Origin of the sequence: Rhizobium sp. RAF56 (genome assembly GCF_052113965.1) — a bacterium.
In the GTDB taxonomy this organism is placed as follows: Bacteria; Pseudomonadota; Alphaproteobacteria; order Rhizobiales; family Rhizobiaceae; genus Rhizobium.
Genome location: NZ_JBFRDU010000041.1, coordinates 1 through 45,264 on the forward strand (window position 1 = coordinate 1; position 45,264 = coordinate 45,264).

49 protein-coding genes and 1 tRNA gene are annotated in these 45,264 nt (G+C 63.0%); 24 read left to right on the top strand and 26 right to left on the bottom strand.

The window, feature by feature from the left end; all coding sequences use genetic code 11:
- Window positions 1-566: 566 nt before the first annotated feature.
- Both AB4048_RS24340 and AB4048_RS24345 read right to left on the bottom strand, forming a co-directional pair.
- Window positions 567-643 (bottom strand) — tRNA-Arg (locus tag AB4048_RS24340).
- A gap of 124 nt (window positions 644-767) precedes the next feature.
- Complete coding sequence (locus tag AB4048_RS24345) at window positions 768-1,928, bottom strand: M20 aminoacylase family protein (RefSeq protein WP_442204569.1); 1,161 nt, start codon at window positions 1,926-1,928, stop codon at window positions 768-770.
- A 166-nt stretch (window positions 1,929-2,094) separates the two neighbouring features.
- On the opposite strand from AB4048_RS24345, the gene AB4048_RS24350 reads away from it, so the two are divergent.
- Window positions 2,095-3,285, top strand: coding sequence for a D-alanyl-D-alanine carboxypeptidase family protein (locus AB4048_RS24350; protein WP_442204570.1), 1,191 nt, complete (start codon window positions 2,095-2,097; stop codon window positions 3,283-3,285).
- Window positions 3,286-3,298: 13 nt separating this feature from the next.
- A complete protein-coding gene (locus tag AB4048_RS24355) occupies window positions 3,299-4,450 on the top strand; it encodes a CobW family GTP-binding protein (RefSeq protein ID WP_442204571.1) in 1,152 nt (383 codons plus the stop codon).
- A gap of 36 nt (window positions 4,451-4,486) precedes the next feature.
- Here the strand turns inward: AB4048_RS24355 and AB4048_RS24360 are convergent, their stop codons facing one another.
- The 5 genes from AB4048_RS24360 to AB4048_RS24380 all read right to left on the bottom strand — a co-directional run bounded on the left by AB4048_RS24360 (window position 4,487) and on the right by AB4048_RS24380 (window position 8,587).
- Window positions 4,487-4,720, bottom strand: coding sequence for a sulfurtransferase TusA family protein (locus tag AB4048_RS24360; RefSeq protein WP_442204572.1), 234 nt, complete (start codon window positions 4,718-4,720; stop codon window positions 4,487-4,489).
- Window positions 4,717-6,189, bottom strand: a complete 1,473-nt coding sequence (locus tag AB4048_RS24365; RefSeq protein WP_442204573.1) for a L,D-transpeptidase family protein — start codon at window positions 6,187-6,189, stop codon at window positions 4,717-4,719. Before AB4048_RS24365 ends, AB4048_RS24360 begins: the two co-directional genes overlap by 4 nt.
- A gap of 244 nt (window positions 6,190-6,433) precedes the next feature.
- Entirely contained in the window at window positions 6,434-7,387 is a 954-nt protein-coding gene (locus AB4048_RS24370) for an acetyl-CoA carboxylase carboxyltransferase subunit alpha (protein ID WP_442204574.1), read from the bottom strand.
- 62 nt (window positions 7,388-7,449) lie between these two features.
- A complete protein-coding gene (locus AB4048_RS24375) occupies window positions 7,450-8,403 on the bottom strand; it encodes a site-specific tyrosine recombinase XerD (protein WP_442204575.1) in 954 nt (317 codons plus the stop codon).
- A gap of 16 nt (window positions 8,404-8,419) precedes the next feature.
- Window positions 8,420-8,587, bottom strand: coding sequence for a hypothetical protein (locus AB4048_RS24380; protein WP_442204576.1), 168 nt, complete (start codon window positions 8,585-8,587; stop codon window positions 8,420-8,422).
- A 116-nt stretch (window positions 8,588-8,703) separates the two neighbouring features.
- On the opposite strand from AB4048_RS24380, the gene AB4048_RS24385 reads away from it, so the two are divergent.
- The 6 genes from AB4048_RS24385 to AB4048_RS24410 all read left to right on the top strand — a co-directional run bounded on the left by AB4048_RS24385 (window position 8,704) and on the right by AB4048_RS24410 (window position 13,237).
- Window positions 8,704-9,285 (top strand): shikimate kinase, encoded by a 582-nt coding sequence (locus AB4048_RS24385; RefSeq protein WP_442204577.1) that lies wholly within the window; start codon window positions 8,704-8,706, stop codon window positions 9,283-9,285.
- Window positions 9,285-10,427 (top strand): 3-dehydroquinate synthase, encoded by a 1,143-nt coding sequence (aroB, locus tag AB4048_RS24390; RefSeq protein WP_442204578.1) that lies wholly within the window; start codon window positions 9,285-9,287, stop codon window positions 10,425-10,427. Before AB4048_RS24385 ends, aroB begins: the two co-directional genes overlap by 1 nt.
- Complete coding sequence (locus tag AB4048_RS24395; RefSeq protein ID WP_442204579.1) at window positions 10,424-11,734, top strand: HlyC/CorC family transporter; 1,311 nt, start codon at window positions 10,424-10,426, stop codon at window positions 11,732-11,734. Before aroB ends, AB4048_RS24395 begins: the two co-directional genes overlap by 4 nt.
- A 108-nt stretch (window positions 11,735-11,842) precedes the next feature.
- Window positions 11,843-12,166 carry an ArsR/SmtB family transcription factor gene (locus AB4048_RS24400; RefSeq protein ID WP_442204580.1) on the top strand — a complete coding sequence of 108 codons (324 nt, stop codon included), beginning with the start codon at window positions 11,843-11,845 and terminating at the stop codon, window positions 12,164-12,166.
- Entirely contained in the window at window positions 12,163-12,573 is a 411-nt protein-coding gene (locus AB4048_RS24405; protein WP_442204581.1) for an SRPBCC family protein, read from the top strand. The genes AB4048_RS24400 and AB4048_RS24405 overlap by 4 nt, the downstream gene beginning before the upstream one ends.
- A gap of 184 nt (window positions 12,574-12,757) precedes the next feature.
- Window positions 12,758-13,237: a DUF2938 domain-containing protein gene (locus AB4048_RS24410; protein WP_442204582.1), complete on the top strand. Its 480-nt coding sequence runs from the start codon at window positions 12,758-12,760 to the stop codon at window positions 13,235-13,237.
- Window positions 13,238-13,243: 6 nt separating this feature from the next.
- On the opposite strand, the gene AB4048_RS24415 is transcribed toward AB4048_RS24410, so the two are convergent.
- Entirely contained in the window at window positions 13,244-13,525 is a 282-nt protein-coding gene (locus AB4048_RS24415) for a BolA family protein (RefSeq protein WP_442204583.1), read from the bottom strand.
- A 108-nt stretch (window positions 13,526-13,633) separates the two neighbouring features.
- Between AB4048_RS24415 and AB4048_RS24420 the strand changes: the two genes are divergently transcribed.
- From AB4048_RS24420 to AB4048_RS24435, 4 genes are all read left to right on the top strand, one after another.
- On the top strand, window positions 13,634-14,251 hold the full coding sequence (locus AB4048_RS24420) for a J domain-containing protein (protein WP_442204584.1): 618 nt from the start codon (window positions 13,634-13,636) through the stop codon (window positions 14,249-14,251).
- Between the two features lie 314 nt (window positions 14,252-14,565).
- Entirely contained in the window at window positions 14,566-15,555 is a 990-nt protein-coding gene (cobS, locus tag AB4048_RS24425) for a cobaltochelatase subunit CobS (RefSeq protein ID WP_442204585.1), read from the top strand.
- A gap of 19 nt (window positions 15,556-15,574) precedes the next feature.
- Window positions 15,575-17,473 (top strand): cobaltochelatase subunit CobT, encoded by a 1,899-nt coding sequence (gene cobT / locus AB4048_RS24430; RefSeq protein ID WP_442204586.1) that lies wholly within the window; start codon window positions 15,575-15,577, stop codon window positions 17,471-17,473.
- 88 nt (window positions 17,474-17,561) lie between these two features.
- Window positions 17,562-18,560, top strand: coding sequence for an esterase-like activity of phytase family protein (locus tag AB4048_RS24435; protein WP_442204587.1), 999 nt, complete (start codon window positions 17,562-17,564; stop codon window positions 18,558-18,560).
- A 22-nt stretch (window positions 18,561-18,582) separates the two neighbouring features.
- On the opposite strand, the gene AB4048_RS24440 is transcribed toward AB4048_RS24435, so the two are convergent.
- Window positions 18,583-19,470, bottom strand: coding sequence for an SDR family oxidoreductase (locus tag AB4048_RS24440; protein ID WP_442204588.1), 888 nt, complete (start codon window positions 19,468-19,470; stop codon window positions 18,583-18,585).
- Window positions 19,471-19,596: 126 nt separating this feature from the next.
- Here AB4048_RS24440 and AB4048_RS24445 point away from each other — a divergent pair, with 126 nt between their 5' ends.
- Window positions 19,597-20,520 (top strand): AraC family transcriptional regulator, encoded by a 924-nt coding sequence (locus AB4048_RS24445; protein WP_442204589.1) that lies wholly within the window; start codon window positions 19,597-19,599, stop codon window positions 20,518-20,520.
- 30 nt (window positions 20,521-20,550) lie between these two features.
- Here the strand turns inward: AB4048_RS24445 and AB4048_RS24450 are convergent, their stop codons facing one another.
- Window positions 20,551-21,186: a queuosine precursor transporter gene (locus AB4048_RS24450; RefSeq protein WP_442204590.1), complete on the bottom strand. Its 636-nt coding sequence runs from the start codon at window positions 21,184-21,186 to the stop codon at window positions 20,551-20,553.
- Window positions 21,187-21,302: 116 nt separating this feature from the next.
- Window positions 21,303-21,602, bottom strand: a complete 300-nt coding sequence (gene rpmB / locus AB4048_RS24455) for a 50S ribosomal protein L28 (RefSeq protein WP_442204591.1) — start codon at window positions 21,600-21,602, stop codon at window positions 21,303-21,305.
- 255 nt (window positions 21,603-21,857) lie between these two features.
- Between rpmB and AB4048_RS24460 the strand changes: the two genes are divergently transcribed.
- A complete protein-coding gene (locus AB4048_RS24460; protein ID WP_442204592.1) occupies window positions 21,858-22,628 on the top strand; it encodes a DUF3108 domain-containing protein in 771 nt (256 codons plus the stop codon).
- Between the two features lie 56 nt (window positions 22,629-22,684).
- Window positions 22,685-23,575 carry an aromatic amino acid exporter YddG gene (yddG, locus tag AB4048_RS24465; RefSeq protein WP_442204593.1) on the top strand — a complete coding sequence of 297 codons (891 nt, stop codon included), beginning with the start codon at window positions 22,685-22,687 and terminating at the stop codon, window positions 23,573-23,575.
- A gap of 4 nt (window positions 23,576-23,579) precedes the next feature.
- Here the strand turns inward: yddG and AB4048_RS24470 are convergent, their stop codons facing one another.
- Together AB4048_RS24470 and gloB are read right to left on the bottom strand one after the other, a co-directional pair.
- Window positions 23,580-24,005 carry a cupin domain-containing protein gene (locus AB4048_RS24470; RefSeq protein WP_442204594.1) on the bottom strand — a complete coding sequence of 142 codons (426 nt, stop codon included), beginning with the start codon at window positions 24,003-24,005 and terminating at the stop codon, window positions 23,580-23,582.
- On the bottom strand, window positions 24,005-24,775 hold the full coding sequence (gloB, locus tag AB4048_RS24475; RefSeq protein ID WP_442204595.1) for a hydroxyacylglutathione hydrolase: 771 nt from the start codon (window positions 24,773-24,775) through the stop codon (window positions 24,005-24,007). Before gloB ends, AB4048_RS24470 begins: the two co-directional genes overlap by 1 nt.
- 53 nt (window positions 24,776-24,828) lie before the next feature.
- Here gloB and AB4048_RS24480 point away from each other — a divergent pair, with 53 nt between their 5' ends.
- The 3 genes from AB4048_RS24480 (at window position 24,829) to AB4048_RS24490 (ending at window position 27,744) form a co-directional block, all read left to right on the top strand.
- Entirely contained in the window at window positions 24,829-25,620 is a 792-nt protein-coding gene (locus AB4048_RS24480; protein WP_442204596.1) for a class I SAM-dependent methyltransferase, read from the top strand.
- A gap of 103 nt (window positions 25,621-25,723) precedes the next feature.
- Entirely contained in the window at window positions 25,724-26,833 is a 1,110-nt protein-coding gene (gene hisC / locus AB4048_RS24485) for a histidinol-phosphate transaminase (RefSeq protein ID WP_442204597.1), read from the top strand.
- Window positions 26,830-27,744 carry a prephenate/arogenate dehydrogenase family protein gene (locus AB4048_RS24490; RefSeq protein WP_442204598.1) on the top strand — a complete coding sequence of 305 codons (915 nt, stop codon included), beginning with the start codon at window positions 26,830-26,832 and terminating at the stop codon, window positions 27,742-27,744. Before hisC ends, AB4048_RS24490 begins: the two co-directional genes overlap by 4 nt.
- 33 nt (window positions 27,745-27,777) lie before the next feature.
- Here AB4048_RS24490 and AB4048_RS24495 read toward each other — a convergent pair whose 3' ends face one another.
- On the bottom strand, window positions 27,778-28,797 hold the full coding sequence (locus AB4048_RS24495) for a DUF2125 domain-containing protein (RefSeq protein WP_442204599.1): 1,020 nt from the start codon (window positions 28,795-28,797) through the stop codon (window positions 27,778-27,780).
- Between the two features lie 92 nt (window positions 28,798-28,889).
- Between AB4048_RS24495 and AB4048_RS24500 the strand changes: the two genes are divergently transcribed.
- Window positions 28,890-29,435, top strand: coding sequence for a gamma-glutamylcyclotransferase (locus AB4048_RS24500; RefSeq protein ID WP_442204615.1), 546 nt, complete (start codon window positions 28,890-28,892; stop codon window positions 29,433-29,435).
- A 109-nt stretch (window positions 29,436-29,544) separates the two neighbouring features.
- Here the strand turns inward: AB4048_RS24500 and AB4048_RS24505 are convergent, their stop codons facing one another.
- The 4 genes from AB4048_RS24505 to ftsE all read right to left on the bottom strand — a co-directional run bounded on the left by AB4048_RS24505 (window position 29,545) and on the right by ftsE (window position 33,051).
- A complete protein-coding gene (locus tag AB4048_RS24505; RefSeq protein ID WP_442204600.1) occupies window positions 29,545-30,351 on the bottom strand; it encodes a lysophospholipid acyltransferase family protein in 807 nt (268 codons plus the stop codon).
- 132 nt (window positions 30,352-30,483) lie between these two features.
- A complete protein-coding gene (locus AB4048_RS24510) occupies window positions 30,484-31,218 on the bottom strand; it encodes a YdcF family protein (RefSeq protein WP_442204601.1) in 735 nt (244 codons plus the stop codon).
- Between the two features lie 167 nt (window positions 31,219-31,385).
- Window positions 31,386-32,333, bottom strand: a complete 948-nt coding sequence (locus tag AB4048_RS24515) for a cell division protein FtsX (protein WP_442204616.1) — start codon at window positions 32,331-32,333, stop codon at window positions 31,386-31,388.
- A 58-nt stretch (window positions 32,334-32,391) separates the two neighbouring features.
- On the bottom strand, window positions 32,392-33,051 hold the full coding sequence (ftsE, locus tag AB4048_RS24520) for a cell division ATP-binding protein FtsE (protein WP_442204602.1): 660 nt from the start codon (window positions 33,049-33,051) through the stop codon (window positions 32,392-32,394).
- A gap of 194 nt (window positions 33,052-33,245) precedes the next feature.
- Between ftsE and AB4048_RS24525 the strand changes: the two genes are divergently transcribed.
- The 3 genes from AB4048_RS24525 (at window position 33,246) to AB4048_RS24535 (ending at window position 35,135) form a co-directional block, all read left to right on the top strand.
- Entirely contained in the window at window positions 33,246-33,947 is a 702-nt protein-coding gene (locus AB4048_RS24525; protein ID WP_442204603.1) for a hypothetical protein, read from the top strand.
- 155 nt (window positions 33,948-34,102) lie between these two features.
- Window positions 34,103-34,645, top strand: a complete 543-nt coding sequence (gene hpt / locus AB4048_RS24530; RefSeq protein WP_442204604.1) for a hypoxanthine phosphoribosyltransferase — start codon at window positions 34,103-34,105, stop codon at window positions 34,643-34,645.
- A 130-nt stretch (window positions 34,646-34,775) separates the two neighbouring features.
- Complete coding sequence (locus tag AB4048_RS24535) at window positions 34,776-35,135, top strand: response regulator (RefSeq protein WP_442204605.1); 360 nt, start codon at window positions 34,776-34,778, stop codon at window positions 35,133-35,135.
- A gap of 121 nt (window positions 35,136-35,256) precedes the next feature.
- Here AB4048_RS24535 and AB4048_RS24540 read toward each other — a convergent pair whose 3' ends face one another.
- The 4 genes from AB4048_RS24540 to argH all read right to left on the bottom strand — a co-directional run bounded on the left by AB4048_RS24540 (window position 35,257) and on the right by argH (window position 41,154).
- Window positions 35,257-37,935 carry a TIGR02302 family protein gene (locus AB4048_RS24540; protein WP_442204606.1) on the bottom strand — a complete coding sequence of 893 codons (2,679 nt, stop codon included), beginning with the start codon at window positions 37,933-37,935 and terminating at the stop codon, window positions 35,257-35,259.
- Between the two features lie 243 nt (window positions 37,936-38,178).
- On the bottom strand, window positions 38,179-39,447 hold the full coding sequence (gene lysA, locus AB4048_RS24545) for a diaminopimelate decarboxylase (RefSeq protein WP_442204607.1): 1,269 nt from the start codon (window positions 39,445-39,447) through the stop codon (window positions 38,179-38,181).
- Window positions 39,448-39,460: 13 nt separating this feature from the next.
- Entirely contained in the window at window positions 39,461-39,655 is a 195-nt protein-coding gene (gene lptM, locus AB4048_RS24550; protein ID WP_442204617.1) for an LPS translocon maturation chaperone LptM, read from the bottom strand.
- Between the two features lie 98 nt (window positions 39,656-39,753).
- Entirely contained in the window at window positions 39,754-41,154 is a 1,401-nt protein-coding gene (gene argH / locus AB4048_RS24555) for an argininosuccinate lyase (RefSeq protein WP_442204608.1), read from the bottom strand.
- A 23-nt stretch (window positions 41,155-41,177) separates the two neighbouring features.
- Between argH and tlpA the strand changes: the two genes are divergently transcribed.
- Entirely contained in the window at window positions 41,178-41,846 is a 669-nt protein-coding gene (tlpA, locus tag AB4048_RS24560) for a thiol:disulfide interchange protein TlpA (protein WP_442204609.1), read from the top strand.
- Between the two features lie 77 nt (window positions 41,847-41,923).
- On the opposite strand, the gene AB4048_RS24565 is transcribed toward tlpA, so the two are convergent.
- Complete coding sequence (locus AB4048_RS24565; RefSeq protein ID WP_442204610.1) at window positions 41,924-42,220, bottom strand: hypothetical protein; 297 nt, start codon at window positions 42,218-42,220, stop codon at window positions 41,924-41,926.
- Between the two features lie 210 nt (window positions 42,221-42,430).
- Here AB4048_RS24565 and AB4048_RS24570 point away from each other — a divergent pair, with 210 nt between their 5' ends.
- The gene (locus AB4048_RS24570) at window positions 42,431-42,622 is read left to right on the top strand and encodes a hypothetical protein (protein WP_442204611.1); all 192 of its coding nucleotides are present in this window, start codon (window positions 42,431-42,433) and stop codon (window positions 42,620-42,622) included.
- A 48-nt stretch (window positions 42,623-42,670) separates the two neighbouring features.
- Here AB4048_RS24570 and AB4048_RS24575 read toward each other — a convergent pair whose 3' ends face one another.
- The 3 genes from AB4048_RS24575 to AB4048_RS24585 form a co-directional block, all read right to left on the bottom strand.
- Window positions 42,671-43,552: a 3-hydroxybutyryl-CoA dehydrogenase gene (locus AB4048_RS24575; RefSeq protein WP_442204612.1), complete on the bottom strand. Its 882-nt coding sequence runs from the start codon at window positions 43,550-43,552 to the stop codon at window positions 42,671-42,673.
- A 145-nt stretch (window positions 43,553-43,697) separates the two neighbouring features.
- Window positions 43,698-44,627: an electron transfer flavoprotein subunit alpha/FixB family protein gene (locus tag AB4048_RS24580; RefSeq protein WP_442204613.1), complete on the bottom strand. Its 930-nt coding sequence runs from the start codon at window positions 44,625-44,627 to the stop codon at window positions 43,698-43,700.
- A gap of 145 nt (window positions 44,628-44,772) precedes the next feature.
- On the bottom strand, window positions 44,773-45,264 hold a 492-nt coding region (locus AB4048_RS24585), incomplete at its 5' end, for an electron transfer flavoprotein subunit beta/FixA family protein (RefSeq protein WP_442204614.1).

Consider the following 45,264-nt stretch of genomic DNA (forward strand, 5'->3'; position numbering starts at 1 on the left):
GCTCCACACAGCAGCGACAACGCGATCACGAAGGTCGTTCGACAAAGGTCGGGTCATAGATACTGGCCTCCATCCAGCCAGCATCTTGAATCACAATCATCCTGATTCGGGAATCACCTCAGATTCAGACCAAAGCGGAAACGGTCTAGCAGTCATTCCGTAAAATCTTGTCAGCTGACAAGGTGTCTGCGACTCGGAAGGGATTCGAATCGGCGGCGGAAAGCCTCAAGGCGCCCGTCACGCCGAAGGATGGGCCGCACCCGCTTCATGACGTCAGCTGTATGCCCGTTGCCTAGTGGCCGATGGGATCGCTCTTCGCTTTCGGCTTGGTGGCCAATCGAGCGTGACGTGTGGCCAGCGCTTGAGCAAACGCTCTAATCGCTTCCATTGCCTTTCGCGCCCGTCGTCTTCCACAATCCGTTTCCTTCAAAACTTGTCGCATGTTGCATTCCATGTTGCATGGATTCGCCGTGGACTACGGGGAGTGCCTGTAAATCAAGGGGAAGTGGTTGCAACACATCCGCAACATGGTCGCGGGTGTCTGGAAGCTAACGTATTGAAAATATTGGTGATCCCGACGCGATTCGAACGCGTGACCCTCAGATTAGGAATCTGATGCTCTATCCTGCTGAGCTACGGGACCACTGGAACGCATCCATACAAAAGCAATGGCTTGAAGCCAAGTACTTTTACGCGGGGTATGCGGTCGATCTAATTGGGAGCGCCTGACGCCCTGGGCCTCAGGCGCTGGCTTGCCATCGGCGCCGTCAGGCGGCAAGGCGCTGTTCGGCTAGGCGTACCCAGTAGGAGATGCCGTGGGAGATTGCCTCGTCGTTGAAATCGTAGGCGGGGTTGTGAAGGCCGGCTGTGTCGCCGTTGCCCATGAAGATGAAGGCGCCGGGGCGGGCGTTGAGCATGTAGGAGAAGTCCTCGCCGCCCATCATCGCGTCGATCTCGGGATTGACGTTGGCGGGGCCGGCGATCGCGGAGGCTGCGGCAACCGCGTGATCCGTTTCCGTGGCGTGGTTGAAGGTGACCGGGTAGTTGCGGTGAAAGGCAATTTCGGCCTCGGCGCCGTGGGCGGCGGCGATGTTGTTTGCCACTTCGCGCAGCCGCTTTTCGGCGAGATCGCGGACTTCGGCGTCGAGCGTCCTGACCGTGCCGGAGAGCTTGGCTTCGTTCGGAATGACATTCATTGCCGAGCCCGCGATGAATTTCGTGACGGAGACGACGACGGAGCGCAGCGGATTTACCGAGCGCGAGGCGATCAGCTGCAAGTTGGTCACGACCTGCGCGCCGATCGCGATCGGGTCGATCGTCGTATGCGGCATGGCGGCGTGGCCGCCGCGGCCCTTGATGGTGATGTTGAATTCGTCGGTGGAGGCCATGATCGACCCCTTGCGGATGGCGAATTGGCCAACCGGCAGGCCCGGAAGGTTGTGCATGCCGTAGACTTCCTCGATGCGGAAGCGCTCCATCATGCCGTCCTGGACCATGAGGTTGCCGCCGCCGCCGCCTTCCTCGGCGGGCTGGAAGATGACCGCGATATTGCCGTCGAAGTTGCGCGTTTCCGCAAGATATTTGGCCGCGCCGAGAAGCATGGCGGTGTGGCCGTCATGGCCGCAGGCATGCATCTTGCCGGGGGTGGTGGAGGCCCAGGGCTTGCCGCTGATCTCGGTGAGCGGCAATGCGTCCATGTCGGCCCGCAGGCCGATCGTGCGGCCTTCGCTCCTGCCGCGGATGAGCCCGACGACACCCGTGCGGCCGATGCCGGTTGCGATCTCGTCGACGCCGAATTCCTTCAGCTTTTCCGCGACGAAGGCCGCCGTGTGCTCGACGTCGAACAGCAGTCCGGGATTGGCGTGGATATGGCGGCGCCATTCGGCGACTTCGTTCTGGAGTTCCGCGGCTCTGTTCAAGATCGGCATGCTCAAGCTTTCCTGCGTTTCAGTCGTTTGCGGGGAATGGCGGGACGGAATCACAAGGCTGTGATGCCACCTTAAAGAATCTGGTCGATCGCCTTTGCCATCTCCTAGCCATATAGGTTAAATAAGCGCAGCGTTCGAGAAAAATCCGGATGTTGAAGGACTGATCGTGCCGACGAAGCAGAAACGTATGTTTGCCGCCCTGCGGCTTGTTCCCTTGGCTGCGGCGGTATCTGCGCTCTTCTTGGCGACCACTGGAGTGGCCGAGGCCAATCCGCATATCCTGGTCGACGTGAGCACGGGGCGCGTGCTGGACCACGACGAAGCCTTCACGAAGTGGTATCCGGCCTCGCTCACCAAGCTGATGACCGTCTATACCGCGTTTCGCGCCATCCAGACGGGCGAGATCACGCTGGAGACGCCGGTCGTGATGAGCAAGCATTCCTCGGCCCAGCCGCCGGCGAAGATGTTCTTCAAGCCCGGGCAGAAGATGACGCTCGACAACGCGCTGAAGATGATGCTGGTGAAGTCGGCCAACGATCTTGCCATGGCGATCGCCGAAACGGTCGGCGGGTCCGAGCAGGGCTTCGTCGTGCGCATGAACGCGGAGGCGGCCCGCCTTGGCATGTCCTCGACGCATTTCATCAATCCGAACGGCCTGCCCGGCAAGGGGCAGTATACGACCGCCCGCGACCTTGCGGTCCTCTCGGTTGCGCTCCGCCGTGAGTTTCCGCAGTTTGCCGGCTATTTCGCCCTTGAGGGCTTTACCAACGGCGTCAAGCAGGTTCCGAATATCAATATGCTGATCGGCCGCTTCGACGGCGCCGATGGCATGAAGACGGGCTTCATCTGCGCATCTGGCTTCAATCAGGTGGCCTCGGCCACGCGCAACGGCCGGACGCTCATATCCGTCGTTCTCGGCACCGACAGCCTTGCCGCGCGCGCCGATGCGTCCGCCAACATGCTGGAAAAGGGCTTCACCTCCCAGTTTCCCAACGCCGATACGCTGCAGTCCCTGCGGCCCTACGGTCCGGGCCAGGATCAGGTGACGGATCTCACCGCCGAAATCTGCAGCGCCAAGGGTGCCAAGATCCGCAGCGAGACGCGGGATGAAGCCGGGCGGATGAAGGTTCAATCTCCCTATATCCACGAGCTGACGCGCGATCCGCAATTTGTCTATGCCGGCCTTATCCCGGGCCCCGAGCCGAAGGATGCGCCAGGCGGCAAGGCCGCGGCCGGAGCGGCGGTCGCTGCCACGGCCTCGGGCACCGCTTCGCCGGCGACCGGCGACGCTTCGGGTGCCGACGCGGCTGAGGCGCTAAGCTTCGTTCCGGTGCCGCGCAAGCGCCCGGCTTTCTGATCGGATTTTCCCGATGAGCAACCTACGTGAACGGATCCCGGTCTCCATCCTGACCGGCTTCCTCGGGGCTGGAAAATCGACGCTTCTCAACCGTATCCTCAAGGATCCGGACATGCGCGAGGCGGCTGCCATCATCAACGAGTTCGGCGATGTCGGCATCGATCATCTGCTGGTCGAAAGTTCTGGCGATTCCATTGTCGAACTGTCGGACGGCTGCCTTTGCTGCACGGTGCGCGGCGAGCTGGTGGATACGCTTGCAAGCCTGATGGACGGCATCCAGACCGGGCGCTTGCGGCCGATCAAGCGCATAGCCATCGAAACGACCGGCCTTGCCGATCCCGCGCCGGTGATGCAGGCGATCATGGGCAATCCGGTGATTGCCGCCAATTTCGACCTCGATGGCATCGTCACCGTGGTTGACGCCGTCAACGGCATTGCCACGCTCGACAGTCACGAGGAGGCGCGCCGCCAGGTCGCGGTTGCCGACCGGCTGGTGCTTTCGAAGGCACGTATGGATGGCGCAGCCGCCGAGGCGCTCGAGGCGCGTCTGCGGGCGCTCAATCCCCGCGCGCCGATCCTCGACGCGGATGACGAGGAGGCGGGCCGCGCCTCCGTCCTCGTCAACGGGCTCTACGACCCCGGTTCGAAGATCGCCGACGTCGGCCGCTGGCTGCACGACGAGGCGGATCACGGCGACGAACATCACCATGCGCACGGCGACCACGACCATCCGGGTCACGAACATCACGATCATGCCGGCCAGGATCCGCACGACGTCAACCGTCATGACGCGTCGATCCGCTCCTTTTCGATTATCGAAGAACGGCCGATCGATCCGATGGCCCTGGAGATGTTCATTGATCTCCTGCGCTCGGCTCACGGCGAGCGGCTGCTGAGGATGAAGGCGATCGTGGCGCTCTCCGATCGACCCGAGCAGCCGGTCGTCTTGCACGGCGTGCAGGCGATCTTTCACCCGCCGGTGCGGCTGCCCGCATGGCCGGATCCTCAGGACCGGCGTACGCGCATGGTCATCATCACGAAGGATCTGCCGGAAATCTTCGTGCGTGATCTGTTCGACGCCTTCCTCGGCAAGCCGAAGGTCGACAGGCCCGATCGCGCCGCGCTCGAGGACAATCCGTTGGCGGTTCCGGGCATGAAGTTCTGAGAATTTGGCGAGAGCGCGGGGCGCCGCTTCGGCGGATCAGCCTTTGCGTATCAGGAAGCGATGGCCGCCCGCGGTCTTCTCGCTCGTCAACAGCGTGTGGCCGCTCTCATTGCAAAAATGTGGGATGTCGATGACGGCGAGCGGATCTGTGGTCTCGATCGCGAGCGTTGAACCGCTCGACATCGCAGCCAGCCGCTTTTTCGTCTTGAGCACCGGCAGCGGGCATTTCAGGCCCTTGAGATCATAGACCTCGGCCTCAACGGCGCTCATTGCTTCGCCCAGAACTTCCAGAAAGGCTTCTTCTGTTGCGCCTGCGCGGTTTCGACCGGCGGCCCTACCGTTGCGTCAGCCGAAACAGCTTCGGCATTCTGCGGAGCCGGCGGGCGTGCCACGGAGGCTGTCGTGGCCGGCCCTGCAGCAGGTGCGGCCGGGCCCACGGCAACCGGGGCAGGCGCTGCGACAGCGACAGCTTCCGCTGCGGCCGGAGCGCGAGAGAAGAGATTCCAGAAGGACGACCTTGGGGCGGGCTGCGCTTCCGCTTGCGCCGCCTCTTGGGCCGGCGGTCGGGCAGCGAGCGGATTTTCCTGCGGGATCGGGATCTGAACGGGCGCTACCGAGGCCGTTTGCAAGTCTGCGCCCAGTCGGCTGGTCTTGGCGAGTGGTGCGCTGCCGTTGATCGCGGCCACCACGGCGCCGGTCGAGATCTGCTTCGATGACTGCTTGGCCATCAGCTCCTCGAGCTCGGCGACCTTCATGATCTTGCCGGCGGCAAGCGCTGTGCCGGTCGGCGCGTAGGCAATGTCGTGACCCTTGCGTTCCTTGGCGACGATCGCCTTGCGCTCGGCCTCCGTCGGGTCGTACCAGGCCACGCCGTCGTACTTCTTCATGGCCTGCGCGTAGTCGGCCTGATACTTCTTGTCGTAGGAGCCAAGGGCGGCCGCCAGGGCCGGCGGGGTCGACATCGTCGGGCAGGCGCCGGAAGGATTGAAGCCAGCGCCGCTTTCTGCCTGCTGGTTGAAGACGTACTTCTTCTCGCAGAACGCGACCTCGGGCGGACGTTTCGTCACTTCGAAATTGTCGTAGCCGGGCTTCAGCATTTGCCAGAACGGATAGTTCGGGCTCAGGCGATGGCGGACCATGTTTTCGGCCGTCATGCGGAAGGGAAGCGCCTGCAGCTGGATCTGCTGCTGCCCGCCCTTGAAGGCATCGCGGGCAAACGCGTAGATCTCCAGCACTTCCTCATCGGTCATCGAATAGCAGCCGGACGAGGAGCACGCGCCGTGGATCATCAGGTTGGCGCCGCTTCGGCCGTTTGCCTGGTCGTAGCGGTTGGGAAAGCCGGTATTGATGGCGAGGTAGTATTTCGAGTTCGGATTGAGGTTGGCGGGCGACAGCTCGTAGAAGCCTTCCGGCGCCTGCCGGTCGCCTTCCTTGACCTTCGGGCCGAGCCGTCCGGACCAGGCGCAGATCTTGTATTCGGCAATCTTGTCGAAGCGATTGTCCGTCTTCGCCTTCCAGATCTCCATCATACCCTCTTCCTTGAGGATACGGATCATGATCGGCGAGTTGCGGTTCATCCCCTTCTTGGCCATTTGGGCCACGATGCGGTCCGATAGGGGATGCTCGACCTTGTTCTTGACCGACGCCAGATCGACCGTGGCCGCGGAATCCAATGTGTCGTTGCAGGCGACGAGCGCCAGCGCCATCAATGAAACAGAGGCAAGGTGACGGATACGCATTATCAATTCGCCCAAAGACAGGAAAAAATCCGCAGTATGACCGGTTCGCGGTCTCACGCACGCACCAGAATCATAAGCGGCTTATAGTTGATGAATTCTTACCCGCCTAGACAGTGCACGCAAGATTGCCGCCAAGCACTCTTCGCCCATGCTCTTGGATAAGCATTAATGTGGCCAAGATTTGACGCAGCGGCCGGGGCGGATGCCAAAAGCCCCGCCACCGACCCCGAATCGGGTGCGGTTGTTAGAGATTGCGTCCCATCTGCAGGAATTTCTGCCGGCGGTCGTTGCGCAGCTGCTCGCCGGAGCGGCCGCCAAGCTCGTGAAGCGCGCTTGCGATGACGTCGCCGGTCGAGGCAATGACGGTCTGCGGATCGCGGTGTGCGCCGCCGACGGGTTCGGGGATGATGCCGTCGATGATGCCGAGCCCCTTGAGGTCCTCCGCTGTGATCTTCATGTTGGTCGCCGCTTCCTTGGCGCGGGTGGAGTCGCGCCAGAGAATCGATGCAGCACCTTCCGGCGAAATCACGCTGTAGATCGAATGCTCGAGCATGTAGACGCGGTTGCCTGTCGCAATTGCAATGGCGCCGCCTGAGCCGCCTTCGCCGACGACAACCGAAACGATCGGCACCTTGACGCCGAGGCACATCTCGGTCGAGCGGGCAATCGCCTCGGCCTGACCGCGTTCTTCCGCGCCGACGCCCGGATAAGCCCCGGCGGTGTCCACCAGCGTGATCACCGGCAGGCCGAAGCGGTCGGCCATTTCCAGGATACGGATGGCCTTGCGGTAGCCTTCCGGACGGGCGCTGCCGAAATTGTGCTTGAGCCGCGACTTGGTGTCGTTGCCTTTTTCCTGGCCGATCACGGCGACGGGCTGTCCGCGGAACCGCGCAAGACCGGCCTGGATGGCGGCATCCTCGGAAAACTTGCGGTCGCCCGCGAGTGGGGTAAATTCCTGGAACAGCGCTTCGGCGTAGTCGACGAAATGCGGGCGCTGCGGATGGCGCGCGACCTGCGTCTTCTGCCAGGCGTTGAGCTTGGAATAGATGTCGATCATGGCTTCGCGGACACGAACTTCCAGCCGGCCGACCTCGTCGGAGGTGTCGATGCTGTGGTCGTCTCCGGCGAGCTTCTTCAGCTCATGGATCTTTCCCTCGAGATCAGAGATTGGTTTTTCGAAATCGAGATAGTTGTGCATGAGATACGTTTCCGATCCTTTTGCGGGGCCGGGATCGAGGCGTCCCGTCTGTGTTGCTGGTCCTAATCCTGTTTTTTGGCCTGTTTGGCAAGAGGGTGATGCGTCTGCACCAGCTGATGCAGGCGTTCTTCCAGCACATGCGTGTAGATTTGTGTCGTGGAAATGTCGGAGTGACCGAGCAGTTCCTGCACGACGCGCAGGTCGGCGCCGTTGGCAAGCAGGTGGCTGGCAAAGGCATGGCGCATGACATGCGGAGAAATCATCGATGGCGTAAGACCCGCTCGGATGGCAAGGTCCTTCAAGTCGCGGGCAAAGACCTGGCGGGGCAGGTAGCCCTGCGCCGAGGCCGCCGGAAACAGCCACGGGCTCTCCTGCGGCGGTTGTTTTGCCGCAGCCTCTGCGGCAAGCGCCTCCCCATAGAGCTTGAGTGTGGCGACGGCCGAGCGTGAGAGGGGCACGAGGCGCTCCTTGCTGCCCTTGCCGCGGATCATCAAAAAACGTCCATCCTGCTCGAGCACCTTTGCCGGCAGGGAGACCAGTTCGCTGACGCGCATGCCGGTCGCATAGATGAGCTCGAGCAGAGCGAACATGCGCAGCCGCTGCAGCCGGCTCGGGCCGACGACGTTCGCTTCCGTCTCCGCTTGGCCAAGCAGCCGCCCAACCTCGTCGACGCCCATGGTCTTCGGCAGCGAACGTCCCTTTTTCGGCGCGTCGAGGATGCCGGTCGGGTCGTCCTCGCGAAGGCCTTCCGCATAGAGGAACTTGTAGAACTGGCGCATCGCGGACAGGCGGCGCGCCTGCGAGGATGCCATGAAACCCCGTTGCGACAGGCTCGCGAGATAGGCGCTGAGATCCGCCGAGCCCGCCTCCGTCAGCCGCACCTTGCGGCCCCCCAGAAAGGAATGCAGGTCGTCGAGGTCGCGCTCGTAAGACTGGAGCGTGTTGACGGCGGCACCCCGCTCGGCGCTCATCATCTCCAGAAAGGCTTCCAGATGGGCGCGGCCGAGATCCTTCATGATGCTAGCCATCCTCTCACGGCTTGATCGTGCCGGTCGACGGCGGGTTGACGCGGTCGGAGGGGATGCGGATCGTGACGTCGCGGGGCTGCGGCTCGACGAAGGTGACGAGCGCCCACATCGCCCCATAGATCGCGCCGGCAATCACGGCGCAAACGACGAGGAAGCGAAACAGCGTGGGCATTCAGGGGTCTCCTCGTGCGGCCTCGGCGAGGAGCGCACGGACTTCTTTGGTTGCAGCGACTTGACGCTATCGGTGCATTTGACGATACCGTTTGCAAACAAATTGTGAATGGGATGATGAGCGAGACTGTTCTGACCGTTGCCGAGAGCCTCAAAGACAGAGCGCGTGCCGCGCTCGGCGCGCGCAATCTGATCCTGGTCGGGCTGATGGGTGCAGGCAAATCCTCCATCGGCCGCCTGGTCGCGAACCAGCTCGGCATCCCCTTTATCGACACGGATGCGGAGATCGAGCGTGTTTCCCGCATGAGCGTCAATGAGCTTTTTGCCGCCTATGGCGAGGAAGAGTTCAGGGCCCTCGAGACACGCGTGATGAAGCGGTTGCTTAAAGGCGGTCCGCGCGTCGTTTCCACCGGTGGCGGGGCCTTCATCAACGACCGCACGCGAAGGCACATCAAGAAGGGCGGCCTTTCCATCTGGCTGAAGGCAGAGCTCGACGTGCTTTGGGAGCGCGTCAACAAGCGCGATACACGGCCTCTGTTGAAGACCGAGAACCCGAAGCAGACGCTCGAGAACCTGATGAACGCCCGCTATCCCGTCTATGCGGAGGCCGATCTAACCGTTCTGTCGCGTGATGTGCACAAGGATGTCATAGCTAAGGAAGTCCTTGCGGCCATAATCGACACCAAGGAAAGTAAGTGATGAATGCGATGACCCCTGACGCGAACTCCGCAGCCGAACGTCTCGTTCATGTGCCGCTCGGCGAGCGTGCCTATGACATTCTGATCGGCCCGGGTCTGATTAAGCGCGCAGGCGACGAGATCGCGGCGCGGTTGAAGGGCCGGAAGGCCGCGATCATCACCGACGTGCATGTGGCGCCGCTCTATCTGGACAGCCTGGTTGCAAGCCTCGAACGCGTCGGCATTCAGGCGGCAACGCTCGTGCTGCCGGCCGGGGAGAAGACCAAGAGCTTCGAACATCTGATGACGGTGTGCGACACGGTGCTCGGGGCTCGCATCGAGCGCAACGATGCGGTGATCGCGCTCGGCGGCGGCGTAATCGGCGACCTCGCGGGCTTCGCAGCGGGCGTGGTCAGGCGCGGCGTGCGCTTCGTGCAGGTGCCGACTTCGCTGCTTTCACAGGTGGATTCGTCGGTCGGCGGCAAGACCGGCATCAACACGCACCACGGCAAGAATCTCGTCGGCGTCTTTCATCAGCCCGATCTGGTGCTCGCCGACACCGGCGTGCTCGATACGCTAAGCGAGCGGGAATTCCGCGCCGGCTATGCGGAAGTGGCGAAGTACGGGCTGATCGACAAGCCGGACTTCTTCGCCTGGCTGGAGGCGAACTGGCAAGCGGTCTTTGCAGGTGGCGCCGAGCGCATCGAGGCGATTGCGACGAGCTGCCGCGCCAAGGCCGACGTTGTCGTCGCCGACGAGCGCGAAACCGGCCCGCGGGCGCTTCTGAACCTCGGCCATACCTTTGGTCACGCGCTGGAGGCGGCGACCGCCTATGACAGCAGCCGCCTCGTCCACGGTGAGGGGGTGGCGATCGGCATGGTGCTGGCGCACGAATTTTCCGCGCGCCTCAATCTTGCAAGCCCTGACGACGCCCGCCGCGTCGAGGCGCATTTGAAGGCTGTCGGCCTGCCGACGCGCATGGGCGATATTCCAGGCGCGTTGCCGCCGGCCGAGACGCTGATGGATGCGATCGCGCAGGACAAGAAGGTCAAGAGCGGCAAGCTCACCTTCATCCTCACCCGCGGCATCGGCCAATCGTTCATCGCCGACGACGTGCCTGCCTCCGAAGTGTTGAGTTTTCTGAAGGAAAAACATCCGCAATGACGGCTGAAGGCACGCTCGCGATACTGGCTGACTATTGGCCCCAGATCCTCTCGATCGTGGCACTCGTGTTGTTTTCGGCTTTTTTCTCCGGATCGGAGACGGCGCTCACCGCCGTGTCGCGCAGCCGCATCCACACGCTGGAGGCGAATGGCGAGGAGCGCGCGGGTATCGTGCGCCACCTCATCGAGCGACGCGACCGGCTGATCGGCGCGCTGCTGATCGGCAACAATCTTGCCAACATCCTGTCTTCGTCGTTGGCGACCAGCGTATTCCTGGGCCTGTTCGGCAATTCGGGCGTTGCGATCGCAACGCTTGCCATGACGGTCATCCTCGTCATCTTCGCGGAAGTCCTGCCGAAGAGCTGGGCAATTTCGACGCCCGACCGTTTTGCCCTGAAGGTCGCCAAGGCAGTGCGGATGTTTGTCGCCGTCGTCGGGCCCCTGTCAAGCTTCGTCAACGCTATCGTGCGTCTTATTCTCAGCCTTTTCGGCATCAACCTGTCGAAGGAAGTTTCGATGCTGTCGGCGCACGACGAGCTGCGCGGCGCGGTCGATCTCTTGCATCGCGAGGGGTCGGTGGTCAAAGCCGACCGCGACCGGCTTGGCGGCCTGCTCGACCTCGGCGAGCTCGAACTATCCGATATCATGGTGCATCGCACCGCCATGCGCGCCATCAACGCCGAGGATGCTCCCGAAGCGGTCGTGCGCAGCATTCTCGAGAGCCCGTTCACGCGCATGCCGCTCTGGCGCGGCACGATCGACAACATCGTCGGCGTCGTCCATGCCAAGGACCTGCTGCGCGCGCTTGCCGAGCCGAATGTCGAGCCGGAAAATCTGGATATCGTCAAGATTGCCCAGAAACCCTGGTTCGTGCCCGACAGCACAAGCCTCGAAGACCAGCTGAACGCATTTCTGCGTCGCAAGCAGCATTTTGCCGTCGTCGTCGACGAATATGGTGAGGTGCAGGGGATCGTGACGCTCGAAGACATCCTCGAGGAAATCGTCGGCGACATCGCAGACGAGCACGACCTCGATATCCAAGGCGTGCGCCAGGAGGCCGATGGATCGATCGTGGTCGACGGCACCGTGCCCGTTCGCGATCTCAACCGGGCGCTGGATTGGAACCTGCCGGACGAGGAAGCGACGACCATTGCCGGCCTCGTCATCCACGAATCGATGACCATCCCCGAAGAGCGCCAAGCCTTCACCTTCTACGGCAAGCGCTTCATCGTGCTCAAGCGCGAGAAGAACCGCATCACGAAGCTACGCATCCGGCCCGCCGAGACGGAAGAGGCAAAGCCGGAATAGGCGCAAGGCTGCCGAAATATCTCCTCCATCGTATTTTACGCCCCACTTGACTCATTCATACCTCGTTGGCTATATATAAATCCATAGCCAACGAGGTATGGATCCCCGGTGTCGAACGCAGAGGACGTCATCTTTAGAACGCTCGCGGATCCTACCCGTCGAGCAATCTTCGAACGGCTTTGCCGTGAAGGAGAAAAGACAGTCGGTGCGCTCACGGCGCGGGCCGGGGTTTCGCAACCGGTCGTCTCCAAGCATCTCAAGCTGCTGAAGGATGCCGGCTTGGTGGTCGACCGCCACGAAGGTCGCCAAACCCATTACAGCGCCCAGCGCGAGGCGCTTTCGCCTCTGGTCGACTGGACGAGCGAGATGGCCGGGTTCTGGGAGAAACGGTTCGACGATCTCGAAGATCTATTGAAGAGGATGGACCAATGAACGTAGCATCGAGCGAAATACTTTCCGTTGTTGTCGAACGGGATGTGCATTTTCCGCCGGAAAAGGTCTGGCGTGCGCTTACGCAGCCATACCTGATCGAGGAATGGCTGATGAAGAACGCCTTCCAGCCAAGCGTGGGTCACCGTTTCAAACTCACCGCAGACTGGGGTGGCGTCGATTGCCAGGTCGTGGCCGTCGAGCCGCATAAGACATTGTCTTACAAGTGGGACGCCATGGGCCTCGAAAGTGTCGTCACCTGGACGCTCACACCTTCAGGCAACGGCACGCATCTGCGCATGGAGCAATCGGGCTTCCGGCCGGATCAGCAGCAGGCCTATCAGGGCGCCAAGTACGGGTGGCCGAAGTTCCTCGACAATCTGGAACAGGTTTTGGCGAAGGCGGACTGAGACTCTTCGGGCGTGCAGTCCCGAAGCAAAAACGCGGCATCGCCAACAAAGCTGGCGATGCCCGTGGCGGGAAGGGCGACGAGCCCTCGATGTCTAAGGGCCCGTTCTGAAAGTCATTTTCCGGTTGCCTGGCGCGCGACGACGTGATCTCTAGGCCGCAGGGGACACTTCTTACGGATCTTGCATGTTTGACCTTCTCTGGAAATCCGTTGCCATCGGCATCGGCGCAACCATCCTTATGGACATCTGGGTGTTTATACTGGCGAGCCTCAAGGTGACCGGGCCGGTGAACTGGGCGCCGGTCGGCCGCTGGTTCTGGCATCTGCGCAACGGCAAGGTCTTTCACGACGACATCTCCAAGGCTGCTCCCTATCGCCACGAACTGGCGCTTGGCTGGATAGGTCACTATGTCGTGGGGATCGCCTACGGCATCTTGATGGGCCTGTTGGGCGGAGCGGCCTGGTTTGCGGCGCCCAGCTTCCTGCCGGCCTGGGCCGTCGGCCTTGTCACGGTCGGTTTCGGCTGGTTCCTGTTGCAGCCCGGTCTCGGGCTCGGATGGGCGGCTTCGAAGCTCCCCGATGCCAGCCGCATTCGCGCGCTCAACCTTGCGACCCACACCGTCTTCGGCTTCGGCCTCTACGCCACCGCGCTCCTCATCCGCTAGGGCAACTCACCAGCGCGTCGGTTCGCCGGGGGCGGACGGTTCGACGGCGAGCGCATGCAGGCCGGCGTCGAGTTCAGGCTTCAGAAGATCGTTGATCGCCCGGTGCCGCGCGACGCGGCTCATGCCAGCGAAGCTTTCCGAGACGATCCGCACGCGCATATGGGTCTCGCCCGTCCCGGTCATGTCGGGTTGGTGCCCGGCATGCAGGTGGCTTTCGTCGATGACGTCGAGGCGCTCGGGCGCGAAGGCCTGATCGAGTTTCTCCGCAATGCGGGATTGGAGTGTCATCGGCTTGCTCTTTCTAAGTGTGCATGTGCGAAAACACTTCACAAAGCCAGCAACATTCCTGTTTGTCAATTCTTGTTGTCGGAGGGCTGGGACCCCATAATTGGCGGCATGGGACTTGATTCAAAATACTTCGATCGCATCCGCACGCGCCGCAGAAGGCCGCCGGAGGCCGAGCAGGCGGCGCCGACCTGCCAATGGGATGGCTGCGACAAGCAGGGCCTCCATCGCGCGCCCGTGGGTCGCAACGCGGAAGGGCAGTTCTTCCTGTTCTGTTTCGAGCACGTCAAGGAATACAACAAGGGCTACAACTATTTCTCCGGCCTTTCGGACAGCGAGATCGCGCGCTACCAGAAGGAGGCGATCACCGGCCACCGCCCGACCTGGACCGTCGGCGTCAACAAGGCGGCGCGCAACAGTCCTCTCCACTCCGAGATTCGCTCCGGCGCGCATTCCCGCGTGCGTGATCCCTTCGGTTTTGTGGCGCAGGGCGGTGCCGGCGGACCGCGCTTCGAGCCGCAGGCGCGCAAGCTGAAGACGCTTGAGACCAAGGCGTTCGACACCATGGGGCTGACGGCCAGTGCCACGGCCAAGGACATCAAGACCCGCTACAAGGAGCTGGTCAAGAAACACCACCCCGACGCAAACGGCGGCGACCGCGGTTCCGAGGACCGTTTCCGCGAGGTCATCCAGGCCTATCAATTGTTGAAGCAGAACGGTTTTTGTTGAACCGTCGCCTTGAGTTCGGATTTGGATGAGGTATGGTCCAAATCGGCCGGGATCGACGGGCAACCGGGGCATGACCCTGCGTCCATGTCTCTTCGATCTGGCGGCCATCTTCCGGACGTGGCGTTTCTTGTCCGGGACTCTGTTTAGATTGCTCGCAGGTCGACCGTCGACCGCATCGAGGTTTCGCTTCAGTCCCGGAGAAGAATCGCCGACGTCCCGACGTATTTGGACGGGCGGGCAGCCGCTTGCGGGAGTACGGCTGCGAAATCGATATGAGATACGGCCGGGTGGCGATCATCCGCCTTGGAGACATGATGAGCAAGATAGACCTGGATATTTCCCAACTGCCCGACACCACCGTTTCGGTCCGTGAGGCCTTCGGCATCGACAGCGACATCCGCGTTCCCGCCTACAGCAAGGGCGATGCCTATGTTCCGGATTTCGACGCCGACTACCTCTTCGACCGCGAGACCACGCTCGCCATTCTCGCCGGCTTTGCTCATAATCGCCGCGTGATGATCTCCGGTTATCACGGCACCGGGAAATCCTCGCATATCGAGCAGGTCGCAGCCCGCCTCAACTGGCCCTGCGTGCGCATCAACCTCGACAGCCATGTCAGCCGTATCGACCTCATCGGCAAGGACGCCATCGTCGTCAAGGACGGGCTGCAGGTCACCGAATTCAAGGATGGCATCCTGCCCTGGGCTTACCAGCACAATGTCGCGCTGGTCTTCGACGAGTACGATGCCGGCCGTCCGGACGTCATGTTCGTGATCCAGCGCGTGCTGGAATCGTCCGGCCGCCTGACGCTGCTCGACCAGAGCCGCGTGATCCGCCCGCATCCGGCTTTCCGTCTGTTCGCGACCGCCAACACCGTCGGTCTCGGCGACACGACCGGTCTCTATCACGGCACACAGCAGATCAACCAGGCGCAGATGGACCGCTGGTCGATCGTGACCACGCTGAACTATTTGCCGCACAACAATGAAGTCGACATCGTTCTCGCCAAGGTGAAGTCCTTCCGCACGGCGGCAGGCCGCGAGACCGTCTCGAAGATGGTGCGCGTCGCCGACCTTACCCGCGCCGCCTTCATGAACGGCGATCTCTCCACCGTCATGAGCCCGCGCACGGTCATCACCTGGGCGGAAAACGCGGAAATCTTCGGCGACGTCGCCTTCGGCTTCCGTGTCACCTTCCTCAATAAGTGCGACGAGCTGGAACGGGCACTCGTGGCCGAGCAGTACCAGCGTGCTTTCGGCGTCGAGCTGAAGGAAAGCGCTGCCAACATCGTGCTCGAAGCCTAGAGATAAAGAGGCCTCACCGATGGCGGGTCGCGGAGACAATTCGAAACCGAAGGGCGGCGGCCCGGTCGACATGGAACCCTTGCGCAGGGCGATCACCGGCTGCGTGCGCGCGATCGCCGGCGATGCGGATGTCGAGGTGGCGTTTGCCAACGAGCGTCCGGGCATGACCGGCGAGCGTATCCGGTTGCCGGAGCTTTCGAAGCGGCCGACGGCGCATGAGCTTGCGGTGACGCGAGGCCTTGGCGATTCCATGGCGCTCAGGCTCGCCTGCCATGACGCTCGCGTTCACGCCACCATGGCCCCGCAAGGCGCCGACGCACGCGCCATTTTCGATGCGGTCGAGCAGGCACGCGTCGAATCGATCGGCGCGCGGCGCATGAGCGGCGTGGCCACCAATATTGCCTCGATGAACGCGGAGAAATACGCCAAGGCGAATTTCTCGGGCATCGAGCGGCAGGAAGATGCCCCGATCGGCGAGGCGATGGCGATGATCGTCCGCGAAAAGCTGACCGGCGCCAAGCCGCCTGCAAGCGCCGGCAAGGTGCTCGATCTGTGGCGGCCCTTCATCGAAAACAAGGTCGCCGGCGAGCTCGAAAACCTGTCCTCCGCGATTGACGACCAGCAGGCGTTCGGCCGGCTCGTGCGCAACATCCTCTCGGCCATGGAGATGGCGGAAGACTACGGCGACGATGATCTGGACCAGAACGAGGACGAGAACTCCGAGGACGAGGATCAGCCGCGCGGCGAAGAGCAGGAGCAGGACGAGGTCGAAGAGGATGACGGCTCCGACGCCGCTCCCGCCGAGGACAGCGAGCAGTCGGACGAGCAGATGGAAGACGGCGAGCAGGACGGCGCCGAAATCTCCGACGACGACATGCAGGACGAGGGCGAGGACGATTCCGAGACGCCCGGCGAGACCCGCCGCCCGCACGCGCCCTTCGACGATTTCAACACCAAGGTCGATTATCACGTCTTCACGGAAGAATTCGACGAGGTGGTCACGGCCCAGGAGCTGTGCGACGCGGCCGAGTTGGAGCGCCTTCGCGCCTTCCTCGACAAGCAGCTCGCGCACCTTCAGGGCGCTGTCGGCCGTCTTGCCAATAGGCTGCAGCGCCGGTTGATGGCGCAGCAGAACCGCTCGTGGGATTTCGACCTGGAAGAGGGCTATCTCGATCCGGCGCGGCTGACCCGCCTGATCATCGACCCGATGCAGGCGCTTTCCTTCAAGATGGAGCGCGACACGCAGTTCCGCGATACGGTCGTGACGCTGCTGATCGACAATTCCGGCTCGATGCGCGGCCGCCCGATCACGGTTGCCGCCACCTGCGCCGACATTCTGGCGCGCACGCTCGAGCGCTGCGGCGTCAAGGCGGAAATTCTCGGCTTCACGACCAAGGCCTGGAAGGGCGGTCAGGCACGCGAAAGGTGGTTGACGGGTGGCAAGCCGCAGACGCCGGGCCGGCTGAACGACCTGCGCCACATCATCTACAAATCGGCCGATGAGCCATGGCGCCGCGCGCGCACCAATCTCGGCCTGATGATGCGCGAAGGGTTGCTCAAGGAAAACATCGACGGCGAAGCGCTGATCTGGGCGCACAACAGGCTGCTTGCACGCCGCGAGCAGCGCCGCATCCTGATGATGATTTCGGACGGCGCGCCGGTCGACGATTCGACGCTTTCGGTCAATCCGGGCAATTATCTGGAGCGGCATTTGCGGGCCGTCATCGACCAGATCGAGACGCGCTCGCCGGTCGAACTTCTGGCGATCGGCATCGGCCATGACGTGACGCGCTATTATCGCCGCGCCGTTACCATCGTCGATGCGGATGAGCTGGCGGGCGCGATGACCGAACAGCTTGCCTCGCTCTTCGAAGACAAGGCCACGCAGCCGCGCTCGCGCATGCGCCGCGCCGGTTGACGCCATCCCTTAACGACATCCACCCTTTCCGGCCGATGTTTTCCCTTTTTGCTCACTCTCGCGCCGTTGGCGGAAGGTCAGGAAACGCATGAAGCGCCTTTGCGCCCTCAGCCTCGCGATGATGGCGCTTGCGGCATGCGGTACTGCGAGCGGAGGAACCGAGGAGGGGGAGGCCGTCATCCGCGGCCAGATGATCACGCAGCTCCGGCCGGGTTCCAATGAGAGCAAGTTCGGGCCGGTGGAGTTCCTGGGGGGGCTGTCGTTGGCATCGACGAATTCCCTCTTTGGTGCCGCCTCGTCGATCCGAATGCAGCCGGATCAGCGCCATTTCATTGCCGTGCTCGACACCGGCCACTGGCTGACCGGCGCAATCGAGCGCAACGAGGAAGGCCAGCTCAAGGGCATTTCCGGTGCGATGATTACGCCCATGCGCGACCGCGCCGGTCGCACGCACGAGGGCAAGGGGGCGATGGACGCCGAGGGATTGGCGCTGCGTGACGGCGACGTTCTCGTCAGCTTCGAGCAGAACCATCGAGTCGACCTCTATCCCGAGCCCGACTTTGCCACGTCGCCGCCAAAGGGCTCGCTGCCGATCTTGATCCCCCGCAAGGAACTGCGGGGCAATCGTGGTTTGGAGGCGCTGATGATCGCCCCGGCCGCAAGCCCGCTTGCGGGTGCGGCGGTGGTCGTCGCGGAGCGGAGCCTCGACGGCGACGGCAATCTGCTCGCCGCGATCATCGAGGGGCCGCTCAAGGGTCGTTTTGCGGTGCGCCACTATGACGATTTCGACGTCAGCGACGGCGTCTTTCTCCCTGATGGTGATCTCCTGCTTTTGGAACGGCGTTTCGATCTGGCGCACGGCATCGGCATGCGGCTCCGCCGGATCGCGGGCAGCGACATCCGTCCCGGTGTGGTCGTCGACGGCAAGGTCATTTTCGAGGCCAATGCGAACGACCAGATCGACAATATGGAAGGCATCGACGCCTATAGCGCCGCCGATGGCAGCATCCACCTGATCCTGATCTCCGACGACAACCATTCGATCCTGCAGCGCAATCTGATGCTGGAGTTTCGGCTGCTGGATTGAAACCGTCACAGCGCCCTGGCGCTCATCCGCCGAAATAGACCGCGCGATCGATGTCTTCAATCAGGCCGGGTCCGGTCGGCTGCCAGCCCAGTTCATCACGGGTTCGCTGGCTTGAGGCCAGATTGTCCATCGCCGCGAAGTGCGCAAACCAGCCAAAGTGCAAAGCGGCATCGTCGCGGGACTTGGAAACGACGGGGACGTCCAGGCGGCGGCCGATGACTTCGGCGATTTCGCGGAAGGGAACGCCTTCCTCGGCGGCACCGTGATAGCGGCTGCCCGCCTTACCCTTCTCCAGCGCCAGCCGGAAGAGCCTCGCCGCATCGAAACGATGGACGGCGGACCAGAGATTGCCTCCTTCATCGGCATGGACCGAGGCGCCTTTGTCGCGGGCGATACCGATGAGGAGCGGCACAAAGCCATGATCACCGTCGCCGTGGACCGACGGTGGCAGACGGACGACCATGGCGCGCACGCCCCGCGATGCGGCCGCAGCGGCTGCCTCCTCGGACGCGACGCGGGGAGAGGCCGTGGAGGGCGCATCTTCCTCGGTCGTCCGCCGACCTTGCGGAAGGAGCCCGGTTCCCGAAGTTATGACCAGCGGGCGGTCGGAGCCCGCCAAGGCTGAGCCGAGGGCCTCTATCGCTCGCCGGTCTATCTCGCAGTTCTCCTTGAACCTCGAAAAATCATGGATGAATCCGGTATGGATCACGCCATCGGCCGCAGCGGCGCCGCTGCGAAGGCTCTGCAGATCCTCAAGGTCGCCGCGATGCACACCAGCCCCCATCGCCTCAAGGGATGCCGCAGCCGCGTCCGACCGGGCGAGGCCAAGGACCTGATGACCTGCGCCGAGAAGCTCCTGAACGACGGCGGAGCCGACAAAGCCCGTAGCGCCTGTTACGAAGACACGCATCCTATTCTCCTTGCTTGTCGCCTGGACGTCTACCGCCCGGCCGCCTGTCGGACTGAAGATAGAGGTTTGAGAAATACGGTCTATGCGATAACGTCCGCACTATCTTCGCGATCGTCCGGAAAAACTATGGATCCGCTGTCAAACGTTTTGTCCCTGCTCAAGCCCCGCAACTACCTTTCGGCCGGATTCGAGGCGGGTGGAGCTTGGTCGATCCAGTTTCCCGATCAGCAGGAGGGGGTGAAGTGCGGCGCCGTCGTCTCGGGTGAGTGTTGGCTCTCGGTGGAGGGTGTTTCAGGGGCGGTGCGCCTGCAGGCGGGGGATTGCTTTCTGCTGCCGAGCGGCCGGCCCTTCCGTATGGCAACGGACATGGATCTGGCGCCGGTCGGTGCCGCCGAGGTCTTTTCGCCCGCGCGTACCGGCGGCATCGTTTCCTACAACGGCGGCGACGACTTTCTTTTGGTCAGCAGCCGGTTTGGGTTGACCGGTGCTCATTCCGGCCTGCTGCTGCGCATGCTGCCGCCAATCGTTTTGATCAGAGACGAGCCCGGCCAGGCGACCTTGCGTTGGTCCGTGGAGCGGATGATGCAGGAGTTGCGCGAGCCGCAGCCGGGGGGCTCTCTGATCGTCCAGCATCTGGCGCACATGATCCTGGTTCAGGCGCTGCGGCTGCACCTGGCCGATGGCGCGAGAGCCGGCGTCGGCTGGCTGTTTGCGCTGGCCGACAAGCAGATGAGTGCGGCGATGACCGCGATGCACGACGATCCGGCCCGGCGATGGACCTTGCAGGAGCTGGCGGCTCGCGCCGGCATGTCGCGTTCGACGTTTGCGCTGAGGTTCAAGGAAACGGTCGGCACATCGCCGATGGAGTATCTTGCGCAATGGCGCATGCTGTTGGCGGGCGACAGGCTGGAGAATTCGAGGGATCCGATTTCCCTCATCGCGCCGTCGCTCGGCTATGAATCCGAGGCCGCCTTCAGCACGGCATTCAAGCGTGTGATGGGATGTTCACCGAGGCAGTATGGCCGTGACCGGCACGCGCCCCCGCCTTGAAAGGCGAGGGAGCTTGCGTGTGGTTACGGCCTAGCTCGCGCGGGCGGGCTGCATCGGCTTCAGCACGTTCATCAGCGCGCCATAGGGGAGCAGCATGACGAGGCCGACGGTTACCTTCACGGAGAAGTCGCCGATCGCCCAGGAAATCCAGCGCGGCGCCTGCGTCGCGAGAATGCCGAGGATCGGGGCCTGTTCCAGCGCGAAGGGGTCGTTCGGGCCGAAGAACACGAAGAACGCGGCAAAGGCGAAGGAGAAGAACATGATCGTGTCGAGCGCCGAGCCGATCAGCGAGCCGGTCAGCGGCGCGCGCCACCAGGCCTGACGGCGCAAGCGGTTGAAGACGGAGATATCGAGCAGCTGGCCGGCGAGATAGGCAGAACCGGAAGCGATCGCGATGCGCGGCACCGAAGTGTAGAAGGAGAGGCCGACACCGACGACGAAGCCGGCGAAAACCACCTTGCGCGCGGTTTGCGGGCCGAACTGCCGGTTCGTCAGATCGGTGATCAGGAAGGCGACGGGATAGGTGAACGCACCCCAGGTCAGGATGTCGCCGAGATTGATGCCAAAGAGCTGGCCGTTCAACGGAAACTGGACGAGGAAGTTCGAGGCGACGACGACCAGCGTCATCAGGATAACGTAGAGGATGGTATAGCGGTTCTTCAGCATTTTTTTATCCTGGGTGATGCCACCAGTTGGAGGAGAAACCGGGCAAAGCAAAAGGCTTGTCCGGATGCGATCCGTGCAAGCCTCAAAGCCCGTATGAATTCAGAAGATGCCGAAGCTTATGCAGCAACTGCTGCTTCAGCGGTCTTCTTGACGATCTGACGACGCAACAGACGAGCGCGCATGGAAAGCTCGTTTTCGCTGGCCTTCAGAAGGAAAGCGTCGAGGCCACCGCGATGTTCGACCGAGCGAAGGGCCGCAGCGGTAACACGCAGACGGTAGCGCTGACCGAGAACGTCGGAAATCAGCGTAACCTGGCAAAGGTTCGGGAGGAACCGGCGCTTGGTCTTGTTGTTGGCGTGGCTGACATTATTGCCCACCAGGACGGCCTTGCCGGTCAATTCGCACATGCGGGACATGGATACACCTGCTCTTGTTTTTACTCAGCCACTGAACCGCTCCCGGACAAAAACCCGGTATGCAATCCATCAGGCCATGATTGGAAAGTTGCGGTTCTATAGTCAGCGCGACCGCGCGCGTCAAGCCAAACCTTGGCCTTTCCCGCAATTCTGTCAAAAAGCTTGTGTTTTTAGCAGTCGTCCCGGGCGTTGAACGTCCCTATATCAATCGCATGCGGAAACGTCCATCGTTTCCGCCTGCTGAAGGCTTTGGTTATGTCTCACTTTGGAAAATGGCTGCTTCTTTCGATGACGGTGCTGCTGGCGCCTTCTTTCGCCCATGCCGACGATCTCACCAACGAGACGCGTTATCGCGTGGCGTTGGCTGGGCTGCCGATCGCGCGCGCGAATTTCAAGACCGAGGTGAAGGACAAGCACTATTCGATCACGGCCGACATCAATTCGGCCGGTCTTGCGACCCTGGTGACGCGCATTTCGGCGCAGGCGACGGTTTCGGGGCTCGTCGGCGCCAATCGGCTCGAGGCCTCGCGCTACACGCTCTACTACACGAAGGGGCGCAAGGCGCGTACCTATGACGTCGTCTATCATGACGGCAACGTGACCTCGACGACGACCACGCCGGCGCCGCGCCGCCCGGACAATTGGATCCCGGTGACGGAAAGCGACTTGCGCTCGGTGCTCGATCCGATCTCCGGCCTGATCTTTCCGGGAAACACCGATGTCTGCGCTCAGACGCTGCCGATCTATGACGGTGAAACGCGGATGGACTTGAAGCTGTCGCCCAAGGGTTCGCGCCGCTTTACGACCGACGGCTACAAGGGCGACACGGTGGTCTGCGGCGTCCGCTTCACGCCGAAGTCCGGCTACAAGAAAAATCGTGACGACTACGCCTATCTCAGCAAGAGCGACGACATGGAGATCTGGTTTGCCAAGTCCGCCAGCATAAATGTATATGCTCCGGTCTATGTGCGCATTCCGACCAAGTACGGGACCGTGACCATCACCGCCGTCAAATACGGCAGCTAGCCGCGCAACGCCAAGCGCCGGCTGGCTCTTCGATAAGGGCTGGGAGGCTCTAAGACGTGAAACTGCGCGCGACCTTGACGGGTTTTTCCGCCATCCTGATGTGGTCGTTCCTGGCGCTGCTGACGGCTGCCTCCGGCAAGATGCCGCCGTTCCAGCTGTCGGCGATCTGCTTTGCGATCGGCAGCGTGCCGGGCATCGTCGTGCTCGTCCTCAACCCGAAGCGCCTCGCCTTGCTGCGCCAGCCGGCAAAGGTCTGGGTGAGCGGCATTGCCGGTCTGTTCGGCTATCACTTCCTCTATTTCACGGCACTGCGCAACGCGCCGGCAGTCGAAGCGGGGCTAATCGCCTATCTCTGGCCGCTCCTGATCGTCGTCGGATCGGCGTTGCTGCCGGGCGAGCGCTTGCGCTGGTATCACGTGATCGGGGCACTACTCGGGCTTTGCGGCACGGTGTTGATCGTCGGCCGCAACGGCTTTCACTTCGAGGGCGCCTATGCGATCGGCTATGCCGCTGCCTTCCTCTGCGCCTTCACCTGGTCCGGCTATTCGCTGATCACGCGCCGTTTCGGCGCGGTGTCGACGGACGTGGTGACCGGTTTTTGCCTCGCTACCTCGGTGCTCTCACTTCTCTGCCATTGGGGGCTGGAGGCAACGGTCTGGCCGGAAACCGCCTTGCAGTGGGTCGCGGTTGTTGGTCTTGGTCTCTTTCCGGTCGGCGCTGCCTTCTATGCCTGGGACTACGGCGTCAAGAACGGCGACATTCAGACGCTCGGCGCCGCAAGCTATGCAGCGCCGTTGTTTTCCACCCTCATCCTGACGCTCTTCGGTTTTGCGGAGCCGAGCTGGGGGATTGCTGTCGCCTGCCTTTTCGTGACGGGCGGTGCCGTCCTTGCCGCACATCCGATGATCCTGCGCAGCCGCGTTCCGCAGGCGGAAGCCGCGGAGTAGCAGTTCAACTGCCGCTGGGCTTCCAATCGGGCGGCGCCAGTTCGAAGCTTGCAAACTCGAAACCCGGCGCCACCGTGCAGCCGACCAGCGTGTAGTCGCCGAGACTTTCTGCCGCCTGCCACCAGTCTGTGGGAACGATCGCCTGCGGGCGCTCGCCCTTGGCAAGATCGGCCCCCAGGATCACCGCCTCGCTTGCGTGGCCGTCGGCGGAAAGGGAGAGCCGAAGCGGCGCGCCGGCATAGTAGTGCCAGACTTCCGCCGCGTCGCGGACGCGGTGCCAATGGGAACGCTGGCCGGCTTCCAGGAGATAGTAGATTGCCGTCGAATGTCCGCGCACGCCGCCGCGCGCGTCGCGGAAGGTCTCGGCGTACCATCCGCCCTCCGGATGCGGCTCCATGGATAGCGTGCGGACGATATCCTCCGCCCGCATCAGAAATTGTCCTTGCGCTTACGGATTTCGGCAAAGACGTCTTCGTCGGAGCGGCTCTCCATCAAGAGGTTGCGCCGGATCGCCGGATCGGCGGCGCGCAGGAACGGGTTGGTTTCCTTCTCCAGTCCGATCGTCGTCGGAATGGTGAAACGGCCGGCGGCGCGGGCAGCCTCGACGTCGGCGGCGCGTGCCTGCAGCCGCTCATTGCCGGGATCGATCGTCAGCGCGAAACGGGCGTTGGTAAGGGTATATTCGTGCCCGAAATAGACAGCCGTCTCGTCGGGAAGGGCGGCAAGCTTCTGCAGCGATGCCCACATGTCGGCGGGAGGCCGCTCGAACAGGCGGCCGCAGCCGAGCGCAAACAGCGTGTCGGCGGCAAACAGCAGCTTGTCGTCGGAGAAATGGTAGCAGATGTGGCCGGCGGTGTGGCCAGGCGTCTCGATCACCGACACCGCGTGACCGGCGAACTCGAAACTGTCGCCGTCGCCGACGGCCTTGTCGAGGCCCGGGATTGCAACGGCCTCGTTGATCGGCCCGATGATCTCGCAGCCATACTGCTCCTTCAGGGCGAGGTTTCCCTCGACGTGATCGGTGTGGTGATGGGTGGTCAGCACATGCGTGATCTCCCAGCCGCGACGGGCAGCGGCGGCTGCGATCATCGCGGCATCGGGCGCGTCGATCGTTGCGGTGAGGCCCGTTTCCGGCTCGTGCACGAGGACGCAGAAATTGTCCGACCGGCAGATAAAAACCTCTATTTCCAAAGGCTTCATGATCCAAATACCCCTTAATGCTGATAGATGAGGCAAATGTAGAGGCTTCGGTCTTGAAGTCCAACTGCCCGCTGATAACATTTGACGCGATGCACGCCGATATCGTTGACCTTCGTCAGTTCTACCATTCCGAGCTTGGACGCTTCGCGGAGCAATCCATCGCGGCAGCGCTTACCTCCCTCTGGGCGCGTCTGCCGGAGGAGCGTCTTGTGGGGCTCGGCTATGTCGTTCCCTACCTCGACCGCTTCCGCGAGGATACCGAGCGCACCTTCGCCTTCATGCCGGCCGGGCAGGGGGCGGTGAACTGGCCGATGGGGTCGGCATCCGCGACCGCGCTGGTGTTCGACGAAGAGCTGCCGCTGCCGGATTCCTCGATCGATCGCGTCCTGATGGTGCATTCGCTGGAATTCGCCGAAAGCCCGCGCGAAACGCTGAAGGAGCTGTGGCGGATATTGGCGCCGGGCGGCCGGCTTGTCATCGTGGTTCCCAACCGCCGCGGCGTCTGGGCGCGAATGGAGCACACGCCCTTCGGCTCGGGCCGGCCCTATTCGCGCGGGCAATTGACCGCGCTCCTGCGCGAAACCAATTTCACCCCCGGCGCCACCGCCGAGGCGCTGTTCTTCCCGCCGTCGAAGCTCAGGGCCGTGCTTAGCCTCAGACGGGTCTTCGAGCGCCTCGGCCGTGTCCTTTCGCCGGTCTTTTCCGGCGTCATCGTCGTCGAGGCTCAGAAACGTCTCTATCAGGGTCTGCCCGTCGCCGCCCGCGCCTCGCGACGCGTCTTCGTGCCCGTGCTCGCACCGCGTGGCGTTCCGACGACACGCGAGGAAACGCCGCTCAAACGCTGACACCAGGACAGCGTTCTACCCTCGACAAAACGGCGTTTCCGCTTTAATGCCGACGGCATTGTTTTCAGCCGGGCATTTCCGGCCCTTCCCTAAGGTCGACACGATGAGCATTGACACGACGAAGCCTGTTCCGCGCCCCGGTATTCTGGATATCGCCGCCTATGTGCCGGGCAAGGAGCACGCGCCGGGTGTCGCCCGCGTCTATAAGCTGTCATCCAATGAAACGCCGCTTGGCGCGAGCCCCAAGGCGATCGCGGCCGTCCGTTCCGCTGCCGACCAGCTCGAGCGCTATCCGGATGGGCAAGCAACGGAGCTGCGGCAGGCGATCGCCGACGTGAACGGGCTCAATCCCGCCAACATCCTCTGCGGCAACGGTTCCGACGAATTGCTCGGCCTGCTCTGCCACGTCTATCTCAGCCCCGGTGACGAGGCGGTGATCACCGAGCACGGCTTCCTGGTCTACAGGATCCAGATCATGGGCGCCGGCGCGACGCCGGTGACGGTCAAGGAGAAGGATTGCACGGTCGATGTCGACGCCATCCTTGCCGCCGTCACCCCGAAGACGAAGATGGTGTTCATCGCCAATCCCGGCAATCCGACCGGCACTTATGTTCCTGTCACGGAAATCCGCCGCCTGCAGGCGGCGCTGCCGAAGCATGTCATCCTCGTATTGGACGCGGCCTATGCCGAATATGTCCGCCGCAACGACTACGAGGCCGGCATCGAGCTGGTCTCGACCAATGCCAACGTCGTCATGACGCGCACCTTTTCCAAGGTTTATGGCCTCGCGGCGCTCCGGGTCGGCTGGATGTTCGGTCCTCTTGAGATCGTCGACGCGCTGAACCGCGTGCGCGGTCCTTTCAACATGAATTCGGCGGCGATCGCTGCGGGCGCTGCCGCGGTCCGCGACCAGGCATTCGTGGAGCGGGCGGTCGAACACAATCTGCTGTGGGTCGACAAATTGACGGTGGCACTTGAAACGGTCGGCCTCAGGGTCACGCCGTCGGTGGCGAACTTCGTCCTCATCCACTTCCCCGACGTCGACGGTAGGCGTGCGGTCGACGCGGACGCGTTTCTGACGGGCCGTGGCTACATCCTGCGCGCCGTGCGCGGCTATGGATTTCCGAACGCGTTGCGCATGAGCATCGGCACGGAGGAAGCAAACCGCGGCGTGATCGAGACGCTTGGCGAATTTATGGGACGCAAGGCATGAGCATCCAGTTCGAGCGGATCGCGCTGATCGGCATCGGCCTCATCGGCTCCTCGATCGCCCACGACATCAAGCGGCTGGGTCTTGCGGAAGAGGTGGTGATCGCCACGCGCAGCGCGCCCACGCTGAAGCGCGCCGAAGAGCTGAAACTCGGCAATCGCTACACCACCTCGGCGGCCGAGGCCGTGCGCGATGCCGATCTCGTCATCGTATCGGTGCCGGTCGGCGCGTCGGAAAGCGTCGCCAAGGAGATCGCGCCGCATTTGAAGGCGGGCGCGATCGTCACCGACGTCGGCTCGACCAAGGCTTCCGTCATAGCCCAGATGCAGCCTCACCTGCCGGACAACGTGCATTTCATCCCCGGTCATCCGCTGGCGGGGACGGAGAAATCCGGCCCCGACGCCGGCTTTCCGGGTCTCTTCGCCGGCCGCTGGTGTATTTTTACGCCGCTGCCGGGGACCGATGAAACGGCGTTGAAAAAGCTCAGGAGCTTCTGGGAGACGCTTGGATCGCGCGTCGACGAGATGGATCCCGAACATCACGACAAGGTGCTGGCGATCGTCTCGCATCTGCCGCACATCATCGCCTACAACATCGTCGGCACGGCTGACGACCTGGAAACGGTGACCGAATCGGAAGTCATCAAGTATTCGGCCTCCGGTTTTCGCGATTTCACCCGCCTTGCCGCCTCCGACCCGACCATGTGGCGGGACGTCTGCCTGCACAACAGGGATGCGATCCTCGAAATGCTGTCGCGGTTTTCGGAGGATCTCGCATATCTGCAGCGGGCGATCCGCTGGGGTGACGGGGAGAAGATCTTCGAACTCTTCACGCGCACGCGAGCCATCCGTCGCTCGATCGTCGAGGCCGGCCAGGACGTGGAAGCGCCGGACTTCGGCCGCCCGCACGGCTGACAGGGTCGTCGTGTTTCCGCACGCGGCCTGTCGTCAGATCGGCGGCAGGTTGCCGAGCGGGATGAAGCCGCTCAGCGAGACGGCTCCCTGGGTAACCGTCAGGTCCACGGAGACGCTATCGCCGCCACCGGCGAGGCTCTTCAGCAGCTTTCCGGCAAAGTCGATGGTGCGGCTGGCCGCGGGGATCATGACCTTGAGGCTTTCCCGCCAGGGGCCGAGCTGGTCGATCTTCAATTTGAATTGGCCCGAAAGGTAGCCTTGCTCGTCGAAGGAGAAAGGCCCTGACAGCGTCAGAGTCCGTCCCTCGCCGATATCGGCAATGGCATGATTGACGATCCCAGCTGCACCGCGGAGCGGCTGGCCGCTCTCATCGCGACCGGTCAGCAGGCCGGCCTTTCCAGTCAGCGTGACATCGACGTTGGCGGAGGCCGCCGGCAGCGGCTGCGGGAGGGCCGGGACGACGACGTTCGCATTTTCGATGCCGATCGTCGCCTGCAGGTCTTCGCCCGCCTGGCGCGCATGGATCTCCGTGCGGGCTGCGGTAAAATTCAGGCTGCGGCCGTCAAGGGCGGAGACGATGCCCGCCTTTAGCCCCTCGATGACCGTCATACCCTGCTCGATGCCTTTGCCGCGGGTGGTCAGCTGTGATTGCAGGCTCGCCCATTCAGCCGACATGCTCAGCCCTTGCGCCGAACGGAATTCCGCGGGCGATTGAAGGCTCCAGCTGATGTCGCCCGGCGCATAGACGCGCGCGTGCGACGTCAGGCGATTGAAGGAGGCTGAGACGCCGTGTTTATGATCGTCGATCTTCACGCCGGAGCAGGAAAGGCCGATGCGGAAAGGAAAGCCGCTAAACGCCATGTCGGCGCAGTCGCTGGTAATGCCGGCGGCTTCCTGCTTGCCCAGCGCGCGCAGCACGTTGTCCTTCAGGACGGAGGTGGCGTAGAACCAGCCCGCCGAGTAAAGAGCGGCGAGAACGACAAGGATGCCGAACCCCCACAGCCAGATCTTGCGGCCTCTTGCCGATGCGCCTGTCTGGCTTGACGATACCATGATGTTCTCCGATGGTTGTGCAACCGCACCTGCGTAAACATTCCTCACCCGGCGCCGCCCAATGGTGCGCCGCCCACCGCAATCACTTCGACTTGGCTTTGGATATGGACGAATTTTGGGTCTTTGGCTACGGATCGCTGATGTGGAATCCGGGCTTTGCGTTCGAGGAAAAGTCCGAGGCCCTTGTTTTCGGACATCGCCGGGCGCTTTGCGTGCGCTCATGGGTGCATAGAGGCACGCAAGAGAGCCCCGGCCTCGTTCTCGGCCTGGACCATGGCGGGTCGTGCCGCGGCATGGCCTTCCGTGTCGCCCTCCCGCATCGGTCGGACGTAATAGCCTATCTTCGCGAGAGGGAACTCGTCACGCACGTCTATCTTGAACGCCTCTTGCCTGTCCGCCTCAGGAGCGGGCGACGGGTGACCGCGCTGACCTACGTGGTCGACCGATCGCATCGGCAGTATGCAGGCGCCCTAGAGACGCAGGAAGCCGCGGGGATCGTCCATTCGGCGAAGGGACAATCGGGTCCGAACGACGCCTATGTCTTCAATACGCTCGAGCATTTGCGCGAAATGGGCATCCGCGATCATTGGCTGGAAGCTGTTGGCAGCGAGATCCAGCGGATACGCGGCGCATCCTGACCAGAGCAGATCTGCTTTTCTTCGAATCGCAGATCCGCTCTCTCTTTCTGTTTCACGCAATTCCGGACGGAAAACCGCGGCACACTTTTCCTGGAATTGCTCCCAGCCGTTACTGGGCTGCCTTGGCGGTCGCGCCGGACTTCGAAAGCTCGGCAAGCCGATGGCGAGCTGTCGGCGGCAAGGGAAGCGACGGATTGTTGGCCGCCGTTTCGACCAAAAGCTCGTCGCTCGCCTTCTCGGTTTCGGCAATCAGCCGGGCGTAGAAGACATCCGGATCGAGGCCCGGCTCGATCGGCGGCAGGATGCGCACCTTGAAATGCCCCGGATAGCGCCGGAAGCTGCGCCTCGGCCAAAACAGTCCGGGATGCATCGCCACCGGCAAGACAGGCACGCCGAGGTCGCGATACATCCGGGCAATCCCGTATTTGTAGAGGGGTTCTGCGCCCGGCGGACGGCGCGTGCCTTCCGGATAGATAATCAGCTGCCGTCCCGTCGCCAGCTCCTCGCGGGTGCGCCTGAGCACGTCGATCATCACCTTGCCGCGCGCGCCACGATCGACAGGGATCATCCGCTGCTTCTTCGCATACCAGCCGAAGATCGGGATCCACATCAGCTCGTGCTTGAGGATGTAGACGGGATCGTTGAGGTAGGGCAGCAGCGCGAACGTGTCCCAGAAGGATTGGTGCTTCGGCGCGAAAATGTAGCTGCCTTGCGGGATGTTCTCCAACCCTTCGATCTCGAAGGTCGTGCCGACGATCTTCTCCATCAGCCAGACGCTCGACCGGGCCCAGTTCTTGGGGATTGAATACGCCTTGCGCCGCGGCAGCAGGAAATAGATCGGCGACAGAAAAATCATGCGCAGGATCAAGTTGGCGTAGAAGGCGGTATTGAACAGGATCGATCGAACTGTCGTCATCAAGGCTTTCCCGTGCAGGGACGGCGCGTCTGGCGCCATTCTGCGGATGCTGCGGTGCCGGCTCCCCGGCGGCTTCCGTCTGCCTACACGATATCGTCGCTCAGAAAAAGCCGCATGCGGCGGCGGGGCATATCAGCCGCTCTTGCTGCTACCGGCTTCCTGCTGTTCCTGCGAGCGCAGGCCCTCGGGACGGCCCAGGCCGAAGACGTTGCGCACGCCAGCCAGGAGCACCTTGCAATATTCGTAGAGCATGGTGCGCAGCGCATTCGGATTGGTGAACCAGTTCTGGGTCTTCAGGTCCGAATTGACCACCGGATAGGGAATGAATTCGGTCGCCGGGTCCACATACTTCAGTTCCGCCAGGCTGCGGGGCATATGGTAGTTGTTGGTGACGACGAGCACGCTCTTGTAGCCGCGGCTATGGATCCAATTGGCTGCTTCGCGGGCATTGCCGATGGTGTCGATCGCGTCGTAACCGATATCGACGCAACAGCTGAAGAGATCGGCCGGACTTTGCGTCATCTTGCGGATCTGCGTGCGCGTCGTGGTCGGGTGGACACCGGAGATCAGCAGCCTGTTGCCGGCGCCCTCGCGCAGCAGTTCGACCGCCTGGTCGATGCGCTGATAGCCGCCGGTCAGAACCACGATCGCGTCCGCCCTCGGCTGCGCTGGCGGCTTTAACGTCGTGACCGAGTCGGCAAAACGCAGGAAGCCGCCGAAGAGAATGGCAAACAGCAGAATGAGAAAAAAGCCGCCCCAGCGCAGGCTTCGGCGGAAAAAGCTGCGTCTAGTCGACCCTCCGCTGTGAGGCTCTTCCCGCAGCGGCTCTGGGCTAAATATCTTGCGACTCGTCTGGCCCATGCTCATGAATCGTCAATAGCTGGAGAATGCGGCAAGGAACAGGCTGATTGATGGCAAATGCACAATCCGCGCATGACCCTTTCCATGGAAATCGATGAAACGAAAAGGATTATGCGCCCTGAATATGCCACTGCTTCGCCAGCGCGTCCAACGGAACGCGCGGGCGGCGTCGCTCAGCTGGGGACCCCTTCCGTTCTCGCCGGGTCCGATCTTACCAGGTCGATCTCGTAGATGGTGCGCATCACCGTAAAACGCGCGGTCACGGTGGTGAGCAGCGCGATGACAATCATCGTGGCGAAGATGCCGAGATAGCCGAGCGTACCGACGGAGAAGGTACCGAACATGGCGGTCGCCTGGTCGGTCTGTGGGGTTGCGATGGTGCTTCTCTGCAGGAAGCCTGCGGTCGCGAAGAAGAGCGCCGCAAGCGCGCTGCCGGCCGCAGAACCCTTGAGGCTGATCTTCAGGAAATGCATCTGGAATTCCGAGGCGACGAAGCTGCTCTCGGCGCCGACGAAGTGAAGCACCTCGACGATGTGCCGGTTGCCGGAGAGCGCGCCGCGCGTTGCAAAGACGACGGTCAGCACCATCGCCGTAAAGACCAGAAGCAGGATGCCGGTGCCGATCATCACGGTCGTGTGCGCCATGGAAACCAGCCGGTCGACCCAGGTTCGGTGGTCGTCGAGGGTAGCCTGCGGGATCTGGTCCTTCAAAAGCTCGCGCATCGCCTCGAAGTCCGGCGGGTGGCTCTCGTCGATCGTGATGATGACGAGCCGCGGAACGGGCAATTCCTTAAGGTCTAGGCCAGAGCCGAGCCATGGTTCGAGCAGCCTTGCGGTCGCAGCCTCGTCGACGATCTGCCCGGCCTTGGTGCCGACGAAGTTAAGCGCGATCTGCTTGGCTTCCTCCAGCGCCTTGTCCATGTCGAGATTGTCGTCCGGTTTGATCTGGATGGTGATCTCGCGGGAAATCTGGCTTTCCCAGCTCGCCGCCGTCGATCGCACCATGCTGACGGCGCCGAGCGTCAGGCAGGCGAGAAAGGCCATGATGGCGATCACCACGATCAGCGCATTGCCCTGGATGTTGGACGGGGGGACGATGGGGCCGGTCGGCCGTACGCGCATTTCCGGCCGCTTCTGGCCGGGGCTTGGCGCGGGACGCTGACGTTTGGCGGGGGTCGCGTCACTCATAGATGTCGAGATGCCCCCCGGAAAGGATCATGCGCCGCGCCTCGACCTGGTCCATCAGGGTCAGGTCGTGGGTGGCGATCACGACAGCGGTGCCCAGTCGGTTGAGCTCCATGAAGAGATTGAGCAGGCGGCGGGCCATCGGCGGATCGACGTTCCCTGTCGGCTCGTCCGCCAAAAGGATCTCCGGACGGTCGATGAGGGCCCGCGCGATCGCCGCGCGCTGCTTCTCTCCGCCTGAAAGCACCGGCGGCAGGACGTTGATGCGCTCGCCAAGGCCGACCCATTTGAGCAGTTCTATCACATCCGTGCGGTAGGCGCTCTCATCCTTGCCCCTGACGCGCAGCGGCAGCGCCACGTTCTCATAGGTGGTGAGGTGATCGAGCAGGCGGAAATCCTGAAACACGATGCCAACGCGGCGGCGCAGCAGCGGCAACTCCGCCCGCGGGATCGCGGCAAGGTCGCGGCCGAACATGCGGATCAGGCCCCGCGTCGGCTGAAGCGAGAGGAAGAGCAGACGAAGAAGCGTGGTCTTGCCGGCCCCGGAGGGACCGGTGAGAAATTGAAAGGATTTCTTCGGAATGTCGAAGGTCAGATCGCGGAGGATTTCCGGACCCATGCCGTAACGCAAACCGACGTTCTCAAAATGGATCAACGGACAGTCTTCCCAGAAGTCTTTCGATGCGATGGCCGCTGTGAGCGCTTGTCGGCGACCCACGTTAACAGCCGGTAAATTTAGCCGGAAAGAGGGCCGTCTTCGGGCGATCTTTGCGAAGCATTAATCATTAAAATTTACTTCTGGGTAGGATTCGTTTCAATGCCCAGATTGCGCGTGGGCGGCGAAACCATGTGGACATCGGAAAGGACGTCATCATGGCCGCATTCCACCGACCCAAGACGGCTGAACCTTACGATCTCATGCCTCCGGAACGCGACGCCGGCAGCCGTCCCCGCGCACGCTTCGAGCGCAAGGCCGACGTCGTCGACGCGGATTTCGTCATCATCCTTCCCGACCGCAAGACCGCCTCGCAGCGGACGACTTCGGGGCATCGCCGCCCATCGGCCGAAACAGTACAGGTCAGGCGGCCCTCTGCCCTCGGTGGCGTGGCGGCCTGCGTGAACTATGCCGAGGACTGGCTGCAGCGCGCCTCTGTGCGGACTTTCGTTCTCTTGATCGCCGCACTGTTCGTGCTGGTCTTCGGCCTCGCCGGCGGCTTCGTCAGCCTGGTCGACCGCCACGCGGCCCAGCAAGCCTCGCTTTCCTTCAGCCACGTGACGCTGACGCCGCGGGATGCCAACGGCATGCGCGTGCTCGTTCTCAACGCGATCATCGACAACTCGACCGGCAACGCCGCCGCCGTGCCGCCGATCCGCGCCGACCTTGTCGCCGACGACCGGCTGCTCGCGAGCATCGTGGTGTCGCCGCCGATTTCGGAGTTGGGTGTTGGCGAGAGCCGAGGCTTCAGCGCAAAATTGCAGCATCCCGGCGGAAAAATGCCGGAGATCCGGCTTTCCTTCGTACCCTCAGGTGCGTCCGCGCCCCGAGTGTGATAACGGCTGTTCCTCGAACCGGTGGCGAGCCGCCGGCCGGTCTGTCTTGAGCTGGCACGGATTGCTGCGGCCGACGGACCGCTTTTAGGGAACTGAAGAGTGCCGAGCGCCGCCCCTTTCCGCGCTCGTCGCTCTAGTATGGAGCATGCAGATCAATGCCAGTCGTACGCGGAAAGAACATCGAGCCGCTTTTCACCGCCGAGCAAATCGCCGAGCGCAATCGGGCGTTGGCTCAGGAAATCGCCAGCGGGCCGACCAAGGATCTGTTGGTGATCGCCATCCTGAAAGGCTCCTTCATTTTCGCCGCGGACCTTTTGCGCGCCCTGCATGACACCGGTCTGGCGCCCGAAGTGGAGTTCATCACGCTCTCCTCCTATGGGACCGGTACGGTCTCGCAGGGCGTTCGGATCGTGAAGGACATCGACAGCCACGTGAAAGACCGCGACGTGCTTCTGATCGACGACATCCTCGAATCCGGGCGAACGCTGCGTTTTGCCAAGGAGCTGCTCTACGAGCGCGGCGCACGCCACGTGACGCTCGCCGTCCTTCTCGACAAGCGGGTGAAGCGCAAGGAAGATCTGGAAGCCGACTATGTGGGCTTCGAATGCCCCGATTATTTCGTTGTCGGTTACGGCATGGACGTCGCCTATGCCTTCCGCGAACTGCCCTTCGTCGGGGTCGTCACGGGCGACGCCTGAGCCCCTTCACGCCGTCGTTCTCAAGACGAGTTGTTAACCATCAAGACCGTTCCCGGCCGATGTTTACCGATCGCAAAGAAAAGTCTGGTGATTTGCCCTCAAGGCATGATGGCCTGACGGAGCGATGAACATGGCAAGAATTTTGATCACGGAAGACGAAGATTCACTGCGAAGCTTCGTTGCCCGTGCCCTCCGCTTGGACGGGCACGAGACCGACGAGGCGGCCGACGGCGCCGAAGGTCTCGAGAAGCTCAAGCAGGGTCCCTACGATTTGCTCCTCTCGGATATCCGCATGCCGGTCATGGACGGTATCGAACTGGCACACCAGGCGGCGTCCGGCTGGCCGGAACTGAAGATCCTGTTGATGACCGGCTATGCCGAACAGCGCGAGCGGGCGGACGATCTCATGGAAAAGGTCATCGACGTCGTATCCAAACCCTTTGCCCTTTCGGACATCCGCAAGGCCGTCGGTCGGGCGCTGGCGGCGTGATCGACGCTATCGAGGAGCCCTTGAGGCGTCGGCGGGCTCGATTCACCTATCGACATGGCGGAGAGGGGATAGGCTGAGCGGCGAGCAGCGCCTGCACCATGCTCGCTGACTGCGATCCGCCCTATTGAATGTCCAGCAGGCGTTCCAGGTAGTTCTTCTCTTCGGAGCGCGACGGGTTGTTGCTCAGCCGGTCGCGGATGGCGTCGAGAATCTCGCGGGCGCGCTGCATGTCGATCTCGTTCGGGATCTTCGGGCCGTCGTCGGATACTTCGCTGCCGTCCTCGCGGCGCGAGCGGCCGAGCGGGTCGCGGCCGTTCTGGTTGCCCTGGCCCACCTGTCCCTGCTGACCGCGGCCCTGCTGCGCCTGCATCATCTGGCTCATCATGTCGCGTGTGCCCTGGCGCAGCGCTTCCAGCGCACGTCCCTGGCCTTGCACCGCGGGCTCGCCGCGTCCCTGGCCGAGCTCACCGGCCGCGCCCTTCATTTCGCGCTCAGCCTTGCCGAAGCCGGGATTGGGCTTCATGCCAAGCCCCCCCAGGCCCTTCTGCAGCTCGCCGAGCTGTTTGGCCAGATCGTCCTGCTGCTGGCGTAGCGCCTTCAGCGCATCGCGAAGCTGTTCAGCCGTCATGTCGTCGGACTGTGACTTTTCGCCCGGCTTTTCGCCCTGCTGTCGCTGACCCTGCTGCGGCTTCTGATCGCCGAGGCCAGGCAGCGGCTGGTTGAGAGGATCGTCGCCGTCCTCGTTCGGCTCGCCGAGCTGCATGCGGTTGCGCATTGCCTGGTCGAGCTTGAAGGTTTCTTCCATCAGCTTTTGCTGATCGCGCAGGATCTGGCCGAGCTTGTCCATCTGCCGGCGCGCCTCGCTGTTTTCCTGCCCTTGTTGCTGCCCCTGTTGGGGCTTGCCGGCCTGCAGATTGTTCATCATGCGCTGCAGTTCGGACAACAGTTGCTGGGCGGCATCGCGGTTGCCCGAGCGGGCCAGATTTTCGATCTGGTCCATCATCCGCTGCAGATCCTGTTGGCGCAGGATGTTCGCGGACTTCTGGTTCGGCTGCATGGGCATGTTGCGCATGCGCTCGGCCAACTCCTTCATATAGGCGTCCATGGCCTTGCGCAGTTCGGCCATCAGCTGCTTGATTTCGCTGTCAGAGGCGTTGCGCTGCAAGGCGTCGGAGAGCTTCTGCTGCGCCTCGCGGAGCTTCTTCTGTGCATCCGAAAGCTGGGCGTCCTCGATGCCGAGGGCCACCTGCCAGAGATAGTCGGCCGTATCCTTCAGCGACGCTTCGTCATGCGCCAGCTTCATGCGGGTTCGCGCCGACTGCAACAGCAGATAGTGGGTGAGATTGGGGATCGTCTCGTCGGCCCTCAGCGTCAACGCCTCGTTGAACGCGATCGCGTCGGGCATCTTGCGCCGGTCGAGCGCGAAGACCTGCCGCTGTTCAGCGACGGAGGCTGCGAGCGGTTCGCTGAAGTTGCGCGACGGCAGCGTCATTTCGTGCGGGGGGCTGCGGCCGGTCTGGCCGGCGCCGTCGCGTGCGACAAGCGTGATGCGCACCCGTTTGCCGGCGAGCGGGTCCTGGGTGAGATCGTGGCTCGCGGTGCCCTTGGCGTCGCGATGGTTGCGGCGGAGAATTTCAATCCGGTAGTCCGGTGGCGGATAGAGCGGCTCAGCACCGGCTTCGGTCTCGACCGGCGCGATTTCCGCGTAAGCCGCCTCGACGCCGTAGTCGTCCTTTGCCTTGAAGCTCAGTTCCAGGGCACCGGTGACGGTTGCGCGCGGCAGGCCGTCAAAGGTGATTTCCGGCGGCTTGTCGGCAAGGACCTTGAACGACCAGGACTGGCCATCGACCGAAAGCGTGCCGTCCTTTTCGAGCTTCATGAGGTGCGTGCGGGCGGCAAGCGGGCCTGGTGCCGTGGCACCTGCCACAACGGGAGCCTGGCTGGCGTCTGCCTTCGGCGGCATTGCCTGCGTCGGGGCCTTTCCGCCCGCGTCGAGCGCGGCCACTTCCGTGCTCTCGTCATTGCCGGCGGTCTTGAAGAGAACGCGATCGTCCGCGCCGCCTCCCGTCACCCGCACCGTCACTTCGGAAAACTGGGGAACGGCGACGGCACCTGAAATGTTGGCCGCGGCCTTGCCCGTCAGATAGACCGGCGGCTGACCGGTATAGCCGGGCGGCGTTACCCAGGCGTCGACCCTGAGATCGGGAGCGCCGGAAGGCGTGGTGGAGCGATCGAAGGCATCACGAAGCGAGCCGCCGTTGTTCGATGCCGAAAAACTGAATGCGACCACCAGCAAAAGCGCCGGGATGGCGCGAAGCGCGAAGCGGTCGTGGTTGGCGATATCGGGACGTGGCAGCCCGGCATCGAGGGCCGCGATCCGCTCCGCCATGCGGGTTTGGTGTTCACGCCAGAGTGCCTTGGCAAAGGGCGTCTCGTAGGCGAGCTCATCCTCCTGTACGGCGACAGGCTGATGTGGCAGGCCGTTGCGCGTTTCAAGAAGCCGGTCGGCCTCGGCGACCGACGGCCAGCGCAGCTTTCGGAAGGCGAGTAGAGACAGCAAAAGCGCCACGACGAACGCGCCGAGCATGGCGAGGCGAAGCCCGTTCGGCGCAAGGCGGAACAGGCCGAACCATGAGGCGGCGAGATAGAGCGCGACCGTCGAAAGCAGCAGCAGCGACATCGGCAGCACCTGCTCCGACACCAGCACGAGCCGCGCGAGCAGCCGCTTCAGCGCAACCAGCCGGGCAAGGGCCGGGCGGGAAGCAAGCGCGGCCTTCCGTTCCTGTCGGGGGCTGGTCATCAATGCGGCCCTCCTTGCGGGGTTGCGAACCCGACCGCCATCCCAAAATCGGGGAGACTGGGCTCGGTGCGTGGCCGCCGGCGCTTCGATCGGACAAGCGCATCAACGGCTTCGTGTCGTGTCGATCCGGATTGCCATGTCGAGGCGGAAGGCTGGATCTTACCTCGAAGATAACACTCTTTATGGCGAAGACGAGGGCAAGCCATAGGCAATGGCCGCATTTTCAACGGACTTTGGCGGCGGTCAGGAGAGCCAGGGCGGAATGCTGTCAAGGCCGATCAGGTCCTCGTAGCTCGTGCGCGGACGAATCACATGGTATTCGGCGCCGCTCACCATCACTTCCGGGACAAGCAGACGGCTGTTGTAGGTACCCGCCTGAACCGCGCCATAGGCGCCCGCGGAGCTGACCGCGAGGAGATCGCCGGGCCTGGGCATCGACATCTCGCGATCGAGAGCCAAATAGTCGCCGGTCTCGCAGACCGGACCGACGACGTCAGCCTTGATGCGCGGCGCGTTGGCAGCGACAATGACGACGGGCCGGATCTCGTGGTGGGCCTCGTAGAGCGTCGGGCGGATAAGATCGTTCATCCCTGCATCGACGATCACAAAGGACTTTTCGCCGCCATCCTTGAGGTAGATGACTTCGGTTACCAAGAGGCCGGCATTGCCGACGATGAGCCGGCCGGGCTCAGTGACGATCTTGCAGTTCAGACCCTTGAGTTCATTCTTGACGACCTCGGCATAGGCGGTCGGCGAGGGTGGCGGGTTGTTGTCGTCGTGGTAGGGAATGCCGAGACCGCCGCCGACGTCGACGTGGTTGATGGCATGGCCCTCGGCACGCAAGGCGTCGACCAGCTGGCGCAGCAGCCGGAAGGCATTCTGGAAGGGCGTCAGATCGGTGATCTGGCTGCCGATATGCATGTCGATGCCGGTCGCCTGGATGCCCGGCAGGGCGGCGGCGCGAGCATAGACGGCGCGGGCGCGCTCCCATGATATGCCGAACTTGTTTTCCTTCTTGCCGGTCGAGATCTTCGCATGCGTGCCGGCGTCGACGTCCGGATTGATGCGGAACGAGACGGGCGCGCGCTTGCCGGCTTTGACCGCCCGCGCGTTCAGAACCTCGAGTTCCGGCTCTGATTCGACATTGAAGCAGTAGATGCCCGCTTCCAGCGCGAAATCCATTTCCGCCGGCGTCTTGGCGACGCCCGAAAAGACGATGCGGTCCGCCGAAATGCCTGCGGCCAGCGCCCGGCGCAGTTCGCCGACGGAGACCACGTCCACCCCGGCGCCGAGCCGCGCGAACGTCTTCAAGACAGCCTGGTTGGAATTCGCCTTCATCGCGTAGCAGACCATGGCGTCGACGCCGTCGAACGCTTCGGAAAAGACCCGGTAGTGGCGTTCGAGGGTTGCCGTCGAATAGACGTAGAAGGGCGTACCGACGGTCTTGGCGATCTCAGGCAGGGCAACGTCTTCGGCGTGGAGGATGCCGTCGCGGTATTGAAAATGGTTCACGGGCTAAGACCTGTCAAAGAAGCGGATCGAGGAAGAAACGCTTGTCCTTCTCTCCCGGCTGCTGCGTCGCCTGGTTGACGTTGCCACCCTTCGTCGCCTGCGCGCTCGGCGGGTCGAGATCGCCCTTGCGGCCGCATCCGGCAATGGCGAGACCGACAAGCGAAAGAACGGCGGTCAGGCGGATGATGTGCGGCACGTTGATCTGCATCGATATCCTCTTGGCGGCGGCAGGCGGTTTGCCCTTCATAGCGAAGTTTCAGGCACTTGTGCACCCTGATTGTTTCATCGCGCGCGGACCTGGCGCGCTCAGTTCCTTGCACGCCAGTAGGCGATCTGCTTGCGCACCTCGGAGGGCGCCGTGCCGCCGAAGCTCTTGCGGCTGGCAACCGAGGCCTCGACGGTGAGCACGCCGAAGATGCCTTCGGTGATCGCCGGATTGATCGCCTGAAGCTCGGCGAGCGACAACTCCGCCAGATCGCAGCCTTTGCTCTCGGCAAGCGCCACCGCCCGGCCGGTGACGTGATGGGCATCGCGGAAGGGCAGGCCCGCCTCGCGCACCAGCCAGTCGGCGAGGTCGGTCGCCGTCGAATAGCCGGAACCTGCCGCCGCCTTCATGCGCTCGGTGTTGACGGCGAGGTCGCGCACCATGCCGGTCATGGCGGCAATCGCCAGCTCCAGGCTCTCGGCGGCGTCGAAGACCTGCTCCTTGTCCTCCTGCATGTCCTTGGAGTAGGCGAGCGGCAGGCCTTTCATGATCGTCAGCAGGGCGATCAGCGAGCCGTTGATGCGGCCGGTCTTGGCGCGCACCAGCTCGGCGGCATCCGGGTTCTTTTTCTGCGGCATGATGGAGGAGCCGGTGGAAAATGCGTCGGAAAGGCGCACGAAGCCGAACTGCGGCGTCGACCAGATGACGATTTCCTCGGCCAGGCGTGACAGGTGCGTAGCGGCGATCGCGGCGATCGCCAGGAATTCGATGGCGAAGTCGCGGTCGGAAACGGTATCGATCGAGTTGCGGGTCGGTTCGCGGAAGCCGAGTGCGGCGGCAGTCATGTGCCGGTCGATCGGATAGCCGGTGCCGGCGAGTGCGGCAGCGCCGATCGGCGATTCGTCTAGGTGCTCGATGGCATGGCGCACGCGCGAGCGATCGCGGCCGAACATTTCGACATATGCCATGCAGTGATGGCCGAAGGTTACCGGCTGGGCGGCCTGGAGGTGCGTGAAGCCCGGCATGACCGTGTCGGCGTGCTCCTCGGCGCGATCGAGGAAAGCGGCGATGAGGCCGGTCAATGCCGCTTCCGTCCTGGCAAGCTCTTCCTTCACCCAGAGGCGGAAGTCGAGTGCGACCTGGTCGTTGCGCGAACGGGCGGTGTGCAGCCTGCCGGCGGCCGGACCGATAAGCGCCGCCAGCCGCGCCTCGATGTTCATGTGAATGTCTTCGAGCTTGCGCGAGAACTCGAAATTGCCGCTTTGGATCTCTGACAGGATCGTGTTCAGACCGTGAACGATCTTGTCTTTATCATCGTTGGAAATGATACCCTGATGGGCGAGCATGGTGGCGTGCGCGATCGAGCCGCGGATATCCTGGGCAAAGAGCTTCTTGTCGAAACCGATCGAGGCATTTATCTCCTCCATGATCGCCGCTGGACCGGAAGCGAAGCGTCCGCCCCACATCTGGTTGGAGGATTTCGTGTCCGTGCCGTCAGCCATGCTATGCCACCCTGGAGAATGAAATGACAGCGAAGAAGCCGTTGGCCCTGCCGTCCCTGAAACTGATCCTGCTCGCAGCCGTCGCCGGTGTCGTCGCCGGTGCCGCAGCGGTATACGTGAAGGAGACCGGTTATGGCAATGGCGGCGGCGAAACCGCCGCGCTCGCCGGCGAATGCGAGGCGGCCAAGGGTCAGGCGGCGGCGCTGGCGCCGTTCACGACGGGGGAGGTCGCCGCCATGGTCGCCGCCCAGAAGCCGCTGTCGTTGCAGAACGTCGCTTTCAAGGGTGTGGATGACAAGGCGCTGTCGATCAAGGATTTCGCCGGCCGCACCGTGCTTCTGAACCTTTGGGCCACCTGGTGCATCCCCTGTCGGGAGGAAATGCCCGCCCTGAATAGCCTGCAAAAGTCCCTCGGCAACGAGAGGTTCGAGGTGGTGGCGGTCAATATCGACACCGGCGACGACGAAAAGCCGAAATCCTTTCGCACCGAGACCGGGATCGACGCGCTCGGCTTCTACCGGGACAGCACGATGGGTGTTTTCAACGCCCTGAAAAAGGAAGGCCTCGCCTTCGGCCTGCCCGCGACGTTGCTCATCGACGGCAAGGGTTGCCTCCTCGGCGCCATGAACGGACCGGCGCGTTGGGACAGCGAAGATGCGAAGGGCCTGATCAAGGCGGCGACCGGCGCGTAGCCGGTCGTGGGAAGCTTAAGTTATAACCTTTGGCGAGAGGAGAGCCCGATCGTCGGGCTCACCCTGCCTGTTCACCTCTAATTGCATACGCGTACGCGCTCATAGTGATATCCGTCATCGTATGCGTTTTGGACAGGACGGTCCTCGGCCCAGCAGCGCGGCTCGCGTTCGACGTAGCGTGGCTCGTTGTTGACACCGGATCCGGCGAGTAGCCCGCCGATCACACCGGCAGCTACGCCACCGGCGATTGCCGCGCCGGTATTGTTGTGGTGGTGGTGATGATGCGACTGGTCGGCCAACGCGACATTCGGCACCGCGATCAGACTGCTGGCAGCCATAACAGCCGCAAGAGTGGAAATAACAAGCGTTTTCATAGCGTTCTCCATCGATCAAAGGCGATCCCGCCCATCGGTGACAACTGCACCATGGGAGCTAAACGGTCTGTGGCGGGAAATGGTTGCGAAGAAGATGCCAGAAAGCTCCGACCGGGCGTTTCAACCCACGGACGGCGGCGACCCTACTGGAACGGGTGGAACATCATCGCGCTTATCGGCTTTCTCATTCGAACGAGAAGGAGAAGCAGCGTGTCACACCGTCAACCGCACGAGCCGGAAGAACGCAAAAGCAATCAGGTTCTGGCGAAGATACAGCACAGCGAGGCATCTCATGACGAGGAAGCGCCGAAAGACCATGCGGCGCTTGTCGCTGATCCCAAGAAGAGGTTGGTCGATGGTGCTGTCGATCCGGTCACACAGGAGCGAAAGCCTGCGGACTGACCGGAACCCGGGCAGATATCGTTATCTGCTAGGCTAAGCGCGCGAATTTCATCTCGTTGGAACCGGGTGTTCGCCGCGATAGTCGTAGAAGCCGCGACCGGACTTGCGGCCGAGCCAGCCCGCCTCGACATATTTTACGAGAAGCGGGCAGGGGCGATATTTCGAGTCTGCGAGGCCGTCGTGCAGCACCTGCATGATCGATAGGCAGGTGTCGAGGCCGATGAAATCGGCAAGCTGCAGCGGGCCCATCGGGTGGTTGGCGCCCAGGCGCATCGCCGTGTCGATGGCGTCCACCGAACCCACGCCTTCGTAAAGCGTGTAGATTGCCTCGTTGATCATCGGCAGCAGGATACGGTTGACGATGAAGGCAGGGAAGTCTTCGGCGACGGTAATGGTCTTATCGAGCGAGGCGACGAATTCCTTGGCGGCGGCGAAGGTGTGCTCGTCGGTCGCTATTCCGCGCACCAGCTCGACGAGCTTCATCACCGGCACGGGGTTCATGAAGTGGATGCCCATGAAGCGTTCGGGGCGGTCGGTCGCCGAGGCAAGCCGGGTGATCGACAGTGACGAGGTGTTCGTGGCGAGGATGGCGTCGGGCTTGAGGACTGGACAGACCTGCGCATAGATCTTGCGTTTGACGGTCTCGTCCTCGGTCGCGGCCTCGATGACAAGATCCATCGGGGCGAGATCGTTGAGGTCTCCCGAGCCTGATATCAGGGACAGCGCCGTCTTGCGCTCGTCATCGCTCATCTTGCCGGAGGTGACGTGCCGGGCGAGATTGCCGTTGATCGTGGCAAGGCCGCTCTCGATCCGCTCTTGCGACAGATCGTAGATGTGAACTTTGTAGCCGGCGAGCGCCGAAACATGCGCGATGCCGCAGCCCATTTGGCCCGCGCCGATAATCCCGACAGTCTTCAGCACCGTGCTCATTTGCGACTCCCTGGCATCGCGCTCTGCTGGCGCTTCCGCGTAAATAATAAACTTGCCGGGCAAAGGACGGCCCGGCAAGATTGATAGACTGATAAAGTACTTTTTTCCAGCGCTTCGCAACTGCGAAATGCCGGAAGCACCCGCATCAAAGTGCCTTTGCAAGCTCCGGCAGGGCTTCGAACAGGTCGGCGACGAGGCCGTAGTCGGCGACCTGGAAGATCGGGGCGTCCTCGTCCTTGTTGATGGCGACGATGACTTTCGAGTCCTTCATGCCGGCGAGATGCTGGATGGCGCCGGAAATGCCGCAGGCGATGTAGAGCTGCGGCGCCACCACCTTGCCGGTCTGGCCGACCTGCCAGTCGTTCGGGGCATAGCCGGCGTCGACGGCGGCGCGCGAGGCGCCGACGGCGGCACCGAGCTTGTCGGCGACCGGCAGGATGACTTCCGTGAACTTCTCGGCCGAGCCGAGCGCGCGGCCGCCCGAGATGATGATCTTCGCCGACGTCAGCTCCGGACGATCGGACGACGACAGCGCATCGCCGACGAAGGTCGAAAGGCCGGGATTGGCAACCGCCGAAATCGTCTCGACCGCAGCCGAGCCGCCKGTCGGGGCCGCCGCGAACGAGGCGGTGCGCACGGTGATCACGCGTTTTGCGTCGCTCGACTGCACCGTCTGGATGGCGTTGCCGGCATAGATCGGCCGCTTGAAGGTGTCGGGGCTGACGACCTCGATGATTTCCGAGACCTGCGCCACGTCGAGGAGGGCGGCAACCCKCGGCATGACGTTCTTGCCGACCGAGGTGGCGGCCGAGACGATGGCGTCATAGGACGAAGCGAGCGACACGATCAGCGCCGCCAGCGGCTCGGCCAGATTGTTGGCAAGGCTCGCATCGTCGGCAAGCAGSACCTTGGAGACGCCGGAAAGCTTGGCGGCTTGATCGGCGGCRGCCTTGGCGTTTGCGCCCGCGACCAGCACATGCACCTCGGAGCCGAGCTTGGCGGCGGCCGTCAGCGCCTTGGCGGTCTGGTCGGAAAGGCTGGCATTGTCGTGATCCGCCAGAAGAAGAATGGTCATGATGATAATCTCCCTGTCTGTCTGATCCAGCCGCGCCGCGTCGGCGGCGCGAAAGAGACGTCTGCGCGCAAGGACTTGCGCGGGCTGGATCCCGGCTCAAGGCCGGGATGACGGAAGAAAGGGCCGATCCCGCAAGGCTCACCCTTTAAAGCACGCCGGCTTCGTTCTTCAGCTTGTCGACCAGTTCGGCCACCGATTTGACCTTGACGCCCGCCTTGCGGCCGGAGGGCTCCTCGGTCTTCAACACCTTCAGCCTCGGCGCCGTATCCACGCCGAAGTCGGCCGGCGACTTCTTGTCGAGCGGCTTCTTCTTCGCCTTCATGATGTTCGGAAGCGAGGCATAGCGCGGCTCGTTGAGGCGCAGGTCCGTGGTCACCACCGCCGGCAGCTTCACCTCGATCGTCTGCAGGCCGCCGTCGACCTCGCGCGTGACCTTGGCCGAGCCGTCGCCGATCTCGATCTTCGAGGCAAACGTCGCCTGCGCCGCGCCGATCAGCGCCGCCAGCATCTGGCCGGTCTGGTTGCTATCGTCGTCGATCGCCTGCTTGCCGACGATGATCAGGCCCGGCTGCTCCTCGGCAACGACGCCCTTCAGGATCTTGGCGACCGCCAGCGGCTCGACCGCATCATCGGTCTC

What these genes read in the sequence shown, in the direction of transcription:
- AB4048_RS24345 (WP_442204569.1), bottom strand. Translation starts at nt 1,928, where the DNA reads ATGCCGATCTTGAACAGAGCCGCGGAACTCCAGAACGAAGTCGCCGAA.
- AB4048_RS24355 (WP_442204571.1), top strand. Translation starts at nt 3,299, where the DNA reads ATGAGCAACCTACGTGAACGGATCCCGGTCTCCATCCTGACCGGCTTC.
- AB4048_RS24360 (WP_442204572.1), bottom strand. Translation starts at nt 4,720, where the DNA reads ATGAGCGCCGTTGAGGCCGAGGTCTATGATCTCAAGGGCCTGAAATGC.
- AB4048_RS24365 (WP_442204573.1), bottom strand. Translation starts at nt 6,189, where the DNA reads ATGCGTATCCGTCACCTTGCCTCTGTTTCATTGATGGCGCTGGCGCTC.
- AB4048_RS24370 (WP_442204574.1), bottom strand. Translation starts at nt 7,387, where the DNA reads ATGCACAACTATCTCGATTTCGAAAAACCAATCTCTGATCTCGAGGGA.
- AB4048_RS24375 (WP_442204575.1), bottom strand. Translation starts at nt 8,403, where the DNA reads ATGAAGGATCTCGGCCGCGCCCATCTGGAAGCCTTTCTGGAGATGATG.
- AB4048_RS24380 (WP_442204576.1), bottom strand. Translation starts at nt 8,587, where the DNA reads ATGCCCACGCTGTTTCGCTTCCTCGTCGTTTGCGCCGTGATTGCCGGC.
- AB4048_RS24385 (WP_442204577.1), top strand. Translation starts at nt 8,704, where the DNA reads ATGAGCGAGACTGTTCTGACCGTTGCCGAGAGCCTCAAAGACAGAGCG.
- aroB (WP_442204578.1), top strand. Translation starts at nt 9,285, where the DNA reads ATGAATGCGATGACCCCTGACGCGAACTCCGCAGCCGAACGTCTCGTT.
- AB4048_RS24395 (WP_442204579.1), top strand. Translation starts at nt 10,424, where the DNA reads ATGACGGCTGAAGGCACGCTCGCGATACTGGCTGACTATTGGCCCCAG.
- AB4048_RS24405 (WP_442204581.1), top strand. Translation starts at nt 12,163, where the DNA reads ATGAACGTAGCATCGAGCGAAATACTTTCCGTTGTTGTCGAACGGGAT.
- AB4048_RS24410 (WP_442204582.1), top strand. Translation starts at nt 12,758, where the DNA reads ATGTTTGACCTTCTCTGGAAATCCGTTGCCATCGGCATCGGCGCAACC.
- AB4048_RS24415 (WP_442204583.1), bottom strand. Translation starts at nt 13,525, where the DNA reads ATGACACTCCAATCCCGCATTGCGGAGAAACTCGATCAGGCCTTCGCG.
- AB4048_RS24420 (WP_442204584.1), top strand. Translation starts at nt 13,634, where the DNA reads ATGGGACTTGATTCAAAATACTTCGATCGCATCCGCACGCGCCGCAGA.
- cobS (WP_442204585.1), top strand. Translation starts at nt 14,566, where the DNA reads ATGAGCAAGATAGACCTGGATATTTCCCAACTGCCCGACACCACCGTT.
- cobT (WP_442204586.1), top strand. Translation starts at nt 15,575, where the DNA reads ATGGCGGGTCGCGGAGACAATTCGAAACCGAAGGGCGGCGGCCCGGTC.
- AB4048_RS24435 (WP_442204587.1), top strand. Translation starts at nt 17,562, where the DNA reads ATGAAGCGCCTTTGCGCCCTCAGCCTCGCGATGATGGCGCTTGCGGCA.
- AB4048_RS24440 (WP_442204588.1), bottom strand. Translation starts at nt 19,470, where the DNA reads ATGCGTGTCTTCGTAACAGGCGCTACGGGCTTTGTCGGCTCCGCCGTC.
- AB4048_RS24445 (WP_442204589.1), top strand. Translation starts at nt 19,597, where the DNA reads ATGGATCCGCTGTCAAACGTTTTGTCCCTGCTCAAGCCCCGCAACTAC.
- AB4048_RS24450 (WP_442204590.1), bottom strand. Translation starts at nt 21,186, where the DNA reads ATGCTGAAGAACCGCTATACCATCCTCTACGTTATCCTGATGACGCTG.
- rpmB (WP_442204591.1), bottom strand. Translation starts at nt 21,602, where the DNA reads ATGTCCCGCATGTGCGAATTGACCGGCAAGGCCGTCCTGGTGGGCAAT.
- AB4048_RS24460 (WP_442204592.1), top strand. Translation starts at nt 21,858, where the DNA reads ATGTCTCACTTTGGAAAATGGCTGCTTCTTTCGATGACGGTGCTGCTG.
- AB4048_RS24470 (WP_442204594.1), bottom strand. Translation starts at nt 24,005, where the DNA reads ATGCGGGCGGAGGATATCGTCCGCACGCTATCCATGGAGCCGCATCCG.
- gloB (WP_442204595.1), bottom strand. Translation starts at nt 24,775, where the DNA reads ATGAAGCCTTTGGAAATAGAGGTTTTTATCTGCCGGTCGGACAATTTC.
- hisC (WP_442204597.1), top strand. Translation starts at nt 25,724, where the DNA reads ATGAGCATTGACACGACGAAGCCTGTTCCGCGCCCCGGTATTCTGGAT.
- AB4048_RS24490 (WP_442204598.1), top strand. Translation starts at nt 26,830, where the DNA reads ATGAGCATCCAGTTCGAGCGGATCGCGCTGATCGGCATCGGCCTCATC.
- AB4048_RS24495 (WP_442204599.1), bottom strand. Translation starts at nt 28,797, where the DNA reads ATGGTATCGTCAAGCCAGACAGGCGCATCGGCAAGAGGCCGCAAGATC.
- AB4048_RS24505 (WP_442204600.1), bottom strand. Translation starts at nt 30,351, where the DNA reads ATGACGACAGTTCGATCGATCCTGTTCAATACCGCCTTCTACGCCAAC.
- AB4048_RS24510 (WP_442204601.1), bottom strand. Translation starts at nt 31,218, where the DNA reads ATGAGCATGGGCCAGACGAGTCGCAAGATATTTAGCCCAGAGCCGCTG.
- AB4048_RS24515 (WP_442204616.1), bottom strand. Translation starts at nt 32,333, where the DNA reads ATGCGCGTACGGCCGACCGGCCCCATCGTCCCCCCGTCCAACATCCAG.
- hpt (WP_442204604.1), top strand. Translation starts at nt 34,103, where the DNA reads ATGCCAGTCGTACGCGGAAAGAACATCGAGCCGCTTTTCACCGCCGAG.
- AB4048_RS24535 (WP_442204605.1), top strand. Translation starts at nt 34,776, where the DNA reads ATGGCAAGAATTTTGATCACGGAAGACGAAGATTCACTGCGAAGCTTC.
- AB4048_RS24540 (WP_442204606.1), bottom strand. Translation starts at nt 37,935, where the DNA reads ATGACCAGCCCCCGACAGGAACGGAAGGCCGCGCTTGCTTCCCGCCCG.
- lptM (WP_442204617.1), bottom strand. Translation starts at nt 39,655, where the DNA reads ATGCAGATCAACGTGCCGCACATCATCCGCCTGACCGCCGTTCTTTCG.
- argH (WP_442204608.1), bottom strand. Translation starts at nt 41,154, where the DNA reads ATGGCTGACGGCACGGACACGAAATCCTCCAACCAGATGTGGGGCGGA.
- tlpA (WP_442204609.1), top strand. Translation starts at nt 41,178, where the DNA reads ATGACAGCGAAGAAGCCGTTGGCCCTGCCGTCCCTGAAACTGATCCTG.
- AB4048_RS24565 (WP_442204610.1), bottom strand. Translation starts at nt 42,220, where the DNA reads ATGAAAACGCTTGTTATTTCCACTCTTGCGGCTGTTATGGCTGCCAGC.
- AB4048_RS24575 (WP_442204612.1), bottom strand. Translation starts at nt 43,552, where the DNA reads ATGAGCACGGTGCTGAAGACTGTCGGGATTATCGGCGCGGGCCAAATG.